The organism is Roseibium aggregatum, from assembly GCF_014692675.1.
In the GTDB taxonomy this organism is placed as follows: domain Bacteria; phylum Pseudomonadota; class Alphaproteobacteria; order Rhizobiales; family Stappiaceae; genus Roseibium; species Roseibium aggregatum_C.
The window spans coordinates 112,983-159,450 of sequence record NZ_JABFCZ010000014.1 but is presented as its reverse complement, the minus strand read 5'-3'; the positions used below and the strand labels follow the sequence as shown (position 1 = coordinate 159,450).

The following is a 46,468-nucleotide window of genomic DNA, read 5'->3' as shown; positions in this document are numbered from 1 at the left end:
TGATGGCCGGCGCGGTGACCCAGTCGGGCGTGGTCGTTCAGAAGATCGAGCGCGCCGACAAGCAAGTGATCGCGGCCCTTGGCGCATGCGGGGTTGCGACCGTGCACGAGGCGCAGGGGCGTAAAGGCCTGCTGGCCTCTTACATGCGGCCGATCTATTCCGGCGCCCGGATTGCCGGGTCTGCCGTCACCATCTCCGCGCCTCCGGGCGACAACTGGATGGTGCATGTGGCGATCGAGCAGGTGCAGGCCGGCGACATGCTGGTGCTGGCGCCGACGAGCCCGTGCGAGGACGGCTATTTCGGCGACCTGCTTGCCACCTCCATGCAGGCGCGCGGCGGCATCGGCCTTGTGATCGACGCAGGCGTGCGCGACGTGCGCGACCTGACGGAGATGGGCTTTCCGGTGTGGTCGAAGGCGGTGTTCGCGCAAGGGACCGTGAAGGAGACGCTGGGCTCGGTGAACGTGCCGGTGGTCTGCGCCAACCAGCTGGTCAACCCGGGCGACATCATCGTCGCCGACGATGACGGGGTGTGCGTGGTCCGCCGCGAGGAGGCGGAAGCGGTTCTGGAAAAGGCCCGCGCCCGCGAGGCGGCGGAAGAGGACAAGCGCAAGCGCCTGGCCGCCGGCGAACTCGGCCTCGACATCTACAACATGCGCGGCCGCCTTGCCGAAAAGGGATTGAAGTATGTCTGAGGTGAGCGCCTACTCACCAATCGGACTTCTTCCGCTTTAAAAAAATCACAGGACAGACGTTCCAATGGATAAAGATTATCTTCCGTTCCACCCCAATCCGTCGAAGCCGGCCTTCAAGCTGCCGGCAGGCGCCGTTGACGCCCATTGTCACGTGTTCGGCCCGGCGGACGTTTTTCCTTACGCGCCGGAGCGCAAGTACACCCCTTGCGATGCGCCCAAGGAAAAGCTGTTCGAACTGCGCGACTATCTCGGCTTTGACCGCAACGTGATCGTGCAGGCCACCTGCCACGGCAAGGACAACCGCGCCCTGGTCGATGCGCTCAAGGCCGCCGGCGACAAGGCGCGCGGCATTGCCAGCGTCGGCCCCGACATTACCGAAGCCGAACTTGCAGAAATGGATCAGGCCGGCGTGCGCGGCGTGCGCTTCAACTTCGTCAAGCGCCTGGTCGACAACACCCCGAAGGACGTCTTCCTCGGCATTGCCGAGAAGATCAAGGAATTCGGCTGGCACATCGTCGTCTATTTCGAAGCCCCCGACCTGGAAGACCTGACGCCGTTCCTGAAACAGCTTCCGACCACCATCGTGGTCGATCACATGGGCCGGCCGGACGTGACCAAGGGGGTCGACCACCCCGATTTCCAACGGTTCGTCAACCTGCTCCAGGACAACGAAAACATCTGGACCAAGGTCACCTGTCCGGAGCGCCTGACCGTCGCGGGCCCGCCCTATGACGATGTCGTCCCTTATGGCAAGGCGCTCGTCGAGCGGTTCCCGGACCGGGTCATCTGGGGCACCGACTGGCCGCATCCGAACATGAAATCCCACGTGCCGGACGACGGCAAGCTGGTCGATTTCATTCCGCGGATCGCACCCACCGAGGCCCTGCAAAAGGCACTGCTCATCGACAATCCGATGCGGCTTTACTGGGGCTGAGCCCGCGGGACGCACGCCGGATCCGCCAAAGCAAATTTAAAAAGCATATAGCCCGGACGCTCCGCGATCCGGGCTTTTTTTGTTATGCAGCCTTCGTTTTCGCGATTTGCCCGTCCAGCCAGGCGACGGCATCACACCACTTCGTCTTTCTTGCCGTTTGATCGATGCGAGTGGATTGCCCGGACGTCGCCGTGCAACGACATGGGGAAATGGCAAGGCTTACCCTCACAGACTGCGTCATCACACGGCGAAGTCCGGGTGATCCAATCCACCTCGCCACATTTCCGGAAGGCCGGGATGGTTACCATTCCGATCCCCTCGGTACGGCTGGTGTGGAAATGTGAGAATGTCTCAGCCCGACCAGGAGAGCAGGTCAGGTATAAGTTTTGCGTAAAGGGTATTCATTCTCATACCCGCGCCCAGGCCGCTTGATTTAGGTCAAATCAGCACCTCTTTGCACCCGTGTATACATAAGGAAAGTGCAGGAGGAAAAGGTCATGGACCAACCAGGTTTTCACTATCACATCGATATTCCGGGAACGACGATCTTCGACGGCAAGCAGGCCATGAAAGGCTATGCGCTGAACAAGATGTGCTACTCGTTCAACAAGGCCGAGAACCGGGAAGCGTTCCTGGCCGACGAAGAAGCCTATATGGAAAAATACGGCCTGAACGATCAGCAGAAAGAGGCGATCCGCAAACGCGACGTGCTCGGACTGATCGACGCCGGCGGGAACATCTACTACCTCGCCAAATTCGCCGGCATCTTCAAGCTGTCGGTGCAGGATGTCGGCGGTCTGCAGACCGGAAAAACCACCGAGGAATTCAAGGAATTCCTCGCCAGCCAGGCTTGAGGAGGACAGATCATGGCCAAGGTTCTCGGTGGCATCACCACCTCTCACATTCCCGCCGTCGGCAACGCGATCCAGAAGGAGCTCTATGACGATCCCTACTGGAAGCCTTTCTTCGACGGCTATCCCAAGGTCCATGCCTGGATCAAGGAACACAAGCCCGACTACGTGATCAATATCTACAATGACCACGGCCTCGGCTTCTTTCTCGACAAGATGCCGACCTTCGCTATCGGCGCGGCGCATGAATACAAGAACGAGGATGAGGGCTGGGGACTGCCGTCGCTCGACCCGTTCCCGGGCGCACTGGAGCTCTCCTGGCACATCATCGAATCCATGGTTGCCGACGAGTTCGACATTACCTCCTGTCAGGAACTGGCCGTCGACCACGGTTTTGTGGTGCCGATGCAGCTGTTCTGGCCCGGCGCTCCGCACCATCCGGACATGCCGCGTTGCGTGCCGATCTCGGCCAACACCGTGCAGCATCCGATACCGACGCTGCATCGCGCGTTGAACTTCGGCAAGGCACTCGGCAAGGCCCTGCGGTCCTTCCCGGAAGACGCAAAGATCGTCGTTCTCGGCACCGGCGGCTTGTCGCATCAGCTCGATGGCCAGCGTGCGGGCTTCATCAACAAGGAGTTCGACCAGTACTGCCTGGAAAACATCGTCCACAATCCGGAAGAGCTGACCAAGATCACCCGCATGGAGCTGGTCGAAAAGGCCGGCGCCCAGGGCACCGAATTCCTGATGTGGATGATGATGCGCGGCGCGCTCGGCGACGATGTCAACGAGATCACGCGCAACTACCACATTCCGATTTCCAATACCGCGGCCGGCACGCTGCTGCTGGAATGCGCGGCCTGACGGAGCGGACTATCACCCATAACAACGCCCGGAATTCTTTCCGGGCGTTTTATTTTGCGGGTCAGGTCGGCAGCACGCGGACCGTCAGGCCGGTTCGATCAGGATCGCCCGGAAGTCGTTGACATTCGTCAGCGTCGGCCCCGGGACCACCTGATCTCCGAGCTGGCCGAAGAAACTGTGTGCGTCGTTGCGATCCAGCGAGGCTTGCGGATCGGTCCCGAGTGCGGCCGCCCGCGCCAGCGTCTGCGGATCGATCAGGGCGCCGGCCACCTCCGCCGCCCCGTCGACGCCATCGGTGTCGCAGGCAATCGCATGAATACCCGGTTTGCCGCCGAGCGCCAGGGCCAGCGCAAGCGCGTATTCCGCATTCGGACCGCCGATGCCGTCGCCTCTGCGGGTCACCGTCAGCTCGCCGCCGGACAGGAGCACGAGCGGCTGGTCGCCGGGCGCCATCTTCGACTGCCGCTTCAATGCCAGATCGGCATGGTGTTTTGCCACCTCCCGCGCCTCGCCTTCCAGCGCGTCGCCCAGGATCTCCACGCGGTATCCCGCATCGCGGACAAGGCCGGCGGCTGCTTGCAGGGACTGGGAGGGCGCCGCAACGATCCTATTCTCGGTGCGTGCAAGCTCAGGAGCGTCAGGCGCCAGAACGCCATTGCCCGTGCCCAGCACCGTGGCGACGGATCCCGGCAGGTCGATATGCCAATGCTCCAGGATCTTGCGCGCGTCATTGGCCGTGCTGGCATCGCCCACCGTCGGACCCGATCCGATGGAGGCCGGATCGTCGCCCGGAACATCCGAAATCAACAGCGTCAGCATGCGCGCCGGATAGGCGGCAGCCGCCAGTTGCCCGCCCTTCACCCGGCTCAGATGCTTGCGGACAACGTTCATCTGGCCGATCGGCGCACCGGAGGCCAAAAGCGCCGCATTCACCGCCTGCTTTTCGGCAAGCGTAATCGGTTCGAACGGCGCGATCAGCAACGCGGAAGCCCCGCCTGAAATCAGCGCCACCACGAAATCGTCTTCGCCAAGCCCCTCAAGCAGGTTGAGCATGCGCTTGGTCGCATCGAGGCCGGCCTGATCGGGAACAGGGTGTGCGGCTTCCACGATCTCGATCCCCTGGCAAGGACGCCCGTAGCCGTAGCGGGTGATCACAAGCCCCTCGCACGGCCCCCATTCGGCCTCGACGGCTTCCGCCATCCGCGCCGATGCCTTGCCGGCACCGATGACGACCACCCGTCCTTCGGGCTTTTCCGGCAGGAAGGCTGCAAGACTGCGCATGGGATCGGCGACCTCGACCGCCTTGTCGAACAAGGCCCGCAGAAATTCGCGCGGATCGCCGGTCATCTCGCTTCTCCCCGAATGACATTGTCCGCCATTTGTTACCGGAGCGGACACGGGAGCGGCAAGCCCAAGTTCATGCGAAACAGTTCACCAGCCGCCAGAAGGGAGGGACCGGGCTACTTGATGCCGGCCCGCATGAAGCTCTGCACGAACTGGCGCTGGAACAGCAGGAAGGCAATCAGCAGCGGGCCGGAGGTCATCAGGGTCGCCGCGTTGATCACCGACCATTCGATGCCGGAATCGATTGCCGAAAAGATGCTGAGCCCCACGGTGACCGGCCGGGTCTCGACCGAATTGGTCACGATCAGCGGCCAGAGGAAATTGTTCCAGTGGTGGCTGACCGACACGAGGCCGTAGGCCAGGTAGGTCGGCTTGGCGAGCGGGATATAGACCTTCCAGAGGATCCCCATGAAGGAGGCGCCTTCCACGCGCGCCGCCTCGTCCAGTTCCTTCGGCACGGTCATGAAGGTCTGGCGTAAGAGGAAGATGCCGAAGCCGGAGGCGATATAGGGCAGCGCGATCGCCGGGATCGTGTCGACCAGATCGAGCATCCGCATCGTCTTGTAGTTTTCCACGATCAGGATGTCCGGCATGACGAGCAGCTGCAGCAGGACCAGCGCGAACAGCACCGACCGGCCGGGAAACCTGAACCGGGCAAAGGCATAGGCCGCGAGCGTGCCGAGGAAGAACTGGCAGGCGAGGATCATCGTCACCAGGAGGAAGGTGTTCAGGAAATACCGCGCAAACGGTGCGGCCTGCCACGCCTTGACGAAGTTCTCCAGGGTCAGCGGAGCCGTCAGGACGAAGCGGGCCTCGAAGGCCGCCGGGTGAATCGCGGTCCAAACCGCATAGGCGAGCGGCAGGATCCACAGGAGGCCGAGCGCCCAGGCCGCCGACGTATTCAGGATCCGATCGAGAGAAAACGCGGGCCGGCTCATTTGTAGTGCACCTTGCGGTCGAAGAAGAAGAACTGGCCGATGGCAAGTGCGGACAGCAACACCAGCAGGGCGACGGTCAGGGTCGCCGCATAGCCGGTCTCCCAATAACGGAATGCGGTCTCGTAAATGTAGAACAACAGCAGCGACGACGCGTTGTCGGGACCCCCGTCGGTCAGGATGAAGATGTGGTCCACCAGCCGGAAGGAATTGATGACCGCATTGACCGAGACGAACAGGGTCGTCGGCATGAGCAGCGGAAAAGTGATCTTCCAGAACACCGTCCAGCGTCCCGCGCCTTCGATCTCGGCGGCTTCCTTTAGCGAAACCGGGATCGCCTGCAGGGCCGCCAGATAGAAGATCATGAAGAACCCGGCCTCCTTCCAGATCGTGACGACCATGACCGCGTTGAGCGCGGTTGCCTGGTTCCCGAGCCAGTTCGTGTGGGCCGTGCCGAACAGGGCGCCGAACAGCTGGTCGAACAGGCCGAAACCGGGCGTATAGAAGAACAGCCAGATATTGGCGACGGCGATCAGCGGCAGAACCGTTGGCGTGAAATAGGCCATGCGCACGAAGCCGCGGCCTGCGAGCTTTTCATTGACCCACAGCGCCATGAGAATCGCGAGCCCGATGGAAACCGGGATCGTGCCGAGCGCGAACCACAGATTGTTCCAAAGCACCTTCCAGAACACCGGGTCATTCAGCATCCGGTCGTAATTGGCAAGCCCCAGAAACTTGGCCGGCCGGCGCCCGCGCGGCGTTGAGAAGAAACTGTTGATCAGCGTGGTCACCGCCGGGACATGGGTGAAGGCGAACAGAAACACCATCGCCGGCAGAAGCAGCAGCCAGCCGTAAATCCATTCCCGTTTCAACGTCCAGTCACGCATGATCCCGTCAGCCTCGAATGAGCGTGTGTTCAACAGACCTAGGCGGTCTTCAGTGCGTTTCCCCGGGACGGGCCGACAGGACAGACAGCGGCACGACCCTCTGCGCCCGTCATCCGAGCAGTCCCATCCCGGGGAAACTGGCCGGCCCGCGAAAGCGCAGACCATGCAAGCCGGAGAGCGACGACAACCGCCGCCCTCCGAAGTCGGCTTAGCGGTATTCCGCCAGGATCGCGTCGGCCTGGGCCTGCGCTGCCTTCAGGGCCGCTTCCGGCGTTTCCTTGCCGGTGATGGCGGCTGCCAGAGCATCGTTGAAGATCTTGACGACACGCTGGTTCTGGTAGGTCGACAGTTCTGCCTTGGCGAATTCGAGCTGGTCACGCGCCACGAGCACCTGCGGGAAGCCTTCGGCGTATTTCTTCATGGTGTCGGTTTCCCAGGTTTCCGGACGCGGAGCGACGTAGCCGGTTGCCATGGTCCACTTGGCAGACTGTTCCGGTGCGGTGATCCACTTGACGAACTCGACGGCCGCCTTGGTCTGTTCATCGGACGCGCCCTTGAACAGGTAGAAGTTGCCGCCGCCGGTCGGCGCGCCGCGCTGCATCTTCTTCGGCAGCATGCCGACGCCGAAGTCGAACGGAGCGTTGTCGCGCACGTTGGTCAGGTTGCCGGTGGAGGTCCACATCATTGCGGTCTGACCTTCGAAGAAGGCCTTCGGCGTTGCGCCCCACTCGATGATGCCCGGCGCCATGACCTTGTCCTTGGTGCTGAGATCGACGAGGTACTGAAGCGCTTCGACCACTTTCGGATCGTCGAAGTTGGTCTTGTTGCCTTCGGCATTGGCAAGGGTCACGCCGTTTTCGATCGCCAGGCCCTGGAACAGCCAGTAGGGAAAACCGGAGGACGGAATGCGCACGCCCCACTGGGTGACGTTGCCGGACGCGTCCTTCTTGACGAGCTTTTTGCCGTACTCGACCATTTCGTCCCAGGTGGCCGGCGCCTTTTCAGGATCGAGACCCGCTTCCTTGAAGGCTTCCTTGTTCCAGTAGAGAACCGGCGTGGAGCGCTGGAACGGGATGCCGTAGGTCTTGCCGCCGGTCTGGCTGTTTTCCATGAACGCCGGATAGAAGCCCGCAATCCACTTCTTGTCCTCATCAGACGTCAGGTAATCGTCGAAGGGAATGATCAGGTCTTCGTCGATCAGGGTGAACATGTCCGTGGACAGGATCACCGAAAGCTGGGGCGGGTTGCCGCCGCGCGATGCGGTGATCGCCTTGGCGACCGTGTCCTGGTAGGAGCCGGCATAGACGGCGTCGATGTTCACATCCGGATGCGCCTTGGCATAGGCGTCGGTCAGGCCCTGGATGGTTTCGGCGGCCTTGCCGCCGACGGCGACCGGGAAATAGAACTGCAGGTCAACAGCCTGGGCAGAGGCCCAGGTGCTGAATGAAAGCGCCGTCGCGGCAACGGCCTTCAAGAGAGTGGACTTCAACATCTCAAATCATCCTTGGTTTGAGCCCCCGCAAGATTGCGGCTGTCCTGCGCCTTTCGGCACAGCTTTTCAGGAGCGCAACTGCGCTCCAATTTCTGAAATCAGATCATCCCGGCGTCCGCCGGTGGCATCGTCGAAGACATGCAGGTCCGCCGTGTCGAAGCCGAGCGACAGGTCCTCCCCCGGCACGACCCGGCTGTCGCCGGAAAGCCGCACCTGGAACGGCGCCGTTCCCAACAGGCAGTCGGCCAGCGTGTCGGCGCCGAGATATTCCACGGTCTGGACCCGGGCCCGGACCGGTCCTCTTTCATCGATGCGCATCGCCTCCGGGCGGATGCCGAGCTGCAGGGTTCCGGCCCCGGCAAGCTGTTCGAATGCAGTTGCCGGCAGCAGGTTCATCGGCGGCGTGCCGATAAAGCGCGCGGCAAACGGCGTCCCCGGTTTCTCGTAGAGGTCGCGCGGCGTGGCGGCTTGTTCGAGGTGCCCCTGATTGAGCAGCACCACCTGGTCGGCCATGGTGATCGCCTCGACCTGGTCGTGGGTCACATAGACCATCGTGAAGCCGAGCTGCTGCTGCAGCGCGCGGATTTCCACCCGCATCTCGTGGCGCAGCTTCGCATCCAGATTGGACAGCGGCTCGTCCATCAGACAGATCGGCTTCTCGCCGATGATGGCCCGGCCCAGCGCCACCCGCTGCTGCTGTCCGCCCGACAGTTGCGCTGGCTTACGGTCGAGATAGGGCGAGAGCCCCAGAAGGTCGGCGACCCTCTTCAGGCGCTCGGCACGTTCCGCCTTGGGAACCTTGCGGACCTTGAGGCCGAAGACGATGTTTTCCGCCACGGTCAGATGCGGGAACAGGGCGTAGGACTGGAACACCATGGACAGGTCGCGCTGGGAAGACGGACGCCTGGAGACATCCTCCCCCCCGATCAGGATCTGTCCTTCGTCCACGGTTTCCAGTCCGGCGATCATCCGCAAGGTCGTCGACTTGCCGCAGCCCGACGGTCCGAGCAGCGCCGTGAAGGAACCGGCGGGCACCTGAACCGACACGCCGTCGACCGCGCGCGTCCCGTCCCACACCTTGGCAACCGTCTGCAGCTCAATAGATTTCCCGGCTAATTTCTTTTCAGCGGACGGGCTCATCACGCATCCTCCGCCGCAACGACGATCCGAGGTCCGTCCCCTGCGATCAGGGCAGCTACGGATCCGGGAACAGGTTGATCGGTGAAGACGGCGCTCACATCGCGGATATGTCCGCCGCGGACATGAGCGCTGCGGCCGAACTTGCTGTGATCGAGCACCAGGAAGGATTTCCGGCAATTGGCCAGGATCGACTGGCGCGCGGCAACTTCGTCCTCATGAAAGTCCAGGAGCGTCCCATCCTCGTCCACGCCGGCAACGCCAAAGATCCCGACATCGACCTTGTAGTTGGCGAAGAACTCCTGCGCCGAGGCGCCGAGGATATCCCGGTCGCCGTGGCGAAGCCGTCCGCCGGCGATGGTCACCTGAAAGGACGGATTGTTCGACGCGGTGATGGCGACGTTCAGGTTATTGGTGAAGACATGCAGGTTCTCGTGGCCGGCAAGCGACTGCATGACGATTTCCGGAGTCGTCCCGATCGAAAACGCGAGCGACTGGCCGTTTGCGATTTCCGCCGCGACGGTCTTCGCGATCTGCTGCTTCGCCCCGAGATTGAGGATCTTGCGCGTGTTGTAGTGAATATTGGAGGCCGGAGCCGGCGGCTCGACGCCGCCATGCGTGCGCCGCAGGATGCCCAGTTCGCACAGTCCGTTGACATCCCGGCGGATCGTCTGGGTCGTCACATCAAACCGGTCGGCCAGTTCCTCGACCGAGGCGAATCCCGCCTTTTGCACGAGATCCGTGATCTCGGCCTGTCTTTTTGTTATGTCCAGTGCGAGCTGCATGCGCAAATCTGTCATCTCCATTTCGCCAAAACGGCCAAAATGGCGGCGCGCGGTTCGCGAACCGTCCGCATGCTGGTTAGCGCGCTCATATGAACCTTCTTAGACGTTCATATGAACATGCTGTGACAGGCTTTCCCCTTCACCCCTATAAATTGCAAGTGGAACGGAATATACTTTCTGGTGGCAGACCTGAAGACCGACACATCACTGAAACAAATTGCGGCTACTTGCGGGCATCAAGCGCGCAAGCGCGATTAAAACAGCCACCGTATCGGGAGCCAATAAAGATGAAAATCAAGACCCTTGCCTATGCCCTGGCAGCCACGACCTGCCTTTCCTCAGCTGCCCTTGCCGATCCCCTCACCCGCGTCGTCACCGTTCCGCTCGGCGCCGAAATCACCGGGATGTACCTTGAAGGCGGCGATCTGTTCTTCAATGTTCAGCACCCGTCGGACGACCTGAAATCCGATTTCTCCAAGGCAACCGTCGGCGTCATCTCGAATATCGACGTCTCGGGCAAGGAGTCCCCGCTTCCGGAAGGCGATGAAAAGGCGGTCGTCAAGTCGTCGCTGGGCACCTACCAGATCCTTCTGCAGGAAGGCGACCTCGACAAGGTCGGCAAGATCGAAGGCGCCGGCGGCGTCATCAAGACGTCGAATGATCCGGACTTCAACGGCTTCATCAGGACCGGAGAAAATGAAGGCTACCTCTTCACCAACTGGGAAGACCGTCCGGGCGGCATGTCCCGCGCCAAGCTTTCCCGCGCCGCGGACGGCACCTGGACCGTCGACAAGAATGACGTCCAGATGATCGATTTTTCGGCCGTCGGCGGCACCTGGGTCAACTGCTTCGGCAGCGTCAGCCCGTGGAACACACCGCTGACCTCGGAAGAACTTTATTTCGACGACACCGCCGACTGGAACAATCCCGACTACAAATACATCGACGGCGTCGATGCCCTGGCCAGCTACAAGGGCGAATACCCGAACCCGTATGACTACGGCTACATCGTCGAAATCAAGGACCCGGCCGGTCGCGCCACCCCGGTCAAGCAGATGGCGCTGGGCCGCTACAGCCACGAAAACAGCATCGTGATGCCGGATCAGAAAACGGTCTACATGTCCGACGACGGCACCAACGTGGTCTTCTACAAGTTCGTTGCCGACAAGGCAGGCGACCTGAGCTCCGGCACGCTTTACGCAGCCAGGATCACCCAGATGGCGGAGCCCGGCACGGAAGCCGCCAAGGCCCCCTTCCAGATTTCCTGGATCGAACTGGCGCACGCCTCCAATGACGAGATCGCGGGCTGGGTTGCCGAGTATGACGGCATTACCAAGGAGGATTACAAGGCCGGCGAGACGTCCTACATCTCCGATGAAGAAGTCGCCGCCTGGGCCGAGGGCGAAGCCGACGACAACCGGGTTGCCTTCCTGGAAAGCCGCCGCGCCGCTGCTGCCAAGGGGGCCACTGCCGAGTTCCGCAAGATGGAAGGCGTGCAGATCAACCAGGCCGCTGCTGCCGACGGTTCGGTTCCCTTCATGTATATGGCAATGTCGGAAGTCTCCAAGGGCATGGCCGATGACAAGGGGGATATCCAGGTCGCCGAAAACAAGTGCGGCGTGGTCTACCAGATGAAGCTGGACGACAATTTCAACGTCCAGAAGATGACCCCGGTCGTCGCAGGCGGCGCCTATGACAAGAACAACGCGGCCAACGCATGCGCCACCGACAGCGTCGCCAATCCGGACAACATCGCCGTTCTGGCGAATGGCGACGTGCTGATCGGCGAAGACACCGGCCACCACGAAAACAACGCCATGTGGCTTTGGAAACCCTCTTCCATGTAAGACGCAAGGCGTCTGATCGAAACGGGCAATTGAAGGGGGCGCAGCAAACGTCCCCTTCTCCATTTAAAACGCGGGACGGCTTCAGATGAGACTTGCGACCCTGTCGGTTACCACGCTGGCCTGCCTCGGCGCTGCCGCGGCGGCCATTGCGGCGACACTGGATCTTGAAGGCATGACCACCGAAGAGATCATGACCGTCCGGCCGTCATCGACCGACCTGGCGCGCGCCGGCCGCATCTACAATCCGGAAGCCCCGGTCCCGCCCCAGTGCTATACGCGGATCGAGGAGAAATATAATCCCTGTTACGTCTGCCACCAGAACAACGACGATCCGAAACGTCCCAATTTCATCCAGGACGGCTCGCTGCAGCAGGCCTATGAGTTTTCCGAGGCCGGACTTACCAATCATCATGTGAACCTCTTCGTCGACCGGAGCGAAGCCGTCGCCGCAATTTCCGACAAGGAGATCCTGGCCTATATCGGCGAAGACAATTACAGCCCCCTTTCCGCACGTCTCAAGACGCGGAACTGGACCGGCTTCGTTCCCGATCTTGCCGATTACGCGGAAGGCGCAAAGGCCTTCGACGAACGCGGCCATGCCCGCGACGGATCGGGCTGGGTGGCGTTCAACTACAAGCCCCAGCCGTCGACCTTCTGGCCGACGAACGGCTCCACCGACGACGTCCTGATCCGGCTTCCCGAAGCCTTCCGTTCCGATGCGGACGGCAAGCCGTCGCGCGATATCTACACCGCCAACCTTGCCCTCCTGGAAATCGCATTCCAGGACCTTCAAAGCGTCACGCTGCCGGAGGTCGATGAAAACAGGATCGGCGTCGACATAGACGGCAACGGCACTCTCGGACGAACCGGAAAAATTCTGCGCCGGGACAGTTACCTCGGCGCCGCCAACAGCGAGCCGCTGACCCGGATGACCTATCCGCAAGGGACCGAGTTCATGCATTCGGTCCGTTATGTCGGCGTGGACGGCGATCAGATCGTCGTGCCGAAGCGGATGAAGGAGCTGCGCTATATGGTGAAGACGCGCAAACTGACTCTCGCCGAGCTGAGGTCCCGCTATGGCAACGAGCTTCAGGAAAAGATCGACGAAAACCTGCCGAGATACATCGATCTCGGGGACCGGGGCACGGACACCGGCTTCGGCTGGACCATGGCAGGCTTCATCGAGGATGCGGACGGCCACCTGCGTCCGCAAACCAACGAGGAACAGTTCTTCTGCCGCGGATGCCATGCAACCGTCGGCGCGAACATCGATCAGACCTGGGCATTCCCGCGCAAGAAGCGAGGTGCCGATGGCTGGGGCTATATCGATTACCGCGCGATGGCCGACGCCCCGAACAAGGGGGAAGAGGCCGGCGAGATCCTGACCTATCTGAAGCGCGTGGGCGGGGGAGACGAATTCCGCTCCAACACCGAGATGCTGGAGCGCTGGTTTTCAGAAGATGGCACCGTGAATGAGGAGGCGGTTGCGGGCAAATCCGTTTACGACCTGATCACGCCAAGCCCGGAACGGGCCCTGATGCTGGACAAGGCCTACCGGACGATCGTTGCCGAACAGACGTTTGTCTACGGCCGCGATGCCACGGTTGTTCCGCCTAATAACGTCCATGCCCATATCGATGAGGCAACCGCGCCGACGCTGCCGCGCGAGCTGCGCTTTCCGCACGATATCCGTCTCGATTGGGGCGCGGACTGACACAGGTGCGCAAGGCTCCAGGGTCAGGCTCTAGATCTGCGACAGCTGGCTCGTCCGGAACAGCTCGCAAAAGATCTCCAGCGTCTTCTGCCGGCAGGAGTGCGACTGTTTGTATGCGCCCGATCCGTCGCCGCTGACAATGGCCGCAAGCAAATCCCGGTAGTTCTGGACCGTTGCCACGGGAACACCACGCAGCCGCAGAAGAACCATGCCCCCGCGCCGGATCTGATCATGCAGGCCGAGCACGATCTTTTCCAGGCGCCGGTTCTCGCTCAATGCAAGAAGCAGCCGGTAAAACCCGTCTTCGGCCTGCGCCCAGCCGTCAAGGTCGTTTTGCGAGAGAGCCAGGTCCATGTCCCGGATCAGGTCTTCAAGCTTTTCCAGGTCTTTGGATGCAATCGTCCGGCCGGCAAGATTCGAGATGGCGATAGGTTCCAGAGCGCTGAGTATGTCGTAGACCTCCACGAGGTCCTGCACCGTCACGCCAAGAACCCGGACGCCACGCCGGGGCACGAGATTAACCAGTCCGTCCGCTTCCAGGCGTATCAGCGCCTCGCGAACCGGCGTCCGGCTCATGCCAAGCCTCTCGGCAATATCGGGCTCCGGAGCCTGGGAACCGGGGGGCAGCTTGGAATGCGTGATCTCGAATTTCAGACGATCATAGGCATCGTCCACGCGGGTATTTTTTGATCTTGTCTGCATCAGCGCCGAAGACCCTATCTCAAATGGCATACGAGTACTGTTTCCGCGGATCTGCCCGGCTCCCGCTGACAGACCCGCGTCACCAGGTCCAAATCAGCCCTCTTCTGAAGGGAAAATCGATACCCATCGTTAATATTTACAATAGCATTTTATGGGATAGGCGAAATATCTCTGCCACCGTTTTTCGAAATTACGCGAATTATGGTTATTTCCAGAGAAACTCTATATGTTCTAAAAGTAATACATATAAAATCATGAAAACATACATCCAGATCAGGCCTAAAACTGTCCGAAAACGGGACACTCGAATAGTAACCTGCTTCATCTAGTTTGAAAGGCGACGATCCGGACCTTTCATCGTAGGATTTTCGCGACCGCCGGATGGGTTTCCGGATCGTTTTTACCATCAACCCAGGCCGCTCACCCTGAGCCGGCATTCCCCTGGAAACCAACCTTCGCTTCAGCATCCAAAATGCCCGGGGCTGTCATCGCATCGAAAAGCGGCTATCAGTAACAGACAGCCCCTCACCTCCGACCCACGTCTGCGGAAAATATCCGGACACCCATCCCAGGAGAAAAAATTGCAGTCCTGTTTTCACCTTGCCTATCATGTGACCGATCTGAACGAGGCCCGCGCCTTCTACGGCGGTCTTCTCGGATGCCGTGAAGGCCGCAGCACCGACGCCTGGGTGGACTTCGATTTCTTCGGCCACCAGATCTCCCTGCACAGGGGCACGCCGTTCGAAACCGCCGATACCGGCAAGGTCGGCGACCACATGGTGCCGATGCCCCATCTCGGCGTCATCCTGGACATGGAAAGCTGGACCGCGCTTGCCGAAAAGCTGGAGAAGGCAGGCATCGAATTCGTGATCCCGCCGACCGTCCGTTTCAAGGGCGAGCCCGGCGAACAAAGCACGATGTTCTTCCGCGATCCGTCCGGCAACCCGATCGAGGTCAAGGGTTTCAAGGACACCAAAGGGATCTTCGCATCATGAAGCCGGTCGTCCCCATGATCCTCCGCGCCCAGGAAGACGAACTGGCACTCTGGTACCGGCACCTGCCGGCCGCACTTGAGGATATCGCGGTCCTCAAGCCCCTCGATGAATTGTCTGAAGCCGAGCGAACGGCCGCGGAAGTTGCCATCGTCGCCAATCCCGACCCGAAGGATGTTGCCTCGCTGCCGAACCTGAAATGGGTGCAGAGCCTGTGGGCCGGGGTGGAGCGTCTGGTTTTGGAACTCCCCGAAGACGGTCCGCGCATCGTGCGCCTGACCGACCCGCAGATGGCCGAGACCATGTCGGAAGCCGTCCTTGCCTGGACCCTTTACCTGCACCGGAACATGCCCCGTTATGCCCGCCAGCAGCGCGACCGGGTCTGGCTGGAACATCCCCTGAAGCTGCCGGAAGAACGCACCGTCGGCATTCTCGGCCTCGGCAAGCTGGGCAGCCAGGCGCTCGCCCGCCTGCGCGATCACGGATTTTCCGTCTGCGGCTGGAGCCGGACGGAAAAGAGCTTCGTCGGGGTGGAAACCCACCACGGCACGGACGGCCTGAAAACTGTCCTTTCAAAGTCGGATATTCTGGTTCTGCTCATGCCGCTGACAGCCGAAACCCGCGGCATGATCGGTGCGGAGGCCCTGAGCCTTCTGCCGGACGGTGCTTCGCTGATCAATTTCGCCCGCGGCCCGATCGTCGACGACGAGGCCCTGCTCGCCGCCCTGGACAGTGGCCGCCTCGACCATGCGGTGCTCGATGTCTTCGTGACCGAACCCCTGCCCGAGGATCACCCCTACTGGTCCCATCCGGGCGTAACGGTCCTGCCCCATATCACCGCACCGACGATCCCGGCGACGGCGTCGCGGATCGTCGCCCAAAACATCGGCGCCTTTCTGGCAACCGGCACCATTCCCGAAAGCGTCGACCGGCAGCGGGGATACTGAGCAAAACACGTCGCGCTGTCGCACGGTTGTCAACGAGCCGGCCTAAGAGCCGGGGAACCGAAAATATCGTTTCCCGGACACAGGCACCCTCATGACAGACCTTCCCGTCGTCGGCGCGGCAATGACGCTGAAAGACCTTGAAATCCACCGCCCCCTGATGCTCGACAAGCACCGGGATCTGGAGCTGCAGGATTTCGTTTACGCCGACGTGCTCAACGGCGACTGGCAATCGGCCGTCGACGAGGCGAAGCGGCTTTTGGACGGACATCGGGGCCGGGTCGGCATTCACGGGCCCTTCTGGGGTTTTGCGGTCGACACCATGGATCCGGAGGTCCGCGCCGTGGTCCGCAAGCGCCTGCTGCAGGGTCTCGACGTCTGTGAGGCGCTCGGCGGCACCCATATGGTCGTGCACAGCCCCTTCACCACCTGGAGCTACAACAATCTCGACAACTATCCGAACGGCCGCGAGCGGCTGGTCGAACTCTGCCACCTGACCATGAAGGACGCGGTCAAACGGGCCGAAGAGATCGGTTGCGAACTGGTGATCGAGAACATCGAGGACAAGGACCCTTACGACCGGATCCGCCTTGCCAACGGCTTCGGCTCGGATGCGGTCGCCGTCTCGATCGACACCGGCCACGCCCACTATGCCCACGGCTCGACCGGCGCGCCGCCCGTCGACTATTACGTCAAGGCGGCCGGCAACCGGCTGCGCCACGTCCACCTGCAGGATGCCGACGGCTATGCCGACCGGCACTGGACGCTCGGCCAGGGCACGGTCAACTGGCCTGCGGTGTTCGAGGCGCTTAACAATCTGACCAGCGAGCCCCGACTGATCGTCGAGCTGCGCGACGCTGCCGGCATTCCGGCCTCGATCGCTCATCTGGAAAGCCTGGGCCTGGCGCAGTAAACCTGCAACAGGCGTTCCGTTATCCCGCCGTCGCACTCATGCCCAGCGCCATTTCCCGGAAACACTCCTTCACGTGGTCGGCGAAGGCGTGCGTTGCTTTGCCCGCGTGCGGGTTCTGCGCCAGGATGATGTGGTAGTTGCCGATATCCGGCAGGCCGTGGCGCTCGTCGAGCGCCTGAAGCGGCGGCTCGACCACGCTTGCCGGGAACGGCGCAACGGCGAGATCGGCCAGAAGGGCCGCTTCCTGGCCGGCGCTGTGAAAGCTCGTATAGGAAATCCGGTAGGGCTTTTCCGCCTTGTCGAGGGCAAGCCTTGCCGCCCGCCGCCAGGGGCAGCCGGAGGTGGAGACCGCCAGCGGCACGGGATCGCGCTCACAGGCAACGCCGCCCTCAAGCCCGACCCAGATCAGCGGCTCGGTGAAGACAATTTCCCCTTGCTTCAGCAGTTCGCTGTCCGGACGGGCAGTATAGAGAACGAGATCGAGTTCGTCGTTCCTCATTTTCCGGGCAAGCCCCGGACTGCCGTCCAGGTTCACGTCCACGTTGACCCCCGGGTGGGATCGGGCGAATCGGGACAGGAAATTGGGCAGGAACCGGGTGCCGAAATCCGACGGCGCACCGAACCGGACTTCGCCCTCCACGGAGGGTGAACGGAACAGGCTCACGGCTTCCTCGTTCAATTTCAGGATACGACGGGCATATCCAAGCAGCGCTTCGCCCTCGGGAGTCATGCGTACAGCGCGACCCTCCCGTGAAAAAACCGCAACCCCCAATATGGTTTCCAGTTTCTTGATCTGCATCGACACCGCTGACGGCGTGCGCCCGATCAGTTCGGAAGCCTTTGTAAAACTTGAGGTTTCCGCGATTATGAAGAAGGTCCGATAGAGGTCCAGGTCGATCAGCCGTGCGCCTTGTCTGGGTCCATTTTCCATGTCGGCAGGCCTGATTTGTTAAGTTCATTTTTTTTGATCGATCACATAAGTACAATTCGTTTGATTGAAAAGCAATGGACGCCCATATACCGGGCAAGCGGCCAACTATTTAGGCAACCGCCTCCCGAAAACCACAGATCGAACCACAGGTTAGGAAACGCCATGACCTATCTGGCACAAATCCTCGGCTCCACCCTGCTGGGCGTTGTCTCCTATTCGCCGTCCCAGCGCGGTGGCGCGGATCAGGCTTCGCGCAAGCAGTCCGCCAAGGGCCGGAAATAAGACGCCAGCCCGGGTCCCGGCCCGGCACCGTCTTACGGCAGAATTGAAAACCGCCCGATGCAGGCAGCATCAGGCGGTTTTTCTTTGTGTTGAAGAATCCGGAGATCGGTACGCCGTAGTCTTTCGGCGCCCCTACTTTCCGCGTTTGTTCATCGCCGCCGCAAGAGCCGCGGCCATGGCGTTGTTGCCGCCGCCGGACTCGCCACGCGGCCCGTTTCCGCGCGGAGCGTTGCCGCCGGGCTTCGGACCGCGTCCGCCCGGGCCTGAGCGGTCCGGCCGTCCCCCGCCCCTGCGGTCGTCGCGGCCGCGCTCGGTCTGGCGTTCCCTCTGTCCCTGATAATCGGCCTGGGATTTCATGGTCATGGAGATGCGCTTGCGCGGCACGTCCACCTCCAGGATCGTCACCTTCACGATATCGCCGGCCTTGACCACCTTGTGCGGGTCGTCGACGAAGCGGTCGGCCAGTTGGGACACATGCACAAGTCCGTCCTGGTGCACGCCGACATCGACGAAGGCGCCGAAATTGGTGACGTTGGTCACCGTGCCCTCCAGCTTCATGCCCGGTTTCAGGTCGGAGATTTCCTCAACCCCGTCCTGAAGGGCGGCGGTCTTGAATTCCGGACGCGGGTCACGGCCCGGCTTCTCCAGTTCGGAAATGATGTCCTTCACCGTAGGCAGGCCGAAACGATCGTCGGTGAACTCCTTCGGGTCGAGACCGCGCAGCAACCCGCTGTCACCCATGATCTGGCGCACGTCCCGGCCGCAGGCCTTCACGATGCGCTTGGCGAGCGGATAGGCTTCCGGATGAACGGAAGAAGCATCCAGCGGATCCTCGCCGTCATTGATGCGCAGGAACCCGGCGCAGAGTTCGAACGCCTTTGCCCCGAGCCGCGGCACGTCCTTCAACTGCTTGCGGCTGGTAAAGCGGCCGATGGAATCTCGATGTTCCACCACCGCCTTGGCGAGGCTGTCGGACAGACCGGAAATCCGGGTGAGCAGCGCCGGCGATGCCGTGTTCAGATCGACGCCGACGGCATTCACGGCATCTTCCACCACCGCATCGAGCGCACGCGCCAGCTTTGTCTGGTTGACGTCATGCTGATACTGGCCGACACCGATGGACTTCGGCTCGATCTTCACCAGTTCGGCGAGCGGGTCCTGCAGGCGGCGGGCAATGGAAGCCGCGCCGCGCAGGGAAACGTCCACATCCGGCATTTCCTTCGCCGCCAGTTCGGACGCGGAATAAACGGAAGCCCCGGCCTCATTGACGATCACCTTCACCGGGCGGCTCGCCGGCGGAATATCGGCCAGCACATCGGCGGCGAGGCGGTCGGTCTCCCGGCTCGCCGTGCCGTTGCCGATGGCAATCAGCCCGACCTTGTGTTTCGCGATCAGCGCCAGCAGCGCAGCGCGGCTGCCGGTCACATCGTTCCTAGGCTGGAACGGATAGATGGTTGCCGTGTCGGTGAGCTTGCCGGTCTCGTCCACGACCGCGACCTTGACCCCGGTGCGGATTCCCGGATCGAGACCCAGCGTCGACTTGGCGCCGGCGGGCGCCGCCAACAGCAGGTCCTTCAGGTTTCGCGCAAAAACCTGGATCGCTTCCTCCTCGGCCTTCTCACGCAGGTCGCCCATCAGGTCGAGTTCGATGTGAAGCGCGAGCTTCACCTTCCAGGCCCAGCGTGCGACATCCATCAGCCACTTGTCGGCCGGACGCCCCCTGTCTGCAATGCCGTAGGTGTCGGCGACCATTTTCTCCGCTGGCTTCACCGGCGAGACATCATCCGCATCGACGGTCAGGTCGACCGACAGCACGCCTTCGTTGCGGCCGCGGAACAGCGCCAGCGCCCGGTGGCTCGGGATCTTCGACAGGGGCTCGGAATAGTCGAAATAGTCGGCGAATTTTGCGCCCTTTTCGCCCATGCCGTCGATCAGTTTCGACTGCACCACGCCGCGCTCACTGACATAGGAGCGCAGACGTCCGACCAGCTCGGCATTTTCCGCAAACCGTTCCATCAGGATCTGGCGCGCGCCGTCGAGCGCGGCCTTTGTGTCCTCGACACCCTTGTCCGCATCGATATAACCGGCGGCTTCCGCTTCCGGGTCCTTCATCGGATCGCCGAGAAGCAGATCCGCCAGCGGCTCCAGTCCGGCCTCGCGGGCGATCTGCGCCTTGGTGCGGCGCTTCTTCTTGTAGGGCAGATAAAGGTCTTCCAGTGTCGCCTTGGTATCGGCGGCGGCGATGGAGGCTGCCAGCTCGTCGGTCAGTTTGCCTTGCTCATCGATCGATTTCACGATCGCGGCGCGCCGGTCTTCCAGCTCGCGCAGATAGATCAGCCGCTCTTCCAGCTTGCGCAATTGCGTGTCGTCGAGGCCTCCGGTTGCCTCCTTGCGGTAACGGGCGATGAAGGGAACCGTCGAGCCCTCGTCGAGCATCGTCACCACCGCATTGACCTGCGCCGGCTGACAGGCGATCTCGTCGGCGATCCGGCGCGCAATGCGCAACGCGGTTTCGGCACTTGTCGCCTGCAGGTTTGCAGCAGCAGGATTGGCGGGGCTTGCGGACACGTCGGACATCTTGACCTTTCCCGAGATATGTCAGGGCTGGCGACGATAGTGCCGCCGATGACGGCGATAAAGAGACGGAATCCGTGATCCACGAAGAAATCGACCAGCCGGCCCCGGATTTTTTTCGCCTAGCCTGAAACTTTTTCCCGACCCTCTCCGTAACTGCCTCCGATTGCCGAAACGCGCAATCGAAAACAGAGGAGAAGACAATGACCCTTTCACTGAAATCCATCGCCCGCGCAACCGTTGCCGCATCGATCATGGGGATTGCCGCCCTGCCGGCGCTTGCCGAAAAGACCGTTGAGGTCGGCGGCGCGCCGATGTACCCGTCGAAGAACATTGTTGAAAACGCGGTCAATTCCGCCGACCACACCACGCTGGTTGCTGCCGTCAAGGCTGCCGGCCTGGTCAAGACGCTCGAAGGCAAGGGTCCCTTCACCGTATTCGCCCCCACCAACGAGGCCTTCGCGAAACTTCCCGCAGGCACGGTCGACATGCTGCTGAAGCCGGAGAACAAGGACAAGCTGACCAAGATCCTGACCTGCCACGTTGTGGCGGCCGACGCCATGTCGGATGCGATCAAGTCCATGATCGCCGATGACGGCGGCGCGCATAAGGTGAAAACCGTCGGCGGCTGCGTCTTCACCGCGAAGATGATGGACGGCAAGATCGCGATCGTGGACGGACAGGGCGACGTGGCCCATGTCACCATCCCGGACGTCGATCAGTCCAACGGCGTCATTCACGTGATCGACACCGTTCTGCTTCCGGCAAGCTGACCCACGCACACGCGCCCCATCGAAAGCCCGGCCGATTTTTCGGCCGGGTTTTTTCATGCCCGACCCGGATCGGAAATTGTGCGCTCACTCCGCCTTGACGAGTTTGCCGGAGTAGACGACGGGCCCGGTCGGCAGACCGGTCGGTGACCCGCCTTCCGGCTCCACGCTGATCGCGATCGCCGACCCCTTGCGGGCATAATCCGCGCGTCGTGTCGGGTGCAGCGAGGTCGTCGACGCCTTGGCATCGACCAGACCGAGCGAGACCGGCGCTTCCGCGCCATCGGCCACGTACCAGACTTCCAGGCTCTTGCCCTGCGGCTGCTCGGCGGCAAGGCTGCGCACCTTGACCACGCCGTCCGCCGGGTCGACGGACACGATCAGGGCCGGCAGTTCGCCCCCGCGATTGACCACAGCCACATAACGCTGGCCGGCGGTCGGGTTGAAAACCCGCTCCGCAAGTCCGGAAAACAAGACGAAGCCCGCCAGTCCGGCCGCCAACGCCCCGGCGGCCACCGCCGTCCCGCGCCAGAAGGCGAGGCGCCGGGTGAGATCGATCACCTCCGCGCCGGTCGCTCCTTCAGCAGGTGCGGAGGCTTCCCTGTCAAGGGACGCCTCGAGATTGCGCCAGACAAGATCGGGCGGCACTTCCGGTGCAGTGGTATCGGACAGTGGAGACAGACGGTCCTCCCAGCGGCGGACGGCTTCCGCGAATCCCGGATGGGCCGCAAGCAAACGCTCCGCCTCGGCCCGCTCGTTGGGGTCGAGCGTTCCAAGAACATATTCGCCTGCCAGACCTTCCAGATCCTCAGGCAAGGGCGTTTGATCTGTCATTCGCGGTCCATACACTCTTTCAGGCGCATCAGGCCGCGCCTCAGCCAGGTTTTGATCGTCGCCTGCGGCATGTCGTAGGCCCTGGCCAGCTCTTCGCAAGAATAACCATCGCAATAGGCCTGAACAACGCAGCCGCGCAGCGCCTCCTCCAGCTCGCCGAGACAGCCCCGAAGGGTTTCCCGGTGGACAGGATCGACGCGGGCGTATCGCTCGTCCGCAATCCGCTCCAGAGGATCGTCTCCGTCTTCGGACGCATCCAGTGTCCGCTCACGCCGCTGGCGCAGGGCATCGATTGCCGTATTGCGGGCAATGGCCGCCATCCATGTGACCGGCCGCCCGCTCGCAGCTTCATACCGGTCCGCGTTCCGCCAGATCTTCAGGTAGGTTTCCTGAAGAACTTCCGATGCGCTGTCCCGTTCTTTCAAGATACGGAGAACGATGCCGAAAAGTTTCGCGCTGGTTGCGGAATAGAGGGCCTGGAACGCGGCTCGGTCTCCCTTCGAAATGCGGGAGAGCAGATGTTCCAGATCGGCCTTGGCGTCGGATTGCTGCACGCGTGCCCCTTTTGCTTGCGCGACAGCATCACGGTTTCTGCCGTTAGGTCAAGCAGACTTGGCCTGCTTACGATCACCTTATGATGATTACGAACGAAAGCGTGTCACCGCACCACGGTGATGCGTTCCGCCGCGCGGGTCACCGCCGTGTAAAGCCAGCGGTCCTTGTGTTCGCGGAAGGCCCAGCTTTCGTCGAACAGCACCACGTCGTCCCACTGGGACCCTTGCGCCTTGTGCACGGTCAGCGCATAGCCGTAGTCGAACTCGTCCGCCTTGCGCCGGATCGCGTAAGGGATCTGTTCGGCCCCGTCCTCGAACATGGCCGGCAGCACCTTGACCTTCACCACCTGCTTCGCCCCGATATCGTCCTCAGGGATGACGTCGAAACGAAGCGTGTTGCCCTGCGGCGTGCGCAGGCGCTTGACGGTCCACAACCCGCCATTCAGGAGGCCCTTGGTCTTGTCGTTGCGAAGACACACCAGCTTGTCGCCGACGGCGGGCATCGGCGTGGTGAAATCCTTCAACTCGCGGATGCGGCCATTGTAGAGCCGCCGTGTCTTGTTGGTGCCGACCAGCACCTGGTCGGTCGCCAGGATCTGATCCTTGTCGATGTCGCGCCGGTGAATGACCCGGCTTTCGCCGTAGTCCCCGTAATCGAGCTTGCCACCCTCGCGGATGTCCATGGACATGCGCACGATCGGATTGTCCTGGGCCTGGCGGTGAACCTCCGTCAGCATCACGTCCGGCTCGGCCTCGGTGAAATAGCCGCCACCCTTGACCGGCGGCAATTGCGCCGGATCGCCGAGCACCAGCACCGGCGTGCCGAACGAGAGCAGATCCTTGCCCAGTTCCTCGTCCACCATGGAGCATTCGTCGATGACGATCAGCTTGGCGGTCGCCGCCGCGCTGTCGCGCTTGATGGCGAATTGCGGGCCGGCATCCTCCTCGTCGTCGTCCGTGTCCTCTTCCTCCTTGGCGGCGCGCGGGCGGTAGATCAGCGAGTGGATCGTACCCGCATCCGCGCAGCCCTTCTGGCGCAGCACATGGGCCGCCTTGCCGGTGAAGGCGCCGAAACAGACGTCGCCGTCAATGCCTTCGGCCAGATGGCGCGCGAGTGTGGTCTTGCCGGTGCCTGCATAGCCGAACAGGCGGAACACCTGCCGGTCGCCGCGCTTCAGCCAGCTTGCCGTTTCCGTCAGCGCCTTGTCCTGTTCCGGCGACCACGCCATCAACTGATTCCCGTTTCGTTCTCGTTCGGTCCGTGCATAGCGCGATTTCGTTAAAGTGGCTATGGGGGAGCGAAAATCGGTTTGGTGAAAATCTATTTTCCTGGCATTGGCTGCGAGCCGGAACAGGCATCCACCAGTCGGGACGCTTCCCCGGCAGCCTGCTTTCTGTCATAGAAACCGGATGAAGATGCTGATCAGCCTGTCGTTGTTCCTGTCCGTCGCGGTGCCGCTGCCCCTGCAGGCCCAGACGGTAAACCTGCCCGCCTGTGCGGCAAGCGGAGCATCTTCGGTCTTCATCAACGGAAGGCCGATGCTGAGGCAGTCGGATGTGGCGAACTGTCCGGAAGGCATGTTCGAAATCGTGCCGGGGTTCCTTGTCGAAGGTGAGCCCGCTGTGCGCTTTGCCGCCCCTGCCGAAAACTGCGTTGCGGGCGGATCCGCCGATGTGCTGGTCGGCGGCGCCCCCGCGGGCCGCGCCGGCGATGCTGCCTGCCCACCCAAATAACGTCAGCCGAACCGGAGGCGCAGCGTCACGCGGCCGGCTTCTGGACGCTGATGATCCCGAGGCGGATGGCCATGCAGGTGGCCAGCACCTTGCTGGAAACCTGCATCTTCTTGAAGATGTTGTTCCAGTGGAACCGGACGGTGGCGGCGGAAACCCCTAGAATGATCGCGATTTCCGCATCCGTCTTGCCTTCCGCGGACCAGGCCAGGACATCCCGTTCCCGGTCGGTCATGCGCGGCACCGTCGGGCTTGCATAAAAGCTCAGGAACTTGTCGTGGAACGCATTGCCGAGCAGCGCCACTTCGGCCAGCTCGTGATAATTGCGTTCGGTTACCGGCCGGTCCCGGGACAGCCCGACGGCCGACAGCTCGCCGGACATACTCACGAACGGCACACCTATTCCGTCGGCCAGACCGGCATCGCCGGCCTCGTTCATGAGCTTTTTCGACGTGAGAAGCGTTTTGTCATCCTTGGCCGGATCGCGACTTTGCGCGGCCACCGCATCGTCCCAGAAAAACGGCGCCGGGCTCTGGAAACACCGATAGACCACGGGATCGAAGGAATAATAGTCCTGAGCCATGTAATGGCTCATCCAGTCGTCCGGATAGCTCGTGGCAAATCCGTGGAAGGCCTGCAGCCCCAACGCCGGGTGGTCGGTCATCAGGGTGAAACAGACCTTGTCGTAGCCGTATTGCTCGACGGCTTTGCAAAAAATCCTGAAAGCCTCGGCCGACGAAGCGGAGCGCTGAATTTCTTCGATTACCTTCCCAATGTCGACCATCGCACACAACCCATCCGCAACCCTAACAATTCTGATAGCTATCAGAAGTAGTGCCGATTTGGTATAAATTACATGGAAGTTTCAACCTCCGGGGAAAACCTTACTTTAGGGTATTTTTTAAGTTAGGACAGCGGCAGGGCAACCTGCCGCTGTTTCTTTACGTATAGTGAGATACAGAAAACCGCAGCGGAAGGTTCGCGCCCTACGGCCGCGGATAGCGTTTCACACCGGTGCCCGTGACCGAAAATCCGGTCATGTAGGGATCGCGTTCATCAAGCGTGATCGTGCTGGTGCCGGTCTTGACCGCCCAGCCCTCGATGGTCGGAATGATGCCGCGCTTCGTGCCGACCAGAACGTCCTGCTTGACGCCGCCGGTGAAGAGCGAGCCGATGACGCTTTCATGGACGAATGTGTCGCCCACTTTCAGTTTACCCTTGGCGAAAAGCTGCGCCATGCGCGCCGAGGTACCGGTGCCGCAGGGGCTTCGGTCGATCGCCTTGTCGCCGTAGAAGACCGCGTTGCGCGCATCGGCTTGCGGGTCCTCGGCCGGTCCGGTCCACTGGACATGGGTGATGCCCTTGATCTCGGGATTTTCCGGGTGGCGCATGTCGAAGGCCTCGTTGAGAGCCACACGGAGTTTCGGGCTCACCGCCACCAGCTGATCGACCGGCACCTTGCCGACACCCGGGAAATTCGCCTGCGGCTCGATGATCGCATAGAAATTGCCGCCATAGGCCACATCGAAGGTGAGCCGGCCGAACTCCGGACAGTCGATTTCCAGTCCCTCCGCCGCCAGGAACGCCGGTACGTTGGTCAGCTTGACGGACGCCACATACTCGCCGTCCATCCGGTATTCGGCGGTCACCAGTCCGGCCGGGGTTTCCAGGCGGGCAATACCCGGCGTCTTCGGCGTCAGCAGACCTTCCTCGATCGCCATGGTCACCGTGCCGATGGTGCCGTGGCCGCACATGGGAAGACAACCGGTGGTCTCGATGTAAAGCACGCCGACGTCGTAATCGTCGGAGGACGGCGGATAGAGGATCGTGCCCGACATCATGTCGTGGCCCCGCGGCTCGAACATCAGCCCGGTGCGGATCCAGTCGTAGTCGGCAAGGAATTTCTGCCGCCGTTCGAACATGGAGGACGCCTCAATCCGCGGACCTCCGCCGGCAACCAGCCGGACCGGATTGCCGCAGGTGTGGCCGTCGATGCAGAAAAACGTATGCCGCGCCATCACCCTGGTCTCCCCTAAAAACGTGTCGCCCGGAAGGGCGAGAGATCGATTGCCGGTTTCTCGCCCAGAATAAGCGCCGTCAGCAGTTCACCGGTCGCCGCCGCCTCCGTCAAGCCGTGATGGGCATGGCCGAAGCCGTAGACGATGTGATCGCTTGCCGAGGACGGCCCGATCACCGGCAGGCTGTCGGGCAGCGACGGCCGGAAGCCCATCCAGCGGGTGCCGGTCGACGCATCGAGCCTTGGAAAGATCGTCTTCGCCCGGGCGATCATGGCATCGACCCGCTTCCAGTTTTCGGGCAACTCAAGACCGCCGAACTCCACCGCCCCGCCGATCCGCAGTCCGGTTTCCAGCGGCGACAGGACGAAGCCGTGGCCGGGCAGCATGATGAACCGGGTCACGGAAATTCCCGGGTCCGGTACGGTGATGTTGTAGCCGCGTTCCGTGTCGAGCGGCACCGCATCGCCAAGCTGCGCGGTGAGCCTTTTCGACCAGGCACCGCAGGCGATCACCAGCTTGTCGCACGACCGGACGCTTCCATCGGCGAAGCGGAGTTCCGCGCCGTCTTCTTTTGCCGAGACGCCGTCGACCGTGGCGACCTCGAAACTCACACCTTGCGCTTTCAGCCAGTCCGCAAGCGACAGGCACAGCTTATTCGGATCGTCCATCTGCGCCCAGCCCGGCAGCAGGGCGCCGCCGAGAATGCGGTCGGTCAGTTCCGGTTCCATCTCGCGGATCTGGTCGCCGGTGAGTTCCGTGACCTCGACACCATAGTCCCGCTGCTCCGCCCAGGTCTTGCGGTAGCTTTCAAGCTTTGCTTTGTTGTCGAAGATTTCCAGGCAGCCGTTGTAACGCACCTGATTATGGGTGCCTGTCAGCCGCCAGGCCCGCTCCCACGCCGGCAGGGCCGTGCTGTTGAGCGCGGCGAGCGCCTCGGTGCTTGCCCGAACCCGCGACCGGCTGGACGCGGCCAGAAAGCGCAGCATCCACGGCAGGATCTTCAGCGCATAGGCCGGACGGATGGTGAGCGGCCCGAGCGGATCGGCCAGCCACTTCAGCGCCTGCTTCCACACACCTGGAGACGCAAGCGGGGCAACATCCGTCCAGGCGATGCCGCCGGCATTGCCCTGGCTCGCCCCGGCTGCCGGTCCTTCCCGGTCGATGATCGTGACCTTGCAGCCCCGCTCCACAAGGATGCAGGCGGTCGCAAGGCCGACGATCCCGGCGCCGACGATATGAACATGAGGTTTTTTCATGCGGCTAAAGAAGAGGGAGTTGCGGTCTCTTTTCAAGAGCCGATTTGATCACCGCCTCGACTCGTTCCCGCTCGGCACCGGAGAGCGCCATGCGCGGCGCGCGGCAGCGGTCGCTGGAGCCGATGGCGTGGACCTCCGCCAGCTTGATGTTCTGCACCAGATTGGTGGAGACATCGAGATCGAGCAGCGGCCGGAACCAGCGGTAGATCTCGAGCGCTTCCGCAACGCGGCCGGCCTGCACCAGCTTGTAGATGGTAACCGTTTCCTTGGGGAAGGCAACCACCAGACCGGCGACCCAGCCGACCGCCCCCATCATCAGGCTTTCCAGCGCCAGGTTGTCGACACCGGTGAAGACGTCGAAGCGGTCGCCGAACCGGTTGATCACGTCGGTCACCCGGCGGATATCGTCGGTGGATTCCTTCATGGCGACGACCAGCGGTTCTTCGGCCAGATCCTCGAACATGTCGAGGGTGACGTCGACGCCGTAGGCGACAGGATTGTTGTAGATCATCGACGGCAGTCCGGCGGCCCTGATCACCGCCTTCAGATGAGCGACGGTCTCGTGAGGCGCGGACTTGTAAGGCACGCCGGGCAGCACCATCAGACCGTCGGCGCCGGCCCGAGCTGCCGCCTGCGCCGCCGCGGCCGCACGTTTGGTGGAGCTTTCGCAGACCGTCATCAGGACCGGACGGCTCCCTGCGGCGGATTTCGCAATCCGCAGAAGTTCGAGCTTTTCCTCCGGTTCCAGCGCCATCGCCTCACCGAGCGATCCGCAAACGATCATGCCGTCACAGCCCGCATCGAACTGCAGCCCGAAGCAGCGCTCGATTTCGCCTACGTCGAGTTCATCCGCTTCGTTGAACTTCGTCGTGACCGCCGGAAAAATACCCTTCCACATGACACTCTCCTCGAGAAATCCATTGATCCGGATCGTGCCGCTCCATTAGCCCCTTGTCAACATCTGATATATCAATAAAATATCAATCGAGACTACACCATCCCAATCAGGTTCGGAGATCAGATGGGAGAAGAAGAAAGCCTCTCGCAAGCCGCCTACCGGCAGCTTGAGGAAGCCATTGTCACGCTGAAGATGAAGCCCGGCGAAGCGGTCACCGAAAGCCGGCTGACCCAGGACCTGCAAATGGGCCGGACGCCGATCCGCGAGGCGATCCAGCGCTTAAGCTGGGAAGGCCTGGTCTCGATCCGGCCGCGGCTCGGCATCGTCATCGCGGACCTGCACCCGGGCGACTTCGCCCGCGTGCTCGATGCCCGTCACGGCCTGGAGGTGCTGCTGGCCGGAGCCGCAGCCCGTCTGGCCAGCAAGGAAGAACGGTCAGCCCTGCAGGACTGTGCGGGAAAGATGAAGGACGCGGCCTCGGATCAGAACCTCACCGCCTTCTACCGGCTCGACAAGACATTTGACGGAATTGTCGCCGGAGCCTCGTGCAACCCCTTCGCCGCAAAGGCGGTCGCGCCCTTGCAGACCCTCAGCCGCCGGTTCTGGTTCCGCTATTTCGCCGACAGCGACCTCGACGCGGCCGCATGGGCGCATCTTGAGCTGATGCAGGCGATCGCCGCCGGCGAGGAACAGCAGGCGATCGGCAAGGCCGGCGAACTTATGCACTATCTCCACCGCCAGGCCGCGGCCCTGATCGCAGGTGTCGACTGGGCCGGATAACCTCCGCCGCTCAGGCAAAATGGCTGCGCGTCCGGTTGGCGAAGGCAACCAGGGACAGCATCACCGGGACCTCCACCAGAACGCCGACCACGGTCGCAAGCGCCGCGCCTGAGTTCAGGCCGAACAGGCTGATGGCAACCGCTACCGCCAGTTCGAAGAAATTCGACGTACCGATCAGCGCGGCCGGCGCCGCCGTCGAGAACGGCACCCGCCACAGGTAACCCCAGGCATAGGCAATCGCAAAGATGCCGTAGCTCTGGACCAGCAGCGGAATCGCAATCAGGGCGATGACCATCGGCTTGTCGACGATGGTCTGTGCCTGGAACCCGAACAGAAGAACAACGGTCGCCAGCAGCCCCATGACGGAGAACGGCTTTACCCGCGCCGTGAACTGGGCAATGCGTTCATGATGCCCCGTCCTGTCCAGCGACCGCCGGGTCACGTATCCGGCCGCCAGCGGAATGACCACGTAAAGGATAACGGACAAGAACAGGGTTTCCCAGGGCACGATGATATCGGTCACGCCCAGAAGCAGAGCCGCGATCGGCGCGAAAGCGAACACCATGACGATGTCGTTGATGGAGACCTGCACCAGCGTGTAGTTCGCGTCCCCCCGGACCAGCTGGCTCCAGACGAACACCATGGCGGTGCAAGGCGCGACGCCGAGCAGGATCATGCCCGCGATATATTCCTTCGCGTTCTGCGGATCGACGATGCCGGCGAACAGGAACTCAAAGAACAGGATGCCGAGGGCGGCCATGGTGAACGGCTTGATCAGCCAATTGACCACGAGCGTGATGCACAGGCCCTTGGGCTTCTTGCCGACATCCTTCAACGAAGCGAAGTCCACATTGACCATCATCGGATAGATCATCACCCAGATGAACACGGCCACCACAAGATTGACGCTGGCATATTCCAGACCGGCAATCGCCGAGAAGAGGCCCGGAACGGCCAGACCGAGCGCGACACCTGCAGCAATGCACAGGGCCACCCAGAGGGAAAGATAGCGCTCGAACACGCCAAGCGGCGTTTCATCGGCAGTTGCCATGTCGCAGTCTCCTAAACAACGGTTCGCCTCGATCAAGGAGCCGCCGGGCTTGGGGCGGGATTTCATCATTGACCGGACAGGATGATCCGGGGCCCGGGATCCGGACCCGTGAAAGAAGGACGTTACGCCTCGGCTTTCGACGCGGGTTCAAGGCAGGACAAGACGGGCGCGCAGAGTTCCGGACGGCCGCCGCAGCAGTCCTGCAGCAGATAGGTCACCAGATCTCCCATCGCGGCGAGATCCGCCCGGTACAGGATCGAGCGCCCGTCCCGCTCGGCGTGCACGAGGCCGGAGCGGGACAGGACGCCCAGATGCGTCGACAGGGTATTCGGCCGCACATCGAGCGCATCCGATATGGCACCCGCCGGCATGCCTTCTTTTCCGGCTTTCACCAGCAGGCGAAAGACGTCGAGACGGGTTTCCTGCCCAAGCGCTGCCAGCGCGTCGAGTGCGAGTTCCTTTTTCATATTTCGAAATTATGCGAATTATCGAAATGATGCAATGAAAAAACTCAGCAGATTTACGGGCGCATCAAGAACGCCCGCACTTCTCCCTTCTCGCCTTCTGGAATTGTAAAATCCTGAGCGCCCGCCCGTAGGGCGTCATCCCAGACCAGCGCAGCAACGCTGCGTGCCGATCTGGGATCCAGATGACAGAGCGAGCGACAGCGAGCACCGCTTTCAATAGAGCTTGGGACGCGCTCACCCGCGGCTGACTTCTGGATCCCGGATCAGCGCTCGGCTGCGCCTCACTTGTCCGGAATGACGCCGATCAGATTTCCGATCGCTCAGGCCGCTTTCGCCGCCGGCCGTTTCCGGATGCTTTCCAAGTTGACTGTGAAACCAGCGCCGCAATTTTGGCGCGGAGCGAAATAATATCCTGGGCGGTGCCCCAACGGCCTTTCCGCCGCCGGGGCACGTCCTTTCAGGGCGCGATCAACTTCGAATAGTCGCCGCGGGTGCGGAGATCGAAGGTTACCGGTTCATTGGTCCGGTTTCGCCAGAACCAGCCGTGGTTGCCCGTGAACGCCGCGGTCAGGCGTCCCTGCTGTCCCGGGACGCTGCGGCCGCGTTCGTAAGTGATATTCTGGCCGCCTCCATCGCCGTGGGTGTCGTGATTGAGGATTGAACCGTTCGCGGTCCATTCGAATTCGGCGACTGCCCCTTCGTCCATCACGAGCTTGACCTCGACGCCCTGGCCGGGAGCCAACGTGTAACTGACCTCGTTGCGCCATGCGGCAGACGCAGGCTCGGCCCCGGCGTTTGCAGCAGAGGGTGCCGGAGCGGGAACCGGAACCGCAGCGGCTTCCGCCCCGGATGCTGAATCTGACGCCGGAGCGGATTGGGTTGCCGGCACCCGTGCGCGCGCCTGCGGATCCGCCAACAGCATCAAGGTGATGCTCGCAAGCTGTTTTTCAATCGAGTCCAGCCGGCGGACCAATTGCGGATCGGCCGACGGCACAGGCGCGGTGTTCCGGCCGGCAGCCGCAGCGGCTATGTCTTCTGCCGCCACCTCAGCGTAAAGCTGCTGTTTGATCTCGCCCATCTTTGTCAGGCCCAGCATCCGCCCGACGCCGGTCGGATCGATGCCGTATTCGGCCGGAAGCCAGGCGAAGACCAGAATGGCGCCTGCGACCGCGGCCGAGCCGAGCGTGGAAACCAGCAAGCTCCCCGAACTTGCCTCGATCCCGTCGATATGCGCTTTTCCTGCCCTTTTGCTTGTATTCATCTTGCTGTGGTGTGGGGGGACTGGGCGGTTTTGTGTGTCGAATTGATGGCTCATCGGAAGTCTCCGGAATTCAGGCAACGACATAACCGGCGATCTGAAAGCCCATCAGGGCGAAACCGGCGGTCATCATCAGGACATTTGCGGCGTAGGCCTGGCGCGCGAAGGAAGGAGTAGCCCTCCAGCGGTTCATCACGACCAGGATGGCGGCAAGCGCCAGGAGCTGACCGATTTCAACGCCGACATTGAAGGAGATCAGGTTCGGCAGGAGCCCGTCGGGCGAGATCCGGTAATCGATGATCTTCGATGCAAGGCCGAAACCGTGCAGAAACCCGAAGATCAGCGTGGCGGTCTTGGTGCTCGGCTGAAAGCCGAACCAGGCCCGGAAGGCGCCGAGATTGTCCAACGCCTTATAAACCACCGAGAATCCGATGATGGCGTCGATGATGTAGCTATTGATCCCAAAGTCGAAATAGACACCGGCCAGCATGGTCGTCGAATGGCCGATGGCAAACAGCGAGACGTATGTGCCGATCTGCTTCATCCCGTAAAGGAAGAAGATGACGCCGAACAGGAACAGGATGTGATCGTATCCCGTCACCATGTGCTTGGCGCCGAGATAGAGAAACGGGATGATGTGAACCCCGCTAACCTCCTGGATATACCCCTTGTCACCGAGCGTGACAGCATGGGCAAGGGCCTTGTCGGCCAAAAGAAGCGTCAGTCCCGAAACGGCAAGAGCAAGGGCAGCCAGACGCCCCCCGCCCTGCCGGCCACAGGCTGTACGCGAACAGATTTTCATGACTGTGAAGACCTCTTTCTGAACAGGAATTCAGCGCGCGCAAGCGCGCTTCGAACGGTGCTGTTCAGACGGACTTCGGTGGACGCTGAGGCCCGTCCCGGACAAGTCCTTCCCAATCACGATCGTTGAAGCTGGAAAGTCGATTGTTCGCCGGGGCCATATCTTTGGCCGCCGGGTTGATGAGCGCATTGAGCTGATGCTCATGATCGGCGGCATCGTGTCCGGAGATTGTCTCGGTAAGGCCGTCGCCGTGGGAGTGCCCTTGCTGGGCGATCGAAACGAGGTCGTTCGAGGCCGAGGGGGCATGTGTCAGACTGACAATGACCTGCGACAGCGCGAGCGCCAGGACCACGGTCAGAACGACCGCGGGCCGGATACTCCATGCTCTTTGCAACAGAATACTGCCAGTCATCTTTTTCTTTCCGGACATGCCGGTGGCCGTGAACCAACGATCATGATCTATCCCCCTAGGGGGGATCTTGCACTATCCCCCTAGGGGGGATACAAACCTTCTATGACAGAAGTTCACCAACATGCAAGTCACCCGGGCCTGATCAAGCGCCTGAAACGCGCCGACGGACACCTGCGTCATGTCATCGAGATGATCGAGGAAGGCAAGCCGTGCGGCGACATCGCCATCCAGCTCCAGGCGGTCGAAAAGGCCCTCACGGCAGCAAAACGGACGCTGATCCACGACCACATCGATCATTGTCTCGGTCATGGCGGCGAGCAGGACCTCGCCGAAATGCGGGCGCTCGCGAAACTTCTTTGAGGTTTTCATGCTGGCCGTCCTTGCCCATCGCACCTACAGGCACCTATTCGCGGCACAGGTGATTGCGCTGATCGGCACCGGCCTTGCGACCGTCGCGCTTGGCCTGCTCGCCTGGAAGATCGCAGGCGACAAGGCCGGGCTGGTGCTGGGAACGGCACTGGCGATCAAGATGATTGCCTATGTCACGCTCGCGCCGATCGCCTCCGCCTTTGCCGACCGGGTGCCCCGTCGGGCGATGCTGGTCACTCTTGACCTGATCCGCGCGACCATCGCAGTTGCGCTGCCGTTCATCACGGAGGTTTGGCAAATCTACCTCCTGATCTTCCTTTTGCAGGCGGCTTCGGCAGGTTTCACGCCCACATTCCAGGCGACCATTCCGGACGTGCTGCCCGACGAGGCCGACTACACCCGCGCCTTGTCGCTCTCCCGGCTGGCCTATGACCTGGAAAACCTGCTCTCGCCCATGCTCGCGGCGGCCTTGCTGACCGTGGTCAGCTTTCCTGTGCTGTTCGGTGGGACCGTGATCGGTTTCCTGGCCTCGGCGGCACTGGTCGTCTCCGTAACCCTGCCATCGCCGAAGCCGTCCGTTCCACGCGGCATCTGGGACCGGACGACGCGCGGCATCCGCATCTATCTTGCCACCCCGCGCCTGAGGGGTTTGCTCGCCTTGAACCTCTCGGTCTCCGCGGCAGGCGCCATGGTGATCGTCAATACAGTCGTTATTGTCCAGGCAAATCTTGGTCTCGGGGAAACCCAGGTCGCGCTCGCCTTGGCTGCCTTCGGGGGCGGTTCCATGGCCGCGGCTCTGCTTCTGCCCCGGTTGCTCGACCGTATTCCAGACCGGCCTCCGATGATCGCAGGCGCGGCGCTTCTCGCTGCCGGAACATTCACCGGACCATTCGTTACCTCTTTTGCGGAATTGATGGCTTTGTGGCTGGTCCTCGGCTTCGGCTACAGCCTGACGCAGACCCCATCCGGACGACTGCTTCGCAGGTCCGCGCATCCGGAGGACCGCCCTGCTCTCTTTGCCGCCCAATTCGCGCTCAGCCATGCCTGCTGGTTGATCGCCTATCCGCTGGCGGGCCGTTTCGGAGCCGCCATGGGTTTTAACACCACCTTTCTCCTGATGGGAGGACTGGCCACACTCGGCGTCGCGGGTGCCTTGTGGTTCTGGCCCTCGAAGGAGCCGGCAGCGTTGCCGCACACGCATCCGGATCTGCCGCCGGATCATCCGCATCTGAAAGAACACGGCGCCAAAGACCATGTGCACCCTGTGGTGATCGACGATCTCCACGGGCACTGGCCCGAAGGCCGGTCTCACCTGCGCTGAAATCACCCGTTTCGAAGACGGCGCCTGGTCAATGCGAGGGCCACGACGATTAACCCGGCAACGAGCAGGCCGTAATCCTGGGGGACGGACAGCAGGACCGCAGCAGACCCGCCGATGGCCGCCCAGACCACTGGAAGGATCAACAGCCAGCGGCAGACTTTCCACTCGCCAAGCAGGAGGACGCCAATGGTGAAGATCGCGGTGGGACAGGGCGCAACGCCGAACATCGGCACGGCCGGATAGCGGTGACCGGCGAGATATCCAAGAACCGGATAGCCGATCAGCGCATAAAGGATCAGGACCAACGCGATCCAGCCGACACGCCCCTGTTTCAGGGTGAGGTTTGGCCACTCGCGCAGAAGCAGAGGCAAGGCGGCCAGCAGCAGAGCCTCGACGACAAAGACGGCCGCGAAGCCCTTGGCAACCGGATTGACCGGCGAGAAAAAGAGATACTGATAGCCGATACCGTTGACGGCCCACATGGCCGCAAGCATCAGGAGTATGGCGAGGTCGGATCCCCGCGATGGCCGCCATATCAGCAAGACGACGATCAGGCCGGCCCCGTAGGTGACGATCTGAAATGGCCAGATCGCGCCATTGTATGCCGCGAAGACGCCAAAGAATTCTTCCGCCGTAAAGGGCATGCCGGACTCCCGGATTACTGTGCTCAGAATTTCTCAAATCAGGCTTAGGTGCTATGAGATTGATCAAATCGCAGCAACATCACCTTACCAGGCGCATAAGATCGTACCGGTGCTTTTTCTCCGGCTGGAGCGCTCAAAGCCATGAAAAATCATGCTGACTGAAGCGACCGCTCTCCTGATGAGCGTCTGGCGTTCGCTCGTCGAGGTCCAGCGCCACATATCGGCCGAAATGACGTTGATGCTCAGGGTTTATGCCGAGGGAGGGGACTGGCACGCGCTTTTGGCCTTCCTGCCGCTGGGCATTGTTTTCGGCGCCGCCCATGCGCTGACGCCCGGCCACTCCAAAACGCTGCTTGCCGCGTTCGTTGCCGGCAGCGGCGCCAGACTGCGGTCTGCACTCAGGACGGCCATGATCCTGGCCGCGACCCATATCGGGATGTCCGTTCTGATCGTTCTCCTGGCGCTGCCGGTTCTGTCGATTGCGTTCGGCGATGCCGGACGCGCACGGGTTCTGGAGGATCTCAGCCGGGGAATGATCGGGCTGATCGGCATCTGGCTGCTTGTTTCGGCGATCCGGCCTCGAAGCGATCGCCGGCATCGGGAGGGCCCGCTCTTCGGCGTCTTCGCTGGCCTGATCCCCTGCCCGCTCACCGTTTTCGTGATGAGCTACGCAAGTGCCCATGGCGTGCCTTCGGCCGGAGTGACCTTTGCCGCGATGATCCTGATCGGCGTCGCATTCGTGCTGGCGGTCGTTGCAGTTGTTGCGGCCCTGGCGCGCCTGGGCCTGGCGAGTGTCATAATGAGGAACGGGCGCACCCTGGAGTTCGCCGCCCGAGCATCGCTAGGATTAACCGGAGCGGCATTCATTCTGGTCGCGCTCCTGCAACTCGGCCGACCTTGAGAACGGATTGCCGGGAAAAATTCACCCCGCACGAAGCGGGGTGAACGGAACGTTCGAAGAGCTCAGGCCGCTTTCGCCGCCAGCCGTTTCCGGATGCTCTCCACGTCGGCGCGCGGTGTCGCCGCGAACAGCGTCTTGGTGTAGTCGTGCTGCGGGTTGTCGAACACCTCGTCCCGGGTGCCGTATTCCACCACCTCGCCGAAGTACATCACCATCACCTTGTCGGCGATGTAGCGCACCACCGACAGGTCGTGGCTGATGAAGACGTAAGTGAGGCCCATTTCGTCCTGAAGGTCGGCCAGGAGGTTCAGGATCTGCGCCTGGACGGAAAGGTCGAGCGCAGACACCGGCTCGTCAAGCACCAGGAGCTTGGGCTTCATCATGATCGCCCGGGCAATGGCGATGCGCTGGCGCTGGCCGCCGGAGAACATGTGCGGATAGCGGCCGTAATGTTCCGGCTGGAGGCCCACCTTCTGCAGCATTTCCAAGGCCATGTCGCGCCGCTCGGCGGCACCCATGTCCGTGTTCAGCAAAAGCGGTTCTTCCAGAACGTCGCCGATTTTCTGGCGCGGGTTAAGCGAGCCGTAGGGGTTCTGGAACACGATCTGCACCTTCTGGCGCATGTCCTTCGAAATCCCGGTCTTCGAAATATCGATCGGCAGACCGTCGATCTCGATCGTTCCGGAAGACTGGGCATCGATCATGGTCAGCATGCGTGCGAGCGTGGACTTGCCGCAGCCGCTTTCCCCGACCACCGCCAGCGTCGAGCCGCGTTCCACGTCGAAGCTCACGCCCTTGACCGCGGTCAGCGTGGTCGCCTTGCGGAACAGGCCGCCGGCAATGTCGTAGGTCCGGTAGAGATCGCGGACTTTCAGGATGGGTTCGCTCATTGGAAGCCTCCTGCCTCTGCATAGTCACTCACCGTCGGCAGACGGTCGCCGGTCGCATTTTCCGGCAGCGCCGACAGAAGCGCGCGTGTGTAGGAATGCTGCGGATTTTCGAACAGGCTCAGCACGTCCGCCTCTTCCATCTTGCGCCCCTTGTACTGGACGATCACCCGGTCCGCCGTCTCCGCCACGACCCCCATGTCGTGGGTGATCATGATCAGCCCCATGCCGCTGTCCTGCTGCAGCTTCACCAGGAGATCGAGGATCTGCTTCTGGATGGTCACGTCGAGTGCCGTTGTCGGCTCGTCGGCGATCAGAAGCTTGGGCTGACAGGCGATCGCCATGGCGATCATGACGCGCTGGCACTGACCGCCGGACATCTGGTGCGGGAAGGCGCCAAGGCGCCCTTCCGGATCGGGAATGCCGACCGCGCGCAACAGCTCGAGCACCCGTTCCTTGCGCTGCCTGCCGTTCAGGTCGGTATGGACCTTCAGCGTTTCGCCGAGCTGGAAGCCGACCGTGAAACACGGATTGAGGCTGGCGATCGGTTCCTGGAAGATCATGGAGATGTCCTTGCCGATCACCTTGCGCCGTTCCTTCGCCGACAGGGTTCTCAAGTCCCGGCCCTCGAACTCCATCTTGTCGGCGGTGATCGTCGCGCTGTCCGGCAGCAGTCCCATGGTCGCCAGCATGGCAACCGACTTGCCGGAGCCGGATTCGCCGACGATGGCAAGCACCTCTCCCGCATCGACCGTGTAGTCGATGCCGTCGAGCGCTTTGAACGGTCCTTTGGCGGTGTCGAACTCGACCTTCAGGTTGCGGATTTCAAGAAGCGGCATCGGCTCAGCTCCTCTTCAGCTTCGGATCGAGCGCATCGCGCAGGCCGTCGCCGACCAGGTTGATGGCAAGCACCGTGATCAGGATCGCAAGGCCCGGGAAGGTCACCACCCACCAGGCACGCAGGATGAATTCGCGCGCCTCGGCCAGCATCGTGCCCCATTCCGGCGTCGGCGGCTGCGCGCCCATGCCGAGGAAACCAAGGGCGGCCGCATCCAGGATCGCGTTGGAGAAGGACAAGGTTGCCTGCACGATCAGCGGCGCAAGGCAGTTCGGCAGGATGGTCTTGAACATCAGCCTGAGATGTCCGGCACCGGCGACCCGGGCGGCGACCACATAGTCGCGGTTGCGCTCGGACAGAACCGCCGCACGGGTCAGGCGGACGAAATGCGGCTGCAACACGATGGCGATTGCGATCATCGCGTTCGTCAGGCCGGGCCCGAGGATCGCCACCAGAACCAGTGCGAGCAGCAGCGACGGGAAGGACAGGATGATGTCCATCACCCGCATGATCAGCGTATCGACCGCACCGCGCATGTACCCTGCGACCAGGCCGATGACGATGCCGCCGGTCAGCGCGATCGTGACCACGACCAAACCGATGAACAGCGAAAACCGTGCACCGAAGATAAGCCGGGAAAGGATATCGCGGCCGACCGCATCGGTCCCGAGCAGGAAGGCCGCCTTGCCGCCCTCTTCCCAGAACGGCGGCGCAAGGAAACTGTCGCGATACTGGAAATCCGGATCGTGCGGCGCGATCAGCGGCGCGAAGACCGCCATCAGCACCAGGAGAACGAAGATCACCAGGCCGATCACCGCGCCCTTGTTCTGCGAGAAGTAATACCAGAACTCGGCGAGCATCGCCCGGGTCGCGTTACGGCTTTCGCTCTTGAGCGTTTCGACGGCGGCCGTATCCACAGGGGAGGTCTTTGTCATTTTCTGTCTCCCTTGGCTCAGTTATGGCGGATGCGCGGATTGATGAGCCCGTAGAGCACATCGACGATCAGGTTCACCACCATGACGATCCCCGCGATCAGCAGCAGTCCGCCCTGAACCACGAAATAGTCCCGGCGCGAAATACTGTCGACCAGCCACTTGCCGATACCCGGCCAGGAAAAGATGGTTTCCGTCAGGATGGCGCCGGCCAGAAGCACGCCGACCTGCAGGCCGATGGTCGTCACGACCGGGATCAGCGCGTTGCGCAGGGCATGAAGGCCGATCACCCGGCGCGGCGGCAGCCCCTTGGCCCGCGCGGTACGCACGAAGTCTTCGCCGAGCACCTCCAGCATGGCGGAACGCGTCTGGCGCGCGATCACGGCAAGCGGAATGGTGGCAAGCACGATCGACGGCAGGATCAGGTGGCTGACGGCAGAGGCGAAGGCGCCTTTCTGGCCGGACAGCAGGCTGTCGATCAGCATGAAGCCGGTCACCTGGGGAAAGAAGAACATCAGCGAGATCCGGCCCGACACCGGCGTCCATTGCAGGATGCCGGAAAACAGGATGATCAGGAGCAGCCCCCACCAGAAGATCGGCATGGAATAGCCGACCAGCGCCGTTCCCATGATCGCCTGATCGGCGACAGACCCACGCTTCACAGCGGCGAAGATCCCGGCCGGGATACCGAGCGCAATGGCGATGATGATCGCGCACAGGGACAGTTCGGCGGTTGCCGGAAACAGGGTGAAGAACTCGACCAGCACCGGCTTCTTGGAGACGAACGAAATCCCGAGATCACCGTGGAAGATATTGATGACATAGTCGAAATACTGCTGCCAGAGCGGCTTGTCGAAGCCGAGCTGCGCCATGATCTCGGCCTTGCGTTCAGGGCTGACACCCCGTTCCCCGGCCAGAAGGTCGACCGGATCGCCCGGCAGCAGGCGGATGAAGCTGAAAGCGACCAGCGTCACGCCGAAGAAGGTCGGGATGAGAAGGCCGAGGCGGCCCAGAAGAAAGCGAAACATTTTTTTTGGTCCAGGTTTATCCAACCGACGGAAATCCAGGCAATTATCCTAGCCTGAAACATCACCGGCCTGAACATGGAAGGACGCCGGCGGAAACCGCCGGCGTCCTGTGTTGATTAAGGTCCTTATTCGGCGAGGTCGACGCCGTCAAACCAGTGACCGCCGAGGGGGTCCATGATGTACCCCTTGACCTTGGTCGACATCGGCATGAACACGGTCGAATGGGCAATGGTTGCCCAGGGCGCCTGCTCCTTGAACACGACCTGGGCCTGTTCGTAGAGCTTGGTGCGCTCCGCCTTGTCGGAGACGACCTTGGCCTTCTGGATCAGGTCCTCGAAATCCTTGTTGCACCACTGCGCGCGGTTGGAGCCGCCGACGCCGTCGCAACCAAGAAGAACGGCGAGGAAGTTGTCCGGGTCACCGTTGTCACCGGTCCAGCCCAGCAGAACCGCGCCGTCGCGCTTGACGTCCTTCGACCGCGACAGGTACTCGCCCCACTCGTAGGACACGATCTCGACCTTCACGCCGATCTTGGCGAAGTCCGCCTGGATCACTTCGGCCATGCGCCGTGCGTTCGGGTTGTACGGACGCTGCACCGGCATTGCCCAGATCTTCATGGAAAGGTCGGTCACGCCCGCATCGGCGAGCATCTTCTTGGCCAGTTCCGGATCGTAGGCGTCGTCCTTGATGGCGTCGTTATAGGACCACATCGTCGGCGGGATCGGGTTCTTGGCAGCAACACCCGAGCCCTGGAAGACGGCGTCGAGAATGGCCTGCTTGTTGATCGCGTGGTTCAGCGCCTTGCGCACTTCAACCTTGTCGAACGGAGCCTGCTGGGTGTTGTAGGCGAGATAGCCCACGTTCAGGCCCTGCTGTTCCATCATGGTCAGGTTGCTGTCGGCCTTGATGTCGGCAATATCCGCCGGAGCCGGATACGGCATGACCTGGCATTCCCCGGCCTTCAGCTTCTGCAGGCGTACCGAGGCATCCGTCGTGATGGCGAAGATCAGGTTGTCGATCGGCTGCTTGCCGCCCCAGTAGTCGGCGAATGCCTGATAGCGGATGACCGCATCTTTCTGGTAACCGACGAAGGAGAACGGACCGGTGCCGATCGGCTCCTGGTTCAGCATGTCCTTCTTGCCGGCCTTCTCGAGCTGGTCGGCATATTCCTTGGAGAAGATCGACGCGAAGTCCATGGCCAGGTTCGCGATCATCGGTGCTTCCGGACGGTTCAGAACGAACTTCACCGTGTAATCGTCTTCCTTGACGATGTCCTTGATCAGGTCCGGCATGGACATGCCGTTGAAATATTCCCATGCAGCACCGGGAGTGTATTCGTACCAGGGGCTGTCCTTCTTGAGCTGGCGCTCGAAGGAGAAGATCACGTCGTCGGCGTTGAAGTCGCGGGTCGGGGTGAAGAAGCTCGTGGTATGGAACTTCACGCCCTTGCGCAGATGGAAGGTGTATTCAAGACCGTCGTCGGAAACGTCCCAGCTTTCGGCCAGGCCCGGCTGAACTTCCGTCGTGCCGCGCTTGAATTCCACGAGCCGGTTGTAGATCGGCTTGGAGGACGCATCGAACGTGGTTCCGGCCGTGTACAGCGCCGGGTCAAAACCTTCCGGAGACCCCTCCGAGCAATAGACCAGCGTCTTTGCGGATGCGCCGGTTGCCGCCACCACGGCAAGGCTTGCACCCAAAAGAGCGGCCTTCAGGGTTTTACGCATTTTCATAAACTGTTCTCCCCTAAATGAAGAGGCGGACCACGCATCGTTGGGATCGTGCGAAACTGTCGGCCCGCCGAAGCGCAAAATAAGGCCCGATTTTCAAATGAAATCAACCGGCAAAACATTTCTTATTTTGCCATAAATGAGAAAAATTCTTACTGGGTAAGACATGCTGACGTAGTTTAAAAACCACCTAACTTGCCAAACACGGAAGGACATTCCCTAAGGTAGCCCCACCCCCTTCAACTCGAGTAACTCATTGAAAACATTACAACCTGCTCGCCTGACAAAAGTGACGTAACGGTCGATCAATTTGGCTGCGACCGTGTCCGGCGCACCGCACCGCGCCATCCGGCGAGCAATTTTCCCCGCTGTTCGGACGGCATGGTCGGGGAAAATCTTTTGTCCAATTGCCAGCGCGCGGCAAATTCCTTCTGGCCGGGCCAGGCTCCCGCCTTCAATCCGGCAGGCCAGGCGGCTCCGAGCGCGGTGTTGCTCCCGCCTGCCCTTTAGACCTGTCTGCCCGTCAGACCTGCCGGCAGATTGCCGTCAGTGTCTTATTCGTCCGATGAGGACGTTGAATATCCGGCCGCGCCTTCGCCCGCCCCATCGCCCTCGGCGTCCTCCTCATTGTGGCCCCTTGCCAGCGGCTTGCTGGAGGCAGCTGTCGGCGTCGCGGCGCCCGCGGCATGATAGGTCACCTGCGGGAACGGAATCTCGATGCCCCACTCGTCGAAGACATCCTTGACGAATTCGTTGTAGGCCCGGCCAACGCTCCATTGGTCCCCCGGCGTCGTCATGATCCTGGCACGGATGTCGATGGCGCTGTCGCCGAAATTGGTGACCCCGTGCATTTCCAGATCGCCGATGATCTTGTTGCCGTAGTCCGTCTTTTTCAAACGCTGAAACGCCTCTTCCAGGGCGGCCTTCGCCTTCCTCACATCGGTGTCGTAGGCAACCCCGATGACCGCGACATGGTAGGAGAAGTCGCGCATGAAGTTGGAAACCGTGTCGACCGCGGAAAACGGCACGATATGGGTCGTCCCGTCGAGATCGCGCAGCCGGACGGAGCGGACGGTCAGCCGTTCCACGACGCCGGTCACACCCCCGACCGTCACCACGTCGCCCTCGTTGATGGCATTTTCGATCTGGATGAAGGCGCCGGTGATGATGTCCTTCACCAGGGTCTGCGCCCCGAAGGATATGGCCAGGCCGACGACACCGGCACCGGCGATCAGCGGTCCGATATCCACGCCGAGTTCGGACAGGCCGAGCAGGGCCGCCATGACGATAACCAGAACCGTGAAGGCATTGCGGAAAAGCTGGAACAGCGTCCGCACCCGGGCGGTGACGACATAACCGGTCTGTTCGCGCAATCTGAGATCGATCCAGGACATGACGCCGAGCCAGACCACAAAGGCGATCACCACGACCAGGAACGCCGAACTGAAACGGCCGATGATGGTGATCCCCTGCGCGCTGTGCAGCCAGCCCACGATGTCGATGAAGCCCCAGATTTCCAGGAGCAGCACAAGCGTCACCAGGAACACGAAAATCCGCAACAGCTTCAGGAGACGCGGCACGAAGGCATTTATCCTGCCCTGAAGGGCGGGAAGGCTCTTTTTCAGCTCCTCGGGCAGCCGGATACCTCCGGTGATCGCCCGGGTCATGATCAGCGTGACAGCCGTGCCGGCCATGATCGTCAGCACCGACAGCCCCGTCGCCCGGATGGCGATGGCCACCGCCTGGAACGGGCTGGTCAGCCACAGGCCGAAAACCAGCAGCACATAGAAATTCGCGCAGATGTGCCAGATCCGGGCAAAGACCTTCATGGCGCGTTTGCCGAAGGCGCCCGGCATCTGATCGGCATGGGCCGAAAGACCGTGCGCCACCTCGCGCCGGTTGCGATGGATCAGCGTGAACAGGATGAGAGCCGACAGGATCACGACCAGGGCCCGGACCGCGTTGCCGATCACGAAGGAAACCGCCAGATTCGCCACCGGGACGCCGAGCATGATGCCGTACCCCATCAGGGCGACGACGAACCCGAGTTGCCGGCACCAGTAGGACGCCAACCGGTCACTGAACGGGAAAAGCCTGAGTTCCCGGCGTTCAGGCGCAAAGAAGAACCTCAAGCCGACCTTGGTCAGGCCGGTGATGAGAAAGGCGTTCAGCGCCAGGCTCTCAAGCAGCGACACGCCATGGTCCAGCATGCCGTAGTCGATGAGCGCGGCCGCGTAACCGGCGCCCCATCCGACAACGACCGTCACAACATCGGCGACGGTCGTCGCCAGCAGGATACCCGCCCGCTGGGTCCAGCTGCCGTATCGGGCCCTCAGCGCCCAACGGTGGAAAAGATAGGTCAGGAGCTTTTGCCCGAGCCAGAACAGCAGTACCGCCGCGCTCAGCACCATGACGACTTCAAGAGCGGCAATCCGGGCCTTGTCCCATCGCACCTGAATGTCGCCGTTCAAAAGCAGCGTTACGCCCCGGAAGGAATGGGCCACGCGCAGGACAAGCGAACTGACGTCATCGGCGATCACTTTTGTGTATTGGCCGAGCTGAACCGCGAAATTGTCAGGCGCCGTTGCCGCCGCATCCTGCGGCGATTGCGCTCCTGTGTCCGTCCCGCCGGCCGCCGGCTGCGCTGCCGCATCACTTGTCGAACCGGACGCGCCTGTTGCCTGGCCCTGGCTCGAAGTCTGGTCCTGGCCGGCGGCCTGGTTCCCCGGCGCCGGCTGGTCCGTCCGGCTCTTCTGACGAAGCGCCTCGATCAGCGCGTCCCGCCCCTTCGGGTCTTCCAGCAATTTGGCGATCGCATCGACCGCTGCGCCGACGGACGCGGGAGGCGCCGCAGCGACAGGAGCCGTCGTCGTCGCAGGAGTTGCGGGAGCCGTCGCATTTGAAGGTGTGGTTTCCTGCGCCTGACCGATCGTTGCAACGAGACAAACAAGCGATACTGCCAGGCAGCGCATCAAGACGGTCATCATGTCTTCCGGTCGACTGTTTTCATTTCGGTCCGCTCTACGCCGTACACCGAAGCGGGATCTGCTGCTTAACAGGATTTGAAGCGTGACAGGACCCCAAATCGCCCGGCGGGATGCGCAGGGTCGCAAGATGGGACCGCCCTTTCAAGACGTCGCGGTCCCAACCGGTCCAATTGAGGTGTGGCGGACAAAGCCGAACGGACAAAACTTAATTGTTTATTCAACATGTTTCGTAACCCGGACATAATAGTGTTTGGTGCATCCTGTCCCCGATTTTGGGGGAAATATGTCCGAGTCGCTTTTAAAACTGGCGAAACAGAATACGCCTGAAGCGCATGCCGAACTCGTACTCGGCATAGCGGATGCTATTTTCAAGAATATTGATGCTCGCACAGACGATGAACTGCGGCTGTTCGCGGAGATCGCCCTTTTGCTCTATGCCACCGTGCCGGTACAGGGGCGCGCCCGCTTGTCGAAGCGCCTGGCGTCCCACGCCCGCGCCCCGGTGAAACTGGCCATGAAACTGGCGGAAGACGAGCTCGAAGTTGCCCGTCCGATGCTGCTTCACGGCGGCTGCTTCACCCAGGAGCACCTGCTTGAGCTCGCCCGCCGGGTCAGCGAAAAACATCTGGAATTCATCGCAAGACGGTGCGACATCGGCTACGAGGTCTCCGACGCGCTGATCAAGCGAAGCACGAAACCGATCCGGCGGATCCTCGCGAGCAACCGGGATATCCGCCTGTCGCGCCTGGCCCTGCAGACCCTGGTCCGGAAATCGATCGACGATGTCGTTCTGCGCGAAGACCTTGTCCTGCGCAAGGATCTGACCCACCGCCTGCGCGAGCAGATGCTTCCCTACGTGAATGAAGCAACCCAGAACAGGCTGCGCGACATCATCAACGGCGCCCTGTCCGACGACACGCTGACCCAGATTGCCCGTTTCAAGCAGATCCGCAGGGATTTCGGTCCGGCACTCGATACGTCCGACATGCGCAAACTCTGGCAGATGGCCGAAAAAGCGCACATCGACCTCAATGATCTCGTGATCCTGCTCCTGCAGGATAACCGGCTGTCCCACGTCACCGAATTGCTGGCCATTCTGACCAAGCAATCGCCGGCGGACCTGCGCAATGCCGTTTACAAGGGCATTTCCGACACGGTTATCGAAACCGCCCTTCGCCTG

The 46,468-nt window shown here is 61.9% G+C and carries 44 protein-coding genes (1 of these 44 running past the window's edge); 16 read left to right on the top strand and 28 right to left on the bottom strand.

Annotation, left to right across the window (positions count from 1 at the left end):
* The first annotated feature begins 2 nt into the window (after positions 1-2).
* The 4 genes from HK439_RS14155 (at position 3) to HK439_RS14140 (ending at position 3,344) form a co-directional block, all read left to right on the top strand.
* Positions 3-695, top strand: a complete 693-nt coding sequence (locus HK439_RS14155; protein WP_190292158.1) for a 4-carboxy-4-hydroxy-2-oxoadipate aldolase/oxaloacetate decarboxylase — start codon at positions 3-5, stop codon at positions 693-695.
* A 64-nt stretch (positions 696-759) separates the two neighbouring features.
* Positions 760-1,629, top strand: a complete 870-nt coding sequence (locus tag HK439_RS14150; RefSeq protein WP_190292157.1) for an amidohydrolase family protein — start codon at positions 760-762, stop codon at positions 1,627-1,629.
* 497 nt (positions 1,630-2,126) lie between these two features.
* Positions 2,127-2,483, top strand: coding sequence for a protocatechuate 4,5-dioxygenase subunit alpha (locus HK439_RS14145; RefSeq protein WP_190292156.1), 357 nt, complete (start codon positions 2,127-2,129; stop codon positions 2,481-2,483).
* Between the two features lie 12 nt (positions 2,484-2,495).
* Positions 2,496-3,344 (top strand): class III extradiol dioxygenase family protein, encoded by an 849-nt coding sequence (locus HK439_RS14140; RefSeq protein WP_190292155.1) that lies wholly within the window; start codon positions 2,496-2,498, stop codon positions 3,342-3,344.
* Positions 3,345-3,428: 84 nt separating this feature from the next.
* Here the strand turns inward: HK439_RS14140 and HK439_RS14135 are convergent, their stop codons facing one another.
* The 6 genes from HK439_RS14135 to HK439_RS14110 all read right to left on the bottom strand — a co-directional run bounded on the left by HK439_RS14135 (position 3,429) and on the right by HK439_RS14110 (position 9,939).
* Entirely contained in the window at positions 3,429-4,691 is a 1,263-nt protein-coding gene (locus HK439_RS14135; RefSeq protein WP_190292154.1) for a glycerate kinase type-2 family protein, read from the bottom strand.
* 113 nt (positions 4,692-4,804) lie between these two features.
* The gene (locus HK439_RS14130) at positions 4,805-5,626 is read right to left on the bottom strand and encodes a carbohydrate ABC transporter permease (RefSeq protein ID WP_190292153.1); all 822 of its coding nucleotides are present in this window, start codon (positions 5,624-5,626) and stop codon (positions 4,805-4,807) included.
* Entirely contained in the window at positions 5,623-6,510 is an 888-nt protein-coding gene (locus HK439_RS14125) for a carbohydrate ABC transporter permease (RefSeq protein ID WP_190292152.1), read from the bottom strand. Before HK439_RS14125 ends, HK439_RS14130 begins: the two co-directional genes overlap by 4 nt.
* 208 nt (positions 6,511-6,718) lie before the next feature.
* Positions 6,719-8,002, bottom strand: a complete 1,284-nt coding sequence (locus HK439_RS14120; RefSeq protein ID WP_190292151.1) for an ABC transporter substrate-binding protein — start codon at positions 8,000-8,002, stop codon at positions 6,719-6,721.
* A gap of 66 nt (positions 8,003-8,068) precedes the next feature.
* Positions 8,069-9,142 (bottom strand): ABC transporter ATP-binding protein, encoded by a 1,074-nt coding sequence (locus HK439_RS14115; protein ID WP_190292150.1) that lies wholly within the window; start codon positions 9,140-9,142, stop codon positions 8,069-8,071.
* A complete protein-coding gene (locus tag HK439_RS14110) occupies positions 9,142-9,939 on the bottom strand; it encodes a DeoR/GlpR family DNA-binding transcription regulator (protein WP_235987880.1) in 798 nt (265 codons plus the stop codon). Before HK439_RS14110 ends, HK439_RS14115 begins: the two co-directional genes overlap by 1 nt.
* Positions 9,940-10,211: 272 nt before the next feature.
* Here HK439_RS14110 and HK439_RS14105 point away from each other — a divergent pair, with 272 nt between their 5' ends.
* Complete coding sequence (locus HK439_RS14105; RefSeq protein WP_190292149.1) at positions 10,212-11,771, top strand: alkaline phosphatase PhoX; 1,560 nt, start codon at positions 10,212-10,214, stop codon at positions 11,769-11,771.
* An 85-nt stretch (positions 11,772-11,856) separates the two neighbouring features.
* Positions 11,857-13,485 (top strand): hypothetical protein, encoded by a 1,629-nt coding sequence (locus HK439_RS14100; RefSeq protein WP_190292148.1) that lies wholly within the window; start codon positions 11,857-11,859, stop codon positions 13,483-13,485.
* Positions 13,486-13,515: 30 nt separating this feature from the next.
* Here HK439_RS14100 and HK439_RS14095 read toward each other — a convergent pair whose 3' ends face one another.
* Complete coding sequence (locus HK439_RS14095) at positions 13,516-14,217, bottom strand: GntR family transcriptional regulator (protein WP_190292147.1); 702 nt, start codon at positions 14,215-14,217, stop codon at positions 13,516-13,518.
* 551 nt (positions 14,218-14,768) lie between these two features.
* Between HK439_RS14095 and HK439_RS14090 the strand changes: the two genes are divergently transcribed.
* The 3 genes from HK439_RS14090 (at position 14,769) to HK439_RS14080 (ending at position 17,036) form a co-directional block, all read left to right on the top strand.
* Positions 14,769-15,182 (top strand): VOC family protein, encoded by a 414-nt coding sequence (locus HK439_RS14090; RefSeq protein WP_190292146.1) that lies wholly within the window; start codon positions 14,769-14,771, stop codon positions 15,180-15,182.
* A complete protein-coding gene (locus HK439_RS14085) occupies positions 15,179-16,126 on the top strand; it encodes a 2-hydroxyacid dehydrogenase (protein ID WP_190292145.1) in 948 nt (315 codons plus the stop codon). The genes HK439_RS14090 and HK439_RS14085 overlap by 4 nt, the downstream gene beginning before the upstream one ends.
* A 91-nt stretch (positions 16,127-16,217) precedes the next feature.
* Positions 16,218-17,036 (top strand): sugar phosphate isomerase/epimerase family protein, encoded by an 819-nt coding sequence (locus tag HK439_RS14080; protein ID WP_190292144.1) that lies wholly within the window; start codon positions 16,218-16,220, stop codon positions 17,034-17,036.
* Between the two features lie 19 nt (positions 17,037-17,055).
* On the opposite strand, the gene HK439_RS14075 is transcribed toward HK439_RS14080, so the two are convergent.
* Both HK439_RS14075 and HK439_RS14070 read right to left on the bottom strand, forming a co-directional pair.
* Complete coding sequence (locus HK439_RS14075; protein ID WP_190292143.1) at positions 17,056-17,967, bottom strand: LysR family transcriptional regulator; 912 nt, start codon at positions 17,965-17,967, stop codon at positions 17,056-17,058.
* A 414-nt stretch (positions 17,968-18,381) separates the two neighbouring features.
* On the bottom strand, positions 18,382-20,826 hold the full coding sequence (locus HK439_RS14070) for a Tex family protein (protein ID WP_190292142.1): 2,445 nt from the start codon (positions 20,824-20,826) through the stop codon (positions 18,382-18,384).
* A gap of 200 nt (positions 20,827-21,026) precedes the next feature.
* Between HK439_RS14070 and HK439_RS14065 the strand changes: the two genes are divergently transcribed.
* Entirely contained in the window at positions 21,027-21,596 is a 570-nt protein-coding gene (locus tag HK439_RS14065) for a fasciclin domain-containing protein (protein ID WP_209011806.1), read from the top strand.
* An 84-nt stretch (positions 21,597-21,680) separates the two neighbouring features.
* Here HK439_RS14065 and HK439_RS14060 read toward each other — a convergent pair whose 3' ends face one another.
* From HK439_RS14060 to HK439_RS14050, 3 genes are all read right to left on the bottom strand, one after another.
* Complete coding sequence (locus HK439_RS14060) at positions 21,681-22,427, bottom strand: anti-sigma factor (protein WP_190292141.1); 747 nt, start codon at positions 22,425-22,427, stop codon at positions 21,681-21,683.
* A complete protein-coding gene (locus HK439_RS14055; protein ID WP_190292140.1) occupies positions 22,424-22,981 on the bottom strand; it encodes a sigma-70 family RNA polymerase sigma factor in 558 nt (185 codons plus the stop codon). Before HK439_RS14055 ends, HK439_RS14060 begins: the two co-directional genes overlap by 4 nt.
* A 104-nt stretch (positions 22,982-23,085) precedes the next feature.
* Positions 23,086-24,210 (bottom strand): ATP-dependent DNA helicase, encoded by a 1,125-nt coding sequence (locus tag HK439_RS14050; protein WP_190292139.1) that lies wholly within the window; start codon positions 24,208-24,210, stop codon positions 23,086-23,088.
* Between the two features lie 181 nt (positions 24,211-24,391).
* On the opposite strand from HK439_RS14050, the gene HK439_RS14045 reads away from it, so the two are divergent.
* On the top strand, positions 24,392-24,715 hold the full coding sequence (locus HK439_RS14045; protein ID WP_190292138.1) for a PAAR domain-containing protein: 324 nt from the start codon (positions 24,392-24,394) through the stop codon (positions 24,713-24,715).
* A 25-nt stretch (positions 24,716-24,740) separates the two neighbouring features.
* Here the strand turns inward: HK439_RS14045 and HK439_RS14040 are convergent, their stop codons facing one another.
* The 4 genes from HK439_RS14040 to HK439_RS14025 all read right to left on the bottom strand — a co-directional run bounded on the left by HK439_RS14040 (position 24,741) and on the right by HK439_RS14025 (position 28,884).
* Positions 24,741-25,496 carry a helix-turn-helix transcriptional regulator gene (locus tag HK439_RS14040; RefSeq protein ID WP_190292137.1) on the bottom strand — a complete coding sequence of 252 codons (756 nt, stop codon included), beginning with the start codon at positions 25,494-25,496 and terminating at the stop codon, positions 24,741-24,743.
* A gap of 202 nt (positions 25,497-25,698) precedes the next feature.
* Positions 25,699-26,730 (bottom strand): 4-hydroxyproline epimerase, encoded by a 1,032-nt coding sequence (locus HK439_RS14035; protein ID WP_190292136.1) that lies wholly within the window; start codon positions 26,728-26,730, stop codon positions 25,699-25,701.
* Positions 26,731-26,744: 14 nt separating this feature from the next.
* Positions 26,745-27,986 (bottom strand): NAD(P)/FAD-dependent oxidoreductase, encoded by a 1,242-nt coding sequence (locus tag HK439_RS14030; protein WP_190292135.1) that lies wholly within the window; start codon positions 27,984-27,986, stop codon positions 26,745-26,747.
* Between the two features lie 4 nt (positions 27,987-27,990).
* On the bottom strand, positions 27,991-28,884 hold the full coding sequence (locus HK439_RS14025) for a dihydrodipicolinate synthase family protein (RefSeq protein ID WP_190292134.1): 894 nt from the start codon (positions 28,882-28,884) through the stop codon (positions 27,991-27,993).
* Positions 28,885-29,007: 123 nt separating this feature from the next.
* On the opposite strand from HK439_RS14025, the gene HK439_RS14020 reads away from it, so the two are divergent.
* On the top strand, positions 29,008-29,664 hold the full coding sequence (locus HK439_RS14020) for a GntR family transcriptional regulator (protein WP_190292133.1): 657 nt from the start codon (positions 29,008-29,010) through the stop codon (positions 29,662-29,664).
* Positions 29,665-29,674: 10 nt separating this feature from the next.
* On the opposite strand, the gene arsB is transcribed toward HK439_RS14020, so the two are convergent.
* From arsB to HK439_RS13995, 5 genes are all read right to left on the bottom strand, one after another.
* Positions 29,675-30,715: an ACR3 family arsenite efflux transporter gene (arsB, locus tag HK439_RS14015; protein WP_190292132.1), complete on the bottom strand. Its 1,041-nt coding sequence runs from the start codon at positions 30,713-30,715 to the stop codon at positions 29,675-29,677.
* 122 nt (positions 30,716-30,837) lie between these two features.
* Entirely contained in the window at positions 30,838-31,182 is a 345-nt protein-coding gene (locus tag HK439_RS14010) for an ArsR/SmtB family transcription factor (protein ID WP_190292131.1), read from the bottom strand.
* Between the two features lie 457 nt (positions 31,183-31,639).
* Complete coding sequence (locus HK439_RS14005; protein ID WP_190292130.1) at positions 31,640-32,443, bottom strand: hypothetical protein; 804 nt, start codon at positions 32,441-32,443, stop codon at positions 31,640-31,642.
* 70 nt (positions 32,444-32,513) lie between these two features.
* Positions 32,514-33,242 (bottom strand): HupE/UreJ family protein, encoded by a 729-nt coding sequence (locus HK439_RS14000; protein ID WP_190292129.1) that lies wholly within the window; start codon positions 33,240-33,242, stop codon positions 32,514-32,516.
* 64 nt (positions 33,243-33,306) lie between these two features.
* Positions 33,307-33,654: a hypothetical protein gene (locus tag HK439_RS13995; RefSeq protein ID WP_190292128.1), complete on the bottom strand. Its 348-nt coding sequence runs from the start codon at positions 33,652-33,654 to the stop codon at positions 33,307-33,309.
* 102 nt (positions 33,655-33,756) lie between these two features.
* Here HK439_RS13995 and HK439_RS13990 point away from each other — a divergent pair, with 102 nt between their 5' ends.
* Positions 33,757-34,014 carry a metal-sensing transcriptional repressor gene (locus HK439_RS13990; protein WP_190292127.1) on the top strand — a complete coding sequence of 86 codons (258 nt, stop codon included), beginning with the start codon at positions 33,757-33,759 and terminating at the stop codon, positions 34,012-34,014.
* A 7-nt stretch (positions 34,015-34,021) separates the two neighbouring features.
* Positions 34,022-35,344: an MFS transporter gene (locus HK439_RS13985; protein WP_190292126.1), complete on the top strand. Its 1,323-nt coding sequence runs from the start codon at positions 34,022-34,024 to the stop codon at positions 35,342-35,344.
* Positions 35,345-35,346: 2 nt separating this feature from the next.
* Here HK439_RS13985 and HK439_RS13980 read toward each other — a convergent pair whose 3' ends face one another.
* The gene (locus tag HK439_RS13980) at positions 35,347-35,988 is read right to left on the bottom strand and encodes a DUF6064 family protein (RefSeq protein WP_190292125.1); all 642 of its coding nucleotides are present in this window, start codon (positions 35,986-35,988) and stop codon (positions 35,347-35,349) included.
* Between the two features lie 151 nt (positions 35,989-36,139).
* On the opposite strand from HK439_RS13980, the gene HK439_RS13975 reads away from it, so the two are divergent.
* Complete coding sequence (locus tag HK439_RS13975; RefSeq protein ID WP_235987878.1) at positions 36,140-36,889, top strand: sulfite exporter TauE/SafE family protein; 750 nt, start codon at positions 36,140-36,142, stop codon at positions 36,887-36,889.
* A 62-nt stretch (positions 36,890-36,951) separates the two neighbouring features.
* Here the strand turns inward: HK439_RS13975 and HK439_RS13970 are convergent, their stop codons facing one another.
* The 6 genes from HK439_RS13970 to HK439_RS13945 form a co-directional block, all read right to left on the bottom strand.
* A complete protein-coding gene (locus HK439_RS13970; RefSeq protein WP_190292124.1) occupies positions 36,952-37,779 on the bottom strand; it encodes a dipeptide ABC transporter ATP-binding protein in 828 nt (275 codons plus the stop codon).
* Positions 37,776-38,615, bottom strand: a complete 840-nt coding sequence (locus HK439_RS13965; RefSeq protein WP_190292123.1) for an ABC transporter ATP-binding protein — start codon at positions 38,613-38,615, stop codon at positions 37,776-37,778. The genes HK439_RS13970 and HK439_RS13965 overlap by 4 nt, the downstream gene beginning before the upstream one ends.
* A 4-nt stretch (positions 38,616-38,619) precedes the next feature.
* Positions 38,620-39,474 carry an ABC transporter permease subunit gene (locus HK439_RS13960; RefSeq protein WP_190292168.1) on the bottom strand — a complete coding sequence of 285 codons (855 nt, stop codon included), beginning with the start codon at positions 39,472-39,474 and terminating at the stop codon, positions 38,620-38,622.
* A 92-nt stretch (positions 39,475-39,566) separates the two neighbouring features.
* Positions 39,567-40,574, bottom strand: a complete 1,008-nt coding sequence (locus HK439_RS13955) for an ABC transporter permease subunit (RefSeq protein WP_190292122.1) — start codon at positions 40,572-40,574, stop codon at positions 39,567-39,569.
* 125 nt (positions 40,575-40,699) lie between these two features.
* A complete protein-coding gene (locus HK439_RS13950) occupies positions 40,700-42,298 on the bottom strand; it encodes an ABC transporter substrate-binding protein (RefSeq protein WP_190292167.1) in 1,599 nt (532 codons plus the stop codon).
* 557 nt (positions 42,299-42,855) lie between these two features.
* Positions 42,856-45,285 carry a mechanosensitive ion channel domain-containing protein gene (locus HK439_RS13945; RefSeq protein ID WP_190292121.1) on the bottom strand — a complete coding sequence of 810 codons (2,430 nt, stop codon included), beginning with the start codon at positions 45,283-45,285 and terminating at the stop codon, positions 42,856-42,858.
* 286 nt (positions 45,286-45,571) lie between these two features.
* On the opposite strand from HK439_RS13945, the gene HK439_RS13940 reads away from it, so the two are divergent.
* Positions 45,572-46,468: the 5' portion of a DUF2336 domain-containing protein gene (locus HK439_RS13940; RefSeq protein WP_190292120.1), read on the top strand. Its footprint extends 231 nt past the window's final position; the window shows 897 of its 1,128 coding nt (coding positions 1-897); the start codon lies at positions 45,572-45,574; its stop codon lies off the right edge, out of view.

Coding starts and splice junctions, on each gene's coding strand:
- HK439_RS14110 (WP_235987880.1), bottom strand. CDS start 9,939: ATGACAGATTTGCGCATGCAGCTCGCACTGGACATAACAAAAAGACAG.
- HK439_RS14095 (WP_190292147.1), bottom strand. CDS start 14,217: ATGCCATTTGAGATAGGGTCTTCGGCGCTGATGCAGACAAGATCAAAA.
- HK439_RS13975 (WP_235987878.1), top strand. CDS start 36,140: ATGCTGACTGAAGCGACCGCTCTCCTGATGAGCGTCTGGCGTTCGCTC.
- HK439_RS14150 (WP_190292157.1), top strand. CDS start 760: ATGGATAAAGATTATCTTCCGTTCCACCCCAATCCGTCGAAGCCGGCC.
- HK439_RS14025 (WP_190292134.1), bottom strand. CDS start 28,884: ATGTGGAAGGGTATTTTTCCGGCGGTCACGACGAAGTTCAACGAAGCG.
- HK439_RS14155 (WP_190292158.1), top strand. CDS start 3: ATGGCCGGCGCGGTGACCCAGTCGGGCGTGGTCGTTCAGAAGATCGAG.
- HK439_RS14100 (WP_190292148.1), top strand. CDS start 11,857: ATGAGACTTGCGACCCTGTCGGTTACCACGCTGGCCTGCCTCGGCGCT.
- HK439_RS14070 (WP_190292142.1), bottom strand. CDS start 20,826: ATGTCCGACGTGTCCGCAAGCCCCGCCAATCCTGCTGCTGCAAACCTG.
- HK439_RS13985 (WP_190292126.1), top strand. CDS start 34,022: ATGCTGGCCGTCCTTGCCCATCGCACCTACAGGCACCTATTCGCGGCA.
- HK439_RS13945 (WP_190292121.1), bottom strand. CDS start 45,285: ATGACCGTCTTGATGCGCTGCCTGGCAGTATCGCTTGTTTGTCTCGTT.
- HK439_RS14000 (WP_190292129.1), bottom strand. CDS start 33,242: ATGAAAATCTGTTCGCGTACAGCCTGTGGCCGGCAGGGCGGGGGGCGT.
- arsB (WP_190292132.1), bottom strand. CDS start 30,715: ATGGCAACTGCCGATGAAACGCCGCTTGGCGTGTTCGAGCGCTATCTT.
- HK439_RS14065 (WP_209011806.1), top strand. CDS start 21,027: ATGACCCTTTCACTGAAATCCATCGCCCGCGCAACCGTTGCCGCATCG.
- HK439_RS14140 (WP_190292155.1), top strand. CDS start 2,496: ATGGCCAAGGTTCTCGGTGGCATCACCACCTCTCACATTCCCGCCGTC.
- HK439_RS14010 (WP_190292131.1), bottom strand. CDS start 31,182: ATGAAAAAGGAACTCGCACTCGACGCGCTGGCAGCGCTTGGGCAGGAA.
- HK439_RS14060 (WP_190292141.1), bottom strand. CDS start 22,427: ATGACAGATCAAACGCCCTTGCCTGAGGATCTGGAAGGTCTGGCAGGC.
- HK439_RS14145 (WP_190292156.1), top strand. CDS start 2,127: ATGGACCAACCAGGTTTTCACTATCACATCGATATTCCGGGAACGACG.
- HK439_RS14035 (WP_190292136.1), bottom strand. CDS start 26,730: ATGGCGCGGCATACGTTTTTCTGCATCGACGGCCACACCTGCGGCAAT.
- HK439_RS13970 (WP_190292124.1), bottom strand. CDS start 37,779: ATGAGCGAACCCATCCTGAAAGTCCGCGATCTCTACCGGACCTACGAC.
- HK439_RS14115 (WP_190292150.1), bottom strand. CDS start 9,142: ATGAGCCCGTCCGCTGAAAAGAAATTAGCCGGGAAATCTATTGAGCTG.
- HK439_RS13955 (WP_190292122.1), bottom strand. CDS start 40,574: ATGTTTCGCTTTCTTCTGGGCCGCCTCGGCCTTCTCATCCCGACCTTC.
- HK439_RS14105 (WP_190292149.1), top strand. CDS start 10,212: ATGAAAATCAAGACCCTTGCCTATGCCCTGGCAGCCACGACCTGCCTT.
- HK439_RS14120 (WP_190292151.1), bottom strand. CDS start 8,002: ATGTTGAAGTCCACTCTCTTGAAGGCCGTTGCCGCGACGGCGCTTTCA.
- HK439_RS13990 (WP_190292127.1), top strand. CDS start 33,757: ATGACAGAAGTTCACCAACATGCAAGTCACCCGGGCCTGATCAAGCGC.
- HK439_RS14075 (WP_190292143.1), bottom strand. CDS start 17,967: ATGGAAAATGGACCCAGACAAGGCGCACGGCTGATCGACCTGGACCTC.
- HK439_RS14085 (WP_190292145.1), top strand. CDS start 15,179: ATGAAGCCGGTCGTCCCCATGATCCTCCGCGCCCAGGAAGACGAACTG.
- HK439_RS14045 (WP_190292138.1), top strand. CDS start 24,392: ATGAAGATGCTGATCAGCCTGTCGTTGTTCCTGTCCGTCGCGGTGCCG.
- HK439_RS14135 (WP_190292154.1), bottom strand. CDS start 4,691: ATGACCGGCGATCCGCGCGAATTTCTGCGGGCCTTGTTCGACAAGGCG.
- HK439_RS14130 (WP_190292153.1), bottom strand. CDS start 5,626: ATGAGCCGGCCCGCGTTTTCTCTCGATCGGATCCTGAATACGTCGGCG.
- HK439_RS13960 (WP_190292168.1), bottom strand. CDS start 39,474: ATGCTCGCCGAGTTCTGGTATTACTTCTCGCAGAACAAGGGCGCGGTG.
- HK439_RS14040 (WP_190292137.1), bottom strand. CDS start 25,496: ATGGTCGACATTGGGAAGGTAATCGAAGAAATTCAGCGCTCCGCTTCG.
- HK439_RS14080 (WP_190292144.1), top strand. CDS start 16,218: ATGACAGACCTTCCCGTCGTCGGCGCGGCAATGACGCTGAAAGACCTT.
- HK439_RS14030 (WP_190292135.1), bottom strand. CDS start 27,986: ATGAAAAAACCTCATGTTCATATCGTCGGCGCCGGGATCGTCGGCCTT.
- HK439_RS13950 (WP_190292167.1), bottom strand. CDS start 42,298: ATGCGTAAAACCCTGAAGGCCGCTCTTTTGGGTGCAAGCCTTGCCGTG.
- HK439_RS14020 (WP_190292133.1), top strand. CDS start 29,008: ATGGGAGAAGAAGAAAGCCTCTCGCAAGCCGCCTACCGGCAGCTTGAG.
- HK439_RS13980 (WP_190292125.1), bottom strand. CDS start 35,988: ATGCCCTTTACGGCGGAAGAATTCTTTGGCGTCTTCGCGGCATACAAT.
- HK439_RS14050 (WP_190292139.1), bottom strand. CDS start 24,210: ATGGCGTGGTCGCCGGAACAGGACAAGGCGCTGACGGAAACGGCAAGC.
- HK439_RS13995 (WP_190292128.1), bottom strand. CDS start 33,654: ATGACTGGCAGTATTCTGTTGCAAAGAGCATGGAGTATCCGGCCCGCG.
- HK439_RS14005 (WP_190292130.1), bottom strand. CDS start 32,443: ATGAATACAAGCAAAAGGGCAGGAAAAGCGCATATCGACGGGATCGAG.
- HK439_RS14125 (WP_190292152.1), bottom strand. CDS start 6,510: ATGCGTGACTGGACGTTGAAACGGGAATGGATTTACGGCTGGCTGCTG.
- HK439_RS13965 (WP_190292123.1), bottom strand. CDS start 38,615: ATGCCGCTTCTTGAAATCCGCAACCTGAAGGTCGAGTTCGACACCGCC.